This is a genomic window from Pseudomonadales bacterium (assembly GCA_041395945.1).
Lineage (GTDB): Bacteria > Pseudomonadota > Gammaproteobacteria > Pseudomonadales > Azotimanducaceae > SZUA-309.
The window spans coordinates 1,841,693-1,899,363 of sequence record JAWKZN010000001.1 but is presented as its reverse complement, the minus strand read 5'-3'; the positions used below and the strand labels follow the sequence as shown (position 1 = coordinate 1,899,363).

The following is a 57,671-nucleotide window of genomic DNA, read 5'->3' as shown; positions in this document are numbered from 1 at the left end:
TCCGTGTGCAGTTCTACTGGAGTGTGGCCGGTGTGGTCATGGAGAATCCCAGCCGCTTCAGCCACGACAGCTTCCTCAGGCGTCAGGATCTGGAACTGGGCTGGATCCGCAACGTCATGCGCTTTGCCGGTCGCCGGGCCGACTCGGTGGAGCATGAGACCAGCAGCGAGGCAATAGAACTGGTGTCGCGGCGCTGGGTAGAGGACCAGCGCGATTACTATTCGACCAAAGCGCAGCAGCTGGTGAGCCGTTCGCGGTTCACCGGTGCCATCGGCCTGATCAGCTTCGGCGTCGTGCTGGCAGCCGGCATCCTGCTCGCTTTCGCAGCGGATCGGATGTCGGACGGGACTGGCGATCTGCTGATTGCGCTGATGGGTCTGTTTCCCTTCGTATTCGCGGTACGGCAGAACTATGCACTGCGCCAGGCTGAGCGGGAACTGGTTGCACAGTATCAGCATAACCGGCGGATATTCTCCAACGCGGCGCGCCTGCTCCAGGCCGCGTCAAGCCTGGCCGCTCAGCAGGAAATTCTGCGGGCGCTGGGTGAGGCGGCCCTCGAGGAAAACGGCCAGTGGATACTCAGGCAGAGGGAGCGCCCCGCCACCGTGTCGGAGTCAGCTGGGCTGGGTTAGCGGTGTGCTGCAATGTGCGCGGTGAGCCCGCAACAGTCAGCGGAACTTGAGCCCGCTGACGATCTGATCGGTCTTTACCCGGCGCCACTGCAAACAACCGCGGATTCCGGAGTGCTATCCTGCTGCGATGAAACCTTCCGATAAAAGCGCATTCAGTCCCCGTCAGATGATCGAGCGACTGGTGTCCATTCCTACCGTTTCCCGGGACTCGAACCTCGAGTTCATCGAATTCGTCGAGAGCTATCTCGGCGCGCAGGGTGTATCCGCAACCCGGGTGAGCAATGCTGACGGCAGCAAGGCCAATCTGTTTGCGACGGTGGGGCCGATGGTGGCCGGTGGGGTGGTACTTTCGGGGCACACGGACGTCGTCCCGATCGATGATCAGGACTGGAGCAGCAACCCCTTTGAGGTCGTGGAAAAAGGGGGACGGCTGTACGGTCGCGGAACCTGTGACATGAAGTCCTTCTATGCCATCGCACTGGCTCTGGTGCCCGAGATGAACCGGCTCAAGCGGCCGATTCACTTTGCGCTGTCATACGATGAAGAAATCGGCTGTCTCGGCGCACCGGCACTGATCGAAGCCCTCACCCGCGCGGTGCCCGAGCCGGCGGCCGTGATCGTGGGTGAGCCAACCATGATGCAGGTGGTCGGCGCGCACAAGAGCATATTTTATTTCGAGACACGGGTGACCGGTCGGGAGGCGCATTCGAGCCAGCCGCATCGCGGTGTGTCGGCTGTGATGATCGCCGCCCGCCTGATTGCCTGGATCCATGAACGGCAGCGGCGCTGCGCCGAAGAGGCACCGGCGTCGGCATTCGAACCGCACCACACCAGCCTGCACTGCGGAGTAATCAGGGGTGGTACCGCACACAACATCATGGCCCATCACTGCGAATTCGTAACAGACATCCGCTGCATCCCGGGTGAGGAAGCCCGGGACTATCTGCGCGAGATCGAAGCGTTTGCACGCGAGGTACTCGAGCCGGAAATGCACGCCATCGATGCGAAAACGGGTATCGAATTCCGCATCCTCGCAGATGTCCCCGCATTCGCTGCGGCGGAGAACGATGCCGCTGTGGCACTGGCGCAGCACCTGACAGGTCAGAATGCCAGGGAATCTGTTTCCTATGGAGCCGAGGCGGGTCAGTTTCAGCAGGCGGGGCTGCAGGTGGTGATGTGTGGTCCGGGGAGTATCGATCAGGCGCACCAGCCGGATGAGTTCATTTCCTTAAGCCAGGTGGAAGCAGGTACCCGGTTCATGCGCCGCCTGATCGACTACCTTTCGGAGTAGTTGCCGGTCACCCGCTGGCGGTGATCGAACCAGCCTCCGTTCCAGGTTGCGAACGGCAGGCGGATCTCACAGTAGGGCTGGGATTCAGGCCGGCGGTTATGAGCAAACCCGACTTCCAGAGTCAGCGATCGATGTTCCCCGGGTTGCAGAGTGACCGGCGGAATCCGGCGCGGCGAGAACTGCCAGCGCTCATCTTCGGACCTGCAGGAAAGATAGAGTGTCAGTTCTCTGTCTGATGGGTTTTCCAGTGGGATGAGCATCTTCCATCCGCTCACCGAGGCGGTCAGATCGACATTTTTCGGCGCCAGCGCACGGGAAATTTCGAACAGGTCGTAGTTGTCGGACGGGTGCACGATGCCGGGTGCTTCCAGGGCGTCCGCGCGGACCACAGCGAAGCGGGTGGTCGAATCCCGCACGCTGACCATGAGGAAGTGATCGAAGCTGCCGGTTTCATCCTGGGAGAACGCGCCATCTGCAGCGGCGTTGGTCATCACGTAACCGATGCCGTCCCGCTCCACGAAGTGATAGTGATGATGGTGTCCGTAGAAGACATTGCGCACCGGGTAGCGGCGCAGCAGTGCATGCAGTTCCTCTGCCTGTTCTAGACTCGACGGGGGACGATGCATGAACACGAACAGATGCTCGGCCCGGCTGCGCGCCAGCCCTTCGGTCAGCCAGGTCAGCTGCGCTGTGTCGATGCGGGATTCGCTGTGCACACCGTCCGTGTTGAGCACGAAGAATTCGGCATTGCGATACCGGAAATTGTAGTAGAGGTCGCCCCAGATCCTTTTGTAGATCTGTTCGAATTCGGCGGTGGCGTGCCGTTCGGTGTCGTAGAGGTCGTGATTGCCCGGCACGGGCAGGAAGACCGTGGGTGCCAGGGGAGCAATCTGCCGGCGAAATCGCACCCACTGGGATTCCATCTCGTCGAGCCCGGCGACATAGCCTTCGACCATATCGCCGACCTGGATCACGAAGGCCGGTTGCAGCAGACGCACGTCGTCAATCATGCGATTGAATGTGGTCGGATCGTGGAACTGACTGTCGCCGAGCACCACGAAGTGGAATTCGTCTTCCGCAGGCTGGAGCGCCGCAATGGCGTCTGTCTCCGCAAGCGGGAGGGAGGCGCTCAGAGTTCCGGCCAGCAGTACACCGCATCGTGCCAGGACTCTCAGCATCCGGAGCGCATCTGCCCGGGCGCGACCGGCGCTCATCAGGCCTGGGTACAGGCCGGCGGGTTGCCTGCAGCCGTCGCGAATGCTTCGACCTGTCGCCAGACTCTGAGCAGGTTTCCGCCGAGGATCTTTTCGATATCAGCGTCGCTGTAACCGCGCTCGATCAGTCCCGCGATCAGGTTCGGATACTGGCTCACATCTTTGAGCCCGACGGGCAGGCTGTCACCCACACCGTCGTAGTCCGAACCGAGGCCCACATGGTCAATGCCGGCAAGCATCACGGCACGGTCGATGTGATCGAGTACGTCCGCCACCGTCGCGAACGGGTAGGGGTGCTCCGCACGGTAGTCGGCGGCGAACTTCTCGAGCAGCGGATCGTCTTCCTTCAGCCCCATTCCGGCAGCGAAACTCTGCGCAGCTTCCTGCAGTTTGCCGCCGTAACCATTGGCGTCGGCGGTAAGAAAACTGCTGCCGAAGTTGATCTGTATGACGCCACCGTTGGCCTTGAGCGCTGCGACCATGTCATCGCTCATGTTGCGGTGGAAATCCGGTGTGAAATGCCGCAGCGAAGAATGGCTGGCGATTATGGGCACTTCGGTCAGTTCGATCACCTGCCAGAAGGCGCGATCGGTTATGTGCGAGACGTCGATCATCACCCCCTGGCGGTTCATCTCGCCGATCAGTGTGCGACCGAATTCGGAGAGGCCCTGCCACTGCTCGTTCTCATCGTAAGAAGAGTCCGAGATATGGTTCGATTTCGAGTGGGCGAGGGTGATATAGCGGATCCCCCGATCCCGGAAATGCCTGAGTGTTTCGAAGGACCCGGCAATGGGTCCGCCATTCTCCATACCCAGTGGCAGTGCGATCCTGCCCTGACCCTTGAGGGCCGGCAGATCGGCGGCACAGGTAGCTACGGCAAATTTTTCGGGTGCGGCGGCAGCCAGCGCTTCCATGGAGTCGATCAGGCTGTTGGCCAGCTCACCGGCTTTACCCTCGGCGTCCACATCGGCCGGAATATAGATAGACATGAACAGCGCATCGAGACCACCGGCAACCGCTCGCGGGTAGTCGAAGTCCCCATCTTTCGTGGCTTTACTGACATCGGCGGGTGTTTCCAGGAGACGGTAGGGTACGTCGATATGGGTGTCGACGATCAGGTACTTCCGGCTCAGTTCCCGGGCTTTTGCCTCAGGTGCTACCGGCGCTACCGGAGCTTCCGCCGATCTGCTCTGGTCGGGCCCGGACGGGGCAGGTTGTCCACAACCCCCCAGCACCAGCAGTGTGGCCGCGAGGAATGAAAAAGGCAGGGGTCGATGAATACACTGCATCTTCGGCTTCCGGAATTTCGGAGGCGGCATGTTCACACGTGCCGGTAAGGGGTGACAAGGCGCAGGTCTCTTCTGTTCACGCCCCGGGTGCGCGCAACCTGCGGTAGAATGGCCGACCCCGAAAGCAGCGACCGAAGAGAATCATGCAGGCAGGTAAAGCGATCAAGCAGGAAGACCTGATTCAGAGCGTGGCGGACGCACTGCAGTTCATCTCCTATTACCATCCGGTGGACTTCATCCGTGCGATGCGCAGCGCCTGGGAGCGGGAAGAGGCGCCGGCAGCCAAGGCCGCCCTGACCCAGGTGCTCGTGAATTCGCGGATGTGCGCCATTGGTCGAAGGCCAATCTGTCAGGACACAGGCATCGTGATCGTGTTCGTGAAGGTGGGTATGGACGTGCGCTGGGATGCCACATTGAGTGTGGACGATATGATCAACGAAGGCGTGCGCCGGGCGTACGCTTTCCCCGACAACGTGCTGCGCGCCTCGGTACTGGCGGACCCGGACGGTAAGCGCACTAACACCCGGGACAACACCCCTGCGGTCATCCACTATTCCATGGTGCCTGGCGACAGGCTGAGTGTGGAAGTGGCGGCGAAAGGGGGCGGCAGCGAGGCCAAGGCGAAGTTCGCCATGCTGAACCCGTCGGACTCGATCGTCGACTGGGTGCTCAACATGGTGCCGGCCATGGGGGCAGGCTGGTGTCCGCCCGGCATCCTGGGTATCGGCATCGGCGGTACGCCCGAAAAGGCCATGCTGATCGCCAAGGAGTCGATGATGGACGCCATCGACATTCAGGAGCTGAAGGCGCGGGGACCTTCCAGCCATCTCGAAGAGCTTCGCCTCGAGATTTTCGACAAGGTCAACGCACTGGGTATCGGCGCCCAGGGCCTTGGTGGCCTGACCACGGTGCTGGATGTGAAGGTGCGCGAGTACCCCACCCACGCGGCGAACAAACCCGTGGCGGTGATTCCGAACTGCTCCGCCACCCGCCATGTCCATTTCACCCTGGATGGCTCCGGCCCCGCCCGCTTTGAAGCCCCCGATCTCGATGAGTGGCCGGACATTGACTTCGATCTCGGGGCCGATGTGCGCAAGGTGGATCTCGATACCCTCACCCCGGAAATCGTGCGCACCTGGAAGACGGGCGACACACTGCTGCTTTCCGGCAAGCTGCTGACCGGCCGGGACGCGGCGCACAAGAAGCTGGTGGACCTGCTCGAGAAGGGCGAACCGCTGCCGGTCGATTTCCGCAACCGCATGATCTACTACGTCGGTCCGGTGGATCCGGTGGGCGATGAAGTGATCGGACCGGCAGGGCCCACCACGGCGACCCGAATGGACAAATTCACCCGCCCGCTGCTCGAACAGACCGGCCTGATCGGCATGGTCGGCAAGGCGGAGCGGGGACCGGCGGCAATTGAGGCGATCCGCGATGCGGGAGCGGCCTACATGATTGCGGTGGGCGGTGCCGCCTATCTGGTCGCCAAGGCCATTACCCGGTCGACGGTCATTGCCTTTCCTGAACTGGGCATGGAGGCCATTCACGAGTTTGTGGTGAAGGACATGCCGGTGACCGTTGCCGTCGATTCGAAAGGCGAATCGGCGCACCGTCTGGGTCCGCAGATCTGGTCAGGAAAAATTGCCGAACGGATCGCCGCCAGGGTGGTCTAGAGCAATTCAGGTCGAGTCAGCAGACCAGCAGAGAACCCTTGCTGGGATACATTACAGAAGAGGAAGGGCATGATTACACGCAGACGCATGATCCTGAGCACCGGTCTGGGACTGGCGGGGAGTACGCTTGCTCCGGGTGTTCTGGCTGCCGCGTCCACTGCTGCACCGCGACTGCCCAGCGAAGCGGATGAGTCGGACCTCATCTACCTGTCACCGGTTCGAACCGACGGATCCTTGAGTCGCTGTCAGGCGGAAGTCTGGTTCATCCGGGAGGGAGACGACCTCTACGTGGTGACTGCGGCAGACGCCTGGCGGGCCCGGGCGGTAGAACTTGGTCTCACGCGGACGAAGGTGTGGCTGGGTGATGTGGGTGTCTGGGCGGACAATCCCGGCTACCAGCAGCTGCCGCAGCGGGACATGACCGCAAGCCTGGTTTCCGATGCCGGTGTCCATGCCCGGGTGCTGGATGTATTCGGCGGTAAATACCGCCTTGAGTGGGTGATCTGGGGCCCGCGCTTCCGCAGGGGACTCGCGGATGGTTCCCGGGTGTTGCTGCGTTATCAGGTTGCCTGATCGGGCGTTTATCTGATCGGGCCTGTACCTGATGGTCCTGTCCGCTCAGCCGACAGAGCTTTTCGGTTTGTCCGGACTCCATTGTCCGGACTCCGGCCCGACCCGTACGGTCGCACCGGAGATTGCGCGCGGCTGCCCGCGCGCGACAGCCGGTGTTGTGCCTACTGCCTGGCGACGCCGGACACCACCACGGTGACGCGGCGGTTCTTGGCGCGACCTGCATCGGTGTCGTTGCTGGCGACCGGGCGTGACTCACCGTAACCCACGGAGCTGAGTCTGGAGCGCGGGATACCGGAGTTGGTCAGCGCTTCCAGCACAGCAGCAGCCCGACGCTGGGACAGATTCTGGTTGTAGTCCTCCGCGCCGCGGCTGTCGGTGTGCCCTTCGATGACTGCACTGGTGCTCGGATATTCGCGCAGGAACTTGAGCAGTTCCAGCATCTCCTGGAAGGCCACGCCGGTGATCTCGGCGGAGTCGAAGCCGAATTCAACGGTAAGGTTGAAGGAGACGGGCTTCTCTATCACGACTTCGCAGCCTCGGGCATCGACTTTGGCGCCGGCCGGGGTGTTGGGGCAGTCGTCCCGGTGATCCGGCACGCCGTCGCGGTCGCTGTCGAGCGGGCAGCCACGGGCATCGACTGAGACACCGGCGGGGGTATTGGGGCAGGCGTCCCGGTCATCGGTCACGCCGTCGCCATCGGAATCGACCGGAGCGGGTGCGGCCACCATCGGAGCCGGCTTGGCACCGCCGAGGATGAAGCTCAGGCCTGCGGTCGCCATCGGTGAAAAACTGTCGGCACCATTGTGGTAGACGCCGCGCACATCGGCGCGGAACGCGAGACGCTCGGTCAGGTTGGCGAAGAATCCGGCACCGAGGTTGAAGAGGCTGTCCATCTCCTTGTCCTGCAGCCCGTCATAGCGGAATTCCGCGCGGCCTGCGCCAGCGGTCAGGTAGGGTTGCCAGTTCACGCCCGGACCGATGGAGCGGATGACGTTGACGGTCCAGTAGTCCACATCACCTTTGGTGCGGGTGCCGCCGACTTCGACTTGCGGTTTGAAGTCGAACAGAGTGGCTTCCAGCGCCCAGTTGTCGGTGATACCGAATCCGATGCCGCCACCAAAACCGGTGTCCGATCTGCGGATGTCCAGGTCTGAAGGACCGTCGTACTCCGCGCCGAGCACGGACAGAAACAGCTGACTGTCTTTGGGTCCATGCTCCTGGGCGGTTGCCGGCAAAGCGCAGGCAAGCAGGCCCGCCAGGCTGATCAGTTTGAACGATGAACGCATCGGTCGCTCCTTAATAAAGTTCTGATTATTGAGATTCGGGAGTCGTGAGGGACAATGGCGGGCAATATACACTTTTTCTGCACCTTGTCTCCATTAAATCTCCATTTAATCCCTGGCAGCCCTCAACTGGCTGACCGTGCGGATGATTCCCGCTCACCGTGCACGAAAGACCTACCGGGGCACCCGCAGGTCACATCAATCAGGCAGGAAGGCGATAGATCCGCCTCGCGGTGCCCGCAAACAGCGCCTGCTGCTCGGTCTCAGAGAAGCCTGCCGCGAGCTTCTTCATGGCATTCCAGTACACGGCATAGGACACCGAGCGCTTGTCCACCGGGAAGTTGCTCTCGAACATGCAGCGCTCCGGCCCGAAGGCGTCGATGGTGTGCAGATAGTAGGCGCTCTGGGCGGCAACCAGTTCGTCCGAACCGGCTGGAGTCGTCCGCCTGTCCCAGCCGAAGCCGTTGTCCGGCATCGCCAGCCCGCCGAGTTTGGCCACCACGTTCGGACAGGCCGCGATTGCGGTGATGTCCTTCTTCCATTTTTCGAAGATGTCCTGGCGATGTTCCGCATAGGGCCCGACACCCAGTGGGGTACCGAAGTGGTCGAGCACCATGGTGGTGCCCGGCACGGCCCGGGCGAGCTCGGCAAAGGCGGCGTTCTGATGATGGTAGTGCCAGGTGTCGTAGGAATAACCGAGTTCCCCCAGACGGGTAAGCCCGCGGCGGAAGTCCGTGCGGCCATAGAGTCCTTCCGGCGCGCGTCCGGGAATGGTCAGGGCTTCAGGGTGCGGATCCCGGGCTCCGGCGTGGCGGATGCCGCGGAACAGACCCTTGCCCGCTGCTTTGTGGGCGGCGAGTACTGCATCGAGCTGATCGGGTGCGGTGAGGTCGGCGTGAGCAACGATGGCGGAGATTACCGCCTGATTGCCGTCGTTGCGGGCGCGACTCTCTGCGGCGACGGCGGCCACGAACTCTGTTTCACCGACGCAACGGAGCTGCTCCGGACCTGAGGTACGGTACTCCGCCCGGCATTCGACAAACACCGTCGCGGTGATCCGGTGACCCGACCCGGTATCCGCCCAGAGATCGCTGAGCAGGTAGTCGAAGCCTTCCCTCCGCCAGAGATGATGGTGCGGATCGACGATCTCACGCTCCGGGTCCAGAATTTCCTCTTCAACCTGTGCCAGCCATTCCAGGCTGCCGGGTACGGGATTAGCCATCAGCAGATTCCTCGTCTGATCAGATCAGGAAGCGGAGACCTGGGGGTTCGCAGGTTTCCTGGATGGGCCAGGATCATACACCCGCCTGCTCGGCTGAGGCCCATCGGTTCCGTGTGCCTGACCGATAAGGCATCATCCGTGCTGATAATGGAATCGACAGACAACCCGGGAAGACACAGCCTCGATGAAACGACTACTGATTGCCAATCGCGGAGAGATCGCCATTCGTATTGCGCGGGCGGCGAGCGCTATGGGACTGACTTCCATCGCTATGTACTCCGAAGACGATGCGGACTCCGCGCATATCGCAAAGACAGACGAGGTGGTGGCGCTGAAAGGTCGTGGTGCCCGCGCCTATCTCGACATCCCCCAGCTGGTTCAGATTGCGCAGCGCGTGGGCGCGGATGCGGTGCATCCCGGCTACGGCTTTCTCAGTGAGAATCCGGACTTTGCCGACGCACTCGAGGCGGCGGGTATCACTTTCGTAGGTCCGGCTACCGGAACCCTCAAGTGCTTTGGCGACAAAGTCAGTGCCAGAGCGCTGGCCAGCCGCTGTGGGGTGCCCGTACTCGCCGGCAGTGACGGGGCGGTGGACGTGGCAGGCGCGCAGCAGTTCTTTGCCTCTCTGGATCAGGGCCGCGCCATGCTCATCAAAGCCCTGGCGGGTGGCGGTGGCCGCGGGATGCGACTGGTGAATCAGGCGGCGGAAATTACAGAGGCCTTCGCCCGTGCATCGTCCGAGGCTGGGGCTGCGTTCGGGAATGCCCAAGTTTATGTGGAAGAGTTTCTGCCCCGGGCGCGACACATCGAGGTGCAGATTATCGGTGATGGTAGAGGCGCAGTCAGTCATCTCGGTGAGCGGGAATGCAGCATTCAACGGCGCCATCAGAAGCTGATAGAGATCGCACCGAGTCCGGGCCTGACCGCGCCGGTGCGGGAACAGATCGCGGCCGCTGCGGTGGCGCTGGCGGCTGCCAGCGACTACAGAAGTCTGGGAACCATGGAGTTTCTGCTCGCCGGTGAGCGCTTCTGTTTCATAGAAGGCAACGCGCGGCTGCAGGTGGAACATACGATCACCGAAGAGGTGCTCGGGGTCGATCTGGTGCGTGCTCAGCTCGAAATCGCGGCAGGAAAATCTCTGTCCGATCTTGGCCTGCTGCAGGCCGATGTGCCTGCGCCCAGAGGCTTTGCCATTCAGTGCCGGATCAATATGGAGACCATGGCCGCAGATGGCACGGCGCGGCCTGCGGGTGGCAAACTTGCCGCCTTCGATGTGCCCACCGGTCCCGGGATACGGACGGACACTTACGGCTACACGGGCTACCGGACCAATCCTGCCTTCGATTCGCTGCTGGCCAAGGTCATCGTGCACAGTCCCGCCCCGGGCTTTGCCGAGGCGGTGCAGCGCACCTACCGGGCACTGTGCGAATTCCGCATCGAAGGGGTGGCGACCAATCTGGATTTCTTAAAGAGCGTGCTGCGTCATGAACGGTTTGCCGCCCAGCGGATCGATACGGGCTTTATTGATGAGCATCTCGCCGCACTGCTCGACGGGGCTGACCATCCACGCCGGTATGCAGGGCAGGAGCCGCAGACGGCGAAGGCCGCAGGTGCAACCGGCGGTCGAGCACTGGCCGGAACCCGTCTGGCCAGTGCCGACCCGCTGGCCGTGCTCGATCATGGGCGCGGAGCAGCGGTGGCGGTTTCTGAACAGAGCGCAGCACTTGCGCTGGTCGAAGAGAGCGTGGCGGAAGGGCATCTGGCCGTTCAGGCACCCATGCAGGGCACCCTGGTCAGCGTCGAAGTCAGCCCGGGCGATCCGGTCTGGGCTGGCCGGACGCTCGCGATCATGGAAGCCATGAAGATGGAACACGAAGTGCGCGCGAGCGCGAGCGGCGTGGTGGTGCGTACAGGGGCCCAGGCGGGAGACACGGTTTACGAAGGTCACACCCTGCTGGTCATCGAACTCGGTGATGTTGATGCCGGCGCAGAAGGTACCCTGGCCGAGGTGGACCTCGACCACATACGGCCCGATCTGCAGGAGGTGTTCGACCGTCAGGGTGCGGGCCTGGATGAGAACCGTCCGGCAGCGGTCGCCAAGCGTCACGGTCGCGGACACCGTACGGCCCGTGAAAACGTTGCGGATCTGTGCGACCCCGGTTCCTTTATCGAATATGGATCGGTAGTGGTGGCAGGCCAGCGCCGGCGTCGCAGCATGGAAGATCTGATTCGCAATACCACCGGAGACGGCATGGTGTGCGGTATCGGTCACATCAATGGCGATCAGTTTGGCGAAGACAGATCCCGGGCGATGATCGTCTCTTACGATTACATGGTGCTCGCGGGTACCCAGGGCATGCTCAATCATGCCAAGAAAGACCGCATGTTCGAGCTTGCCGAGAAGTATCGACTGCCCACGGTGCTGTTCGCCGAGGGCGGCGGGGGTCGACCCGGCGATACGGATGGCTCGGGTGTGGCGGGGCTGGATTGTCTCGCGTTCACCTACTTCGCGCAGCTGTCGGGACTGGTGCCGATAATCGGTATCACCAATGGTCGCTGCTTCGCGGGTAACGCTGTGCTGCTCGCCTGCTGCGATGTGATCATCGCCACCGAAGGCTCGAACATCGGCATCGGCGGGCCTGCAATGATCGAAGGCGGAGGCCTGGGCATTTTCAAACCCGAAGAAGTCGGCCCGATGGACGTGCAGGTACCTAACGGGGTCGTGGATATCGCGGTAAAGGATGAAGCGGAGGCGGTGGCTGTCGCCCGTCAATACCTGTCGTATTTTCAGGGTGCGACAGAGCACTGGGAGGCACCCGATCCACGCGAACTCAGATTCATCGTGCCGGAAAACCGTCTCCGTTATTACGACATGCGGGCGGTGGTGGAAGGTATCGCCGATGTCGGCTCGGTGCTCGAAATCCGGCCGACCTGGGGTATCGGCATCATCACTGCCTTCATCCGGGTGGAAGGGCGTCCCGTGGGTGTCATTGCCAACAATCCCGGCCACCTTTCCGGCGCAATCGATGCACCGGGTGCAGACAAAGGTGCGCGCTTCATGCAGCTGTGCGACGCCTTCGATATTCCGATCCTGTCTCTCGTCGACTGTCCGGGCATCATGGTGGGACCGGAAATTGAGAAGACGGCCCTGGTGCGGCACGCCGGTCGCATGTTTGTGGTGGGTGCCAACATCGATGTTCCGCTGATGACCATCATTATCCGCAAGTCCTACGGTCTCGGTGCCCAGGCCATGGCGGGAGGCAGTTTCAAAGCGCCGATGTTCACGGTCACCTGGCCGACGGGGGAATTTGGCGGCATGGGTCTCGAGGGTGCGGTGAAACTGGGCTTCCGCAAGGAACTTCAGGCGATCGAGGATCCGGCGGAGCGGCTGGCGACATACGAAAAGATGGTGGCGGACAGTTACCGGCGCGGCAAAGCGGTCAACATGGCATCACACTTCGAACTCGATGACGTGATCGATCCGGCCCAGAGCCGGCATTGGATTTCCGGCGCGCTGAAGTCCCTGCCACCCAGGGTGCCCCGGGAACACAAGAAGCGGCCCAACGTGGATACCTGGTAGGCCAGGTTGCAGAAGGAATCTAAGCGGAGCTAAGGAACGAAAGGGGAAACATGAGCACACTGCCGACATCCGTGGTGATCACCGACGACTCTATGCGTGAAGGTCTGCAGATCGAGCGCGCCGATATCAGTGTTGAGACGAAACTGCGCCTGCTGGATGCGCTGGGGGATACGGGTGCCAGGGTTATTTCCATTGGATCTTTCGCGCATCCGAAGTGGACGCCGCAGATGGCCTGTATCGAGGAGATCGCCGAGCGCTTTGTGCCGAAGCCGGGTATCCTCTACACGGCAGCGGTGTTCAATCGCAAAGGCTTCGAACGCGCCGATCGCTTTTATCCGAAGATCAATGTGCGCAGAAAACGTTTCGGCACGCACGTGGAGCTCTGCGACACCTTTGCGAGGCGCAATTACAATCGCTCCCAGGCACAACAGATAGCCGCGATGGATGCCACAATCGCCGCCGCCTGTGAAGCAGCCGATGCGGGTACGGATCCGGTGCAGGGGGCAGTGGCTATCGGTAATCCTTTCGGCTCCAATTTTGAAGGACCTTTTTCTCTCGAGCAGCGTATGACGCTGCTTGAGCTGATGATCGATCGCTGGCATGACTCAGGTTTCGAAGTGCAACGCCTGTCCTTTGTGGAGGCGATGGGCTGGAACCTGCCGCATCAGGTGAAAGAGACGCTTGTGGCGATTCGTGAACGCTGGCCGGAAATCACGGATTTCCACATGCATCTGCACAACCAGCGTGGTCAGACCCTCACCAGCTACTACGAAGCCCTCAATCTCGGCGTGCGGGAGTTCGATACCTGCATCGGTGGTATGGGTGGCTGTCCTTACTGCGGCAACGGTCGCGCTGCCGGTCAGGTACCCACGGAAGATCTGGTCGATCTGTGCCATGAAATGGGGATAGAGACAGGCTACGACCTCGGTAAACTCATCGAAGCAGCAGCAGTCGCGGAAGAGGTGGTCGGGCATCCATTGTGGGGGCATGTTTCTAAATCCGGCCCGCGCCCCCGCGGCACGGCTCTGTACCCGAAGGACATGCCCTTTGTCGAAACCCTCGAAGAAGCGGCCCACTTCCGCAAGGGTGCGGCTGTGTATGCCGGACAGATTGCTCCCTGGGGGGAAGGGGATCCCCTGAGTGAATTACAGGGTTAGGGTCATCACAATCCGCAAGTCCGACACACAGGGTAACGGGCAACGGCTCAAAAGCGGTCAGGTATAAAGAAGGTAGAGCAATGAAGGGGATGTGCGCATGCCGGTACTGAATTCCGGCCTCGACATGAGAAGCGAGGCTTATCAACGTAATCGCGCCGACATGCTGGAAATGATCAGCGTGCTGGAAGATCTTCAGGAAGAAGCGGCGCGGGGTGGCGGTGAAGAAGCCGTGGCGCGCCTGCGTTCCCGCGGCAAGATGCCGATCCGCGAGCGGGTCGCCTGGGCACTGGACCCGGACACGCCCTTTCTTGAAATCAGCCCGATTGCCGCCTGGCGCTCACCCTTCGCGGTCGGCTCGGGTTTCGTGCTCGGCATCGGTGTGATCGCAGATACGGAATGTGTGATTCTCGGCCACGATCCTTCCGTTCGTGCCGGAGCATTCAACGCCTTTAATTCGAAGAAACTCATGCGCGGCCTGGAGATCGCCCGGGAAAATCGCCTGCCCTATGTGCAGTTCGTCGAGTCTGCAGGCGCCGACCTGCGTGGTGAGGACGGAGGCGATCCGGAAGCGGCCATTCAGCGCGAGGTAGGCCACTTTGCCGAGTCCGGGCGTCTGTTTTACGAGATTACCGAACTCAGCAAGCTGCGTATCCCCACCATCTCGCTGGTCTTTGGTGCATCAACCGCGGGTGGCGCCTACCAGCCGGGGATGAGCGACTACAACATTCTTATCCGGAAACAATCCAAGGTTTTTCTCGGCGGCCCGCCGCTGGTGAAAATGGCGACCGGCGAGGACGCCGACGAGGAAAGTCTGGGTGGTGCGGACATGCACTGCACGGTATCCGGACTCGGCGACTATCTGGCTGAAAACGAACTCGATGGCATCCGCTTGTTGCGTGAGGTGATGTCGCACCTGAACTGGCGCAAGCTCGGTCCCGGCCCCTCCCTGCCGGTTGATGAACCGGTGCACGATCCCGAAGGCCTGCTGGGTCTTGTCTCAAAAGATCTGAAACAGCCGTTTGATATCCGGGAGGTCATCTCACGGATCGTGGACGGATCCCGATTTGAAGAATTCAAACCCCTGTACGGCCCCACGCTGGTGTGCGGCTGGGCGTCCGTGCATGGATTCCCGGTAGGCATTCTGGGGAACAACGGGGCGCTGTTTTCAGAGTCTTCCGAAAAGGCCGCCCAGTTCATCCAGCTCTGTAATCAGATCGATGTACCGCTGCTGTTTCTTCACAACATCACCGGATACATCGTGGGAACCGACTTCGAACAGCGCGGCATTACCAAAAACGGCTCGAAGATGATCAATGCGGTATCCAACTCTACCGTGCCACACATCACCGTGATCGTCGGGGCGTCCTATGGTGCGGGGAACTACGGTATGAGCGGCCGGGCCTTCGGCACCCGATTCACCTTCATCTGGCCCACGGCAAAGATTGCTGTGATGGGTCCCAAACAGATGGCAGGGGTGATGAGCATCGTCGGACGTGGTGCCGCGGCGCGCCGCGGGATCGAGTTTGATGAGGAGGCGGATGCGCGGCGTGCCGAAATTGCCGAGCACTGGGCGGAAGAGCGTTCAAAGGGGCTCTTTGCGACCTCCCGGGTATCCGATGACGGCATGATCGATCCCCGGGATACCCGCACAGCCATCGGTTTCGCGCTGTCCGCCTGCCACAGCGGTACGGTAAAAGGCACCAAGGAGTTCGGCACATGGCGGATGTAAGTTTCAGACCAATCACCCGTCTGCTGATCGCCAACAGAGGTGAAATTGCGCGTCGGATCATGCGCACCGCGCGGGAGATGGGGATCGGTACCGTTGCCGTCTATGCGGATTCAGACGCCCATGCACCCTTTGTCAAGGAAGCGGATGTGGCCATCGCTCTGGGTGGCCGTACCTCACGGGAGACCTATCTCGACAGCAACAAGATTCTCGACGCCTGTCGCCGTACTGGCGCAGACGCTGTGCATCCGGGCTATGGATTTCTGTCCGAGAACACCGAGTTCGCGCAGGCGGTAACGGCGGCCGGCATGATCTGGGTTGGCCCGCCACCCGCCGCGATCGCCGCTATGGGAGACAAACTCTCCGCCAAACGTCTGATGCAGGAAGCTGCAGTGCCGACTCTGCCTGCAGTGGAACTGGCAGCCGGTGAGAGTCTCGCTTCAGCCGCGGAGCAGGTGGGGTATCCCCTGCTTGTGAAAGCTTCTGCGGGAGGCGGCGGACGTGGCATGCGGGTGGTGGAACGTGCGGAAGATCTGCAAGCAGCGGTGGAGGGTGCCCGGCGTGAAGCGGGCTCGGCATTCGGTGACGACACACTGTTCATGGAGCGCTGGCTGCCCGCCTGCCGCCATGTGGAAATCCAGATTCTCGGGGACCTGCACGGCAATCTGGTGCACTGCTTCGAACGCGAGTGCTCAATTCAGCGGCGTCACCAGAAGGTCATTGAAGAAGCGCCGTCGCCGGTGCTGACAGATGATCTGAGAGCACGGATGGGCGACGCTGCAGTCGCTGCGGGCCGGACCATCGGCTATGCCTCTGCGGGTACGGTTGAGTTTCTGGTGGACGGTGATGATTTCTGGTTCCTCGAAGTGAACACACGACTTCAGGTTGAGCATCCGGTAACAGAAGCGATTACCGGACTTGATCTCGTGCGGGAGCAGATCCGGATCGCGGAAGGGGAGCCGCTGGGCTACGACCAGTCCGCACTCACCATCACCGGTCATGCCATTGAGGCGCGACTCTACGCGGAAGACCCGGCCAACCGGTTTCTGCCCTCACCGGGGAAAGTTTCGGTGTGGGAGCCGCCCGCCACGCCTCGAGCACGCTTCGATTCGGGTATCGAGACCGGCACCGAAGTCGGCACCGAGTTTGATCCCATGCTCGCCAAAGTGATCGTGCATGCACCCACCCGACATGAGGCCGCGGCGCGACTTGCCAAGGTGCTGGCCGGCACCCGAATTCAGGGGCTTACCACCAATCGGGATTTCCTGGTGGCGACACTGCGCACGCCGGAGTTTCTGCGCGGGGATACCACCACGGATTTTATTGAGCGGGTGAACCCGGAACCCCGGCGCCGCATCGAGACAGAAGAACTGCACGAAGGGATGATCGCCGTCATCATCGAATCCCAGGCGAGACGGCGGGCGGCTGCGAAGGTGCTGAAATCCCTGGCCTCCGGCTGGCGCAATTCCTTCATGCCACCCCAGCGGGTGGCCTTCGTTCAAGGTGAAGAAACACTGATGGTGTACTACGCCCGAGGCCGGGACGGTATCTTCACCGTCAGCTTCGCGGAGACCCAGGGCGACATCCGCTATCCCGTGCGGGTGTATGCAGCGGGCGGTGGTGAGGTGGACATGGAGGTCGCCGGTCGTCGGATCAACGCCCGCCTTACAGCGGCAGGTCTGCGCTGGTTTGTGCACACCGCACGCGGTGATCTGACACTCGACGAGGCGCCCCGTTTTACGCTGCCTGGTGCGGGGGAATTTACCGGCGGACTCACTGCTCCCATGCCGGGTAAGGTGCTGTCTGCCGCGGTGAAGGCGGGTGATCAGGTACGCAAGGGCGAGCTGCTGCTGATCCTCGAAGCCATGAAGATGGAACATCGGATCAATTCGCCCGTCGACGGCACTGTGCTGGAGGTACAGGTTGGCGAAGGGGAACAGGTGGCCAACGGTCAGCTGCTGGTGATTGTGGAAGAAGCAGGCTGAGCACACCAGGCAGGCCGAAGGGACTCAAGCGAAAGCCAGGAGGCGTTCTGCCACACAGTCAGTCCAGCATGGTGGATGTCATCGAAGGCGTCCGGTATCCGCGAATGGCGCCGATTGCCTGCCCGCTCTGCGGTCGCGATATTGCGCCCCGCCGGATTCCGGCGGGGTTCGGTATGCAGACTTCGGTTGCCGAGTGCACTGAGTGCGCGCTCGCCTACCAGACCCCGCGCCCGACCGACGAAGCCTCGCAGGCCTACATGAACTGGCGCTGGTCGTCGGATGGCGGCTATGTCACGGATACACCGAAAAAAAGACGCTCGGCGCGACGCAAGCTGCTTCATGTCGAAGCGGTGCATCCCCGGCGGGGACGGCTGCTGGATTTCGGCGCCGGCTCCGGCGCCTTCGTGCGTGCCTGTCTTGACCATGGCTGGCGGGCCACGGGTGTGGAGCGCAGCGAAAGTGCGGTTGCAAGGGCGCGCGAGTACTACTCTGTAGACTTGGAAGCATCAATTCCCGATGGATTGTTCGATGTCATCACCCTGTGGGATGTGGTCGAACATCTCCGGGACCCCATTGCCCTGCTCACCGATCTGCGCGCGCACCTGCAGTCAGACGGTGTGCTCATTATGGAGACCGGCAACTACCACAACTGGCGCAGAGTTCTCGAGGGGGATCAGTGGGGCCTCTATCTTCTGGATCACCACTTCTATTTCACTCCCGACAGCCTCAGACAAACGGTTCTGCGCGCCGGTTTTTCGACTCTGGAGCTGCTCGATGTGAATCATGTGCGGCCGCCGTTGCGCAGGCTGCTCACGCGCCCCGGCTGGAGTGTGCGCGCCTGGCGGGCGTATCGGCAGGCGCGCCAGCGCTGGCCCGTCCACGGCGATATCAATGTGATGATCGTGTCCGTCCGCGCCTGAGCCTCCGGACAGCGCGCAGAGCCGCTGAGGGGGTTCAGTCGTCGCTGACCCAGGCTGCCTTGCGCTTCTCACGGAATGCCGCCATGCCTTCCGCGCCTTCCTCCGATGCGAACAGCCGTCCGCTCCAGGGGGCGGTGAGCTCGAAAGCGGCTTCCCGGTCGAGTTTCGGGACTTCCCGCACCAGCTTCTTGCACTCGATGACCGCATTGGGTCCGCCCAGGCGGATCATGTCGATCTCTTCCTGCACGGCGGCTTCCAGTTCGCCCGCTGCGACCGCACGGTGCACCAGCCCCATGGTGACTGCCTGTTCACCGGTGAACCGCTCACCGCTGAGAAAAAGTTTCATCGCGTGATGGCGGCCGAGTTTCGGCAGGCAGACCACCGAGATCACCGCCGGTATCACTCCGATGCGGACCTCACTGAAACTGAACTGTGCGTCCGCCACAGTCACTGCGATATCCACGGCACCTACCAGACCCAGCCCCCCGGCAAAGGCCGGGCCATTGATGGCGGCGATGACCGGTTTCGGACTGTCCTGTATGGCGGTCAGCAGATCAGGGTAGGAGACCTGACGGCTCGCCGGCAGACCCCGTTCGTCCTTCAGATCCGCGCCGGAACAGAAACCGGAGCCGGCGCCGGTGAGCACAATCGCCCGCACCCGATCGTCGGCGTTTGCCGCCGCCAGATGTTCGAAGACTTCGGCGATGAGCAGACCGGAAAGCGCGTTACGGCGCTCCGGCCGGTTCAGGGTGATCCAGGCAGCCCCCTTGCGGAGGTCGTACCTGGTGGCTTCCGTAGTGGGCATGGGTTGGATCTCCGCTGCTGTGGTACGCCCCTGCTGCAGATTCTGCAGCAGGGCGCCTGTACAACCATCACTGGTACTTGCGCATCTCCGCACGTCCCACCACCAGGTGATGCACTTCGTCCGGGCCATCGGCGATACGCAGGGTGCGCTGACCGGTATACATACCCGCCAGCGGCGTCCACTGGGATACCCCGGTCGCACCATGCATCTGGATGGCCTGGTCGATGATCTGGCAGACCCGCTCCGGCACCATGGCTTTGACCATGTGCACCCAGATGCGGGCTTCCCGATTACCGAGCACGTCCATGGCCTTGGCCGCTTTCAGCACCATCAGCCGCATGGCCTCGATTTCGATGCGTGCGCGGGAGACCACTTCGATGTTCTTACCGAGCTGGATCAGGGGCTTGCCGAAGGCTTCCCGGGTGGTGGCCCGCTTCATCATCAGGTCGAGGGCGCGTTCGGCCTGGCCGATGGAGCGCATGCAGTGGTGAATGCGACCGGGTCCCAGACGTACCTGGGAGATCTCGAAGCCGCGACCTTCGCCGAGCAGCATGTTGGCCTTGGGAACCCGCACATTGTCGAGCTTGATGTGCATGTGGCCATGGGGAGCGTCGTCGTGACCGAATACGTGCATGGGCCCGAGGATCGTCAGGCCGGGGGCGTCCATTGGCACCAGAATCTGGGACTGCTGACGGTGCGGAGGTGCATCCGGGCTGGTTTTTACCATGCAGATCATGATCTTACAGCGCGGATCTCCGGCGCCTGAGATATAGTATTTCTCGCCGTTGATCACCCACTCGTCGCCGATCAGTTCTGCCTTGCAGCCGATATTCTTGGCATCTGAGGAGGCCAGTCCGGGCTCGGTCATACCGAACGCGGAACGGATCTCGCCAGCCAGCAGGGGCTTGAGCCACTTCTCCTTCTGCTCCGGTGTGCCTACCCGCTCGAGCACTTCCATGTTGCCGGTATCCGGCGCGGAGCAGTTCAGTGTTTCGGATGCCAGGGGATACTTGCCGAGCTCCGCGGCGATGTAAGCGTAATCAAGGTTCTTGAGACCTTCTCCGGTTTCAGCGTCCGGCAGGAAAAAGTTCCACAGGCCGCTCTTTTTGGCCTTCGCCTTGGCACCGTCGAGCAGTTCGAGCTGGCGCGGATGGTAGCTCCAGCGGTCTTCGAGCCCCTCGGCCAGGCTGTAGAATTCATCGCTGATGGGGGCGACGTTCTCGGCGATGTGTTTCTTTACCGCGTCCAGGAGCGGTACTGCCGCTTCGGACATCGCCAGGTTGTTGAGATCCGAAGTGACGTCTTCTGCTTCTGCCATGGGGCCCCCTTGCAAGCTTTTGTGTAAGTGTTTTGAAGCCGTCGAGCATAGTCGGTTTGTGGAGACCAACTCAACCGGCAGGGGACAAATGGCAGAATGGGGCATGGCGCATCAGGGCGCCCGGCGCACCGCGTGCGTGCGCCCTGATCAGTTCAATACGGGATAGCCGCGATTGCGCAGGCAGTTCTTGACGACGCGATCGCGCTCCGAGACGCCATCCGCTGTTCCGCCGGCACCACCGAGCACCGCACCGGAGGCTGCCGACTCACCGACCCCTGAGTCACTCCAGATCGCGCCGAGCACAGCGCCCACCGCAGCACCTGCGGCAGCCCCGCCGGCTGCCTTTTTGCCGACCTGGACTTCATCCGCATAAGTGCGGCATTCCGCGAGATCCTGCTGGTACTTCGCCCGGTCAACGCCTTTCATATCGACGATGGGCCGGTTGCCGCAGGCGCTGCACAGCAGCAGGGCCATGGTTCCGAGGAGCAGGTACTTCATGGTGGTCTTCCTCCGGCTTTTATTCACGAGGCAGCGATCACGGCTCAGCGTCACGCGCGAATTGTAAGGAGACGTTTATAGCGTTGCCAGCTGAACGGCGGCTGAACCGGGAAACCAGAGAAAAAATTGAATTAATACAATGAGATAAGCAGATATAGATCATGCGCATCTCCTCACATCTTCGGGAACAGGACGCCACAGAGTCGCAGCTGAAGAGGAAGGAGAATGACCGCACCCCAGATCAAGAACCTTTTAACGTGACCCATAAGAAAAGTCCGCTAAGAAAGCGCCTGCTCTTCATTTTTCTGCCCCTCGCCACTTTCCTCAGCGGTTGCCAGTCCCTCGAACTGTCTGAAACCGAACTGACCTGGCAGGCGCTGCACGTCATGGATGTTGCGCAGACTCTGTCCGCTGCGCGGGATCCCTGCTATGAAGAGGATGCCTGGCTGACCAGGCGACTCATCGGAGCTCAGCCGGAGACAGGTGAAGTACTGCTGTGGGGTGTGGGTACCTCACTTGCGCATGCCTGGATATCAAACACCCTGGAAGATCGCGGAGCCCCGCGCTGGCTGCAGAAGACCTGGAGCTACGCGACCATCACCTCTTCAGGCTTTGCGGTGGCATCCAATCACGCAGAAGGTGTGCGGGTCTTTGGCAGCAACAGGTCAGTCGAAGGCTGCTATCTCTGATCCGGATCAGCCGGCGCTTGAGCGCTCCTCATGGTGCTGAGGTGCGGGATGCAGGTCATGTGGAGTATGCACATCCGCAAGTCCCTGGGAGACCGGATCCCAGCCGAAGAAGTCCTCGGCAATCCGGTAGAGCGATGGCACCAGAAACAGCGTGATGAACGTGGCAAACAGCACACCGAACGCCAGTGAGATCGCCATGGGAATGAAGAAACTGGTGGCAGGGCTGGGGCTCGACATGAGTGGCACCAGGCCGACGAAGGTGGTCACACTGGTGAGCAGGATCGGTCGAAAACGCACTACCCCGGCACTGAGCACCGCTTCTTCCAGGTCCATGCCTTCCCGACGTCGCCGATTGATGTAGTCCACCAGCACCAGGGATGCATTCACCACCACACCGGACAGCGCCACGATTCCCAGCGCTGAGAAGAACATGAGCTGATAGCCCAGCAGCCAGTGACCGACGATCGCACCCACCGCGCCGAAGGGAATCACACTCATGATCACCAGGGGCTGCAGGTAGGAGCGCAGCGGGATCGCCAGCAGGGTGTAGATCACGATCAGAGACAGCAGCGCTGCCTGAAACAGGGCGTTGAAGGACTTGGTACGTTCTTCCTGCTCACCGGCGAGTTGCACGCTCAGACCCGGATATTTCGCTTTGAGTTTCGGCAGAACCATCTGCTGAATGCTTGCGTTGATTTCTTCGGGAGAGATCGCGGAGCGATCGAGATCGGCGATCACATTGATCACCCGGCGTCCCTCCACCCTGCGGATCGTGGAGAAACCGCGCCCCAGATCGAACTGGGCCACACTGTGGAAGGGAACTTCGGTGCCCTGAGGGGTGCGGATGTACATGTCTTCCAGATTGCCGATAGAGGAACGTTCGGATTCCGGGTAGCGGACCATCACCCGCACATCATCCTGGCCGCGCTGAATGCGCTGAGCTTCCGAGCCATAGAAGGCGCTGCGGACCTGGGTCGCCAGATCGCTCAGCGTGATGCCGAGGTTCCTGGCTTCGGGAAGCAGGGTCAGTTTGATCTCCTGTTTGCCTGCGCGAAAGGAGTCGGTGATGTCGAAAACACCTTCGTAGCGACTCAATTCGGCGCGCAGATCCGCAGCAGCTTCACGAATGGTGTCGACGCTGCGGTGGGAGAGCTCATAGTTGATGGGCTCGCCGGCTGAAAAGGAATCGGCGGAGAAAGACAGCTTCACCGCGTCCGGAATGGCACCGACTTTTTCACGCCACATTCGGGTGACGACTTTTGCGCTCAGATTGTCCCGTTCTTCCAGGGCAACGAGTTCGATCACTACCTCGCCGAAGTGACTGCGGCCGGGGCGCTGCATGCTCGAAGGGCCGGAAGAACGATCGGCGAGCAGACCGATACTGGTGAAGGTGTTGTGGATCACTCTTTCCGCACCGGTCATCTCCCGCAGCTCTGCTTCGATCTCAGCGGCTGCGCGTTCCAGCTGCATCGCAGCGCGCGTAGTCACATCCACCGAAACCCCTTCCGGCATTTCCAGGGTGGCGTAGACCCGGTCGCCTTCGATCGAGGGGAAGAAGGTGAATACCACACGACCGCTGGCAATCAGTGCGAGGGCCAGAATCAGCACCCCCAGGCCGATTGCGCCGGTGATATAGCGGTTGTCGACTGCCTTGCGCAGCAAGGGCTGGTAGTGATGTTCCGCGATGTTTTCGAGCCATTTTGAAAGGCGGCCCTGCATTGTGTTCCAGCGCACGGAGAAACCCCGGGTTGCTTTCTCCCGCTTCCGGTGAGCCAGGTGTGAGGGCAGGATCAGCTGGGATTCGAGAATACTGCAGACCAGCGCGATCACGACCACCCAGCCGACGACGCTGAAAAAGCCCGCCATGCGTCCGGTGGCCAGGAGCAGAGGCAGGAAGGCCGCCATGGTGGTGAGCACCCCGAAGATCACGGGTATCGATACCTCCCAGGCGCCATCGATCGCTGCCTGTACCGGCGGCTTACCCATCTGTTCGTGTGCGTAAACCCGCTCACCCACCACGATTGCATCGTCCACCAGAATCCCCAGCACGAGGATGAAGGCGAGCACGGTCATCGAACTCATGGATATATCCGCGTAGGGGAACACGGCAAGGGTGCCGAGCAGGGCAATCGGCACACCGGCAGCCACCCACATGGCGATGCGGAATTTGAGGAACAGCGCGAGCACGATCACCACCAGCACCAGGCCGGAGAGGGCCATACCGTTGAGGGTGTCGAGTCTTGCCTGCAGATTGGCGGCTTCGTTGTTCCAGATCGAGATTTTCAGTCCCTGCGGCAGGGTGGTTTCGTAGCCTTTGAGGAAGGCGTGCACGTCGTCCGCCATGGTGATGGCGTCTTCCTTCCCCACTCTCCAGACTTTCACGATCACCGCAGGATTACCGTTGAAGCGTGCGGTGAGATCGCCTTCTTCGAAGGTGTCGCGGATGTCGGCGATTTCGGAGAGCATGATGCGGGTGCCGTCGTTGCGGGTCAGCACCACGATGTTTTCGAACTCTTCACCCCAGTAGGCCTGGCCCTTGGCGCGCAGGAGAATGTCGCCACCTTCGGTTTTGAGGGTGCCGCCGGGCATGTCCAGCGATGTGCTGCGAATCACCCGGGTTACCTGATCGAGGGTCAGGCCGTAGCGACGGAGGGTGTCTTCAGAAATCTCGATGGAGATTTCGTAAGGGCGTACGTATTTGAGCTCCACGGTTGAAATACCGTCCAGGGCAACGATTTCATCCCGCAGCTCCTTGCCGAGTTCCTTCAGGGTGCGTTCGCTGGTGTTGCCGTGCAGCGCGATCTGGAGTACTTCGCTGGTGATCGTGACCTTGGAGACGATGGGTTTTTCGGTCTCAACCGGGAAGGTATTGATTGCATCCACCTGGCTCTTGATTTCGTTGAGCGACTCGATCTGATCCGCGTCTTCGTAGAGCAGGGCCATCACGCTGCAGATGTTCTCCGAGGCGTTGGTCTGGATCTTTTCGATGCCCTCTACACCATCGAGTGCTTCTTCGACCCGGATGCAGACACCCTGCTCGACCTCTTCGGGGGCAGCACCAAGATAGGGCACGCTGATCGTGACCATCTTCACGTCCATGCTCGGGAATTCCTCCTGATGCACAGTGAACAGCGCCATGATGCCGCCGACCATCATCACGAACATCAGCAGATTCGCGGCAACCGGATTCTTGGTAAACCAGGTGATGGCGGTATGCATGGAGAGTCCTCTTCGTCCTGCGGATCAGACTGCTGTGGCAGAGTCGATTTCGGGCAGGGGTTCTACCGGCATACCGTCGATGACGGTCTGAATGGGCGACAGGCAGACACGGTCTCCGCGGTTCAGTCCACCCTGGATGAGCACTTCGTCCCGGTACAGTCGCAGGGTATCCACGTCGCGATAGCGCAGGCGGTTCTCTTCATCCACCACCAGTACTCTGTCACCGTTGCGCATCACGTTGCGCGGCAGTACCACGATGTTGTCTGCCAGCAGACCTTCGATTTCAGCGTTGACAAACAGGCCAACGGACAGAGGTACAGTCTGCTGATCGTTGGTGACACGGGCGACCACCTGGACCATCCGGCTGGCGGTATCTATCTGGGCTTCGGTGCGGACGATGCGGCCGGTCCATTGCAGTTCCTGGCCGGCGTATTCAGCACTCAGGACCACCCTGGGCTGCTGCTCCAGGGGCAGCTCACCGCGATGCCCGACGGGCAGATTGAGATAGGCGAGCTGGCGGTCGGCGATGGGCAGTCGGACTTCCACCTCGTCTGAGGCATAGAGGGTGGCGATCGCTGCTCCGCGGCTGATGAACTGACCGATGTCCACAGATTCCTGTCTCACCAGTCCGGTAAATGGCGCTTTCAGCTCGGTGCGTGCGAGATCGCGGCTTGCCTGGGCAAAGGCGGCCTTTGCGTCCTGGAGGACGGCCTCCTGCACCTTGAATCCACGCAGCTGGTTTTCGATCTGGCTCTGGCTGGCGAGCTGGCGGGATTCGAGACTCTTGAGACGCTGGTATTCGAACCTTGAATGTTCGAACTCTGCCTGTGCCCGATCCAGACTGGCCTGGGCGCGGGCGAGTGCGGATCGGTAGTCATTGTCTTCAAGACGCAGCAGGGGGGCGCCGGCTTCAAAGTAGCCGCCGTTGACGAGGGAGGGCGACATCCACACCACCCGACCGGAGACTTCAGGTATCAGATTGCTTTCGGTACTCGGCAGCACAGAGCCCTGGGAGTGCACGGTGAGCTGAATGGACTCCGGGATGACCTCGCGTACCCGCACGGCGGTGGCGATGGGTTCCACCGAAGAGGGCTTCAATTCGGGACTGGTTGCCATCAGCGTAACGGCGCCGAAGATCGAAACGACGACGACCAGCACGGGTATCAGCAGTTTACGGATCATGATGTGGCAACCTCTTTGAATGAGCGCGTCTGCATGGCGCGATAGGCGTCGAATGCACCTCTGGCCTGCTGGCGGTTGAGCTCGGAGAGTTCGTTGAAGACCCGTGCGATCTGGTCGAGGTCCCGGTGCTCCATCGCCTCATCCAGCGCCTTGGCGAGACGGCGGTGGGAAGCGCGGTCCACTTCCGCCAGCCCATCCAGTGGTGTCATGGCCGGCATGAACTGCAGCAGGGCGTGCGCGATGAGCTGCACGGGCAGATTGCCGCTCGCCGCCATGATGGAATGCATCATGTCCACCCGGGCCTGCATATGGGCTTCCGGATCGAGTTCGCTTTCGTGCAGGGGTCGCACGAGCTGGCGCAGCTCGCGCAGTTCCTGGTCATCCGCTTTACGCACTGCGTTGAGCGCTGCGGTCTGCACCAGGCTCGCAATGACCACCAGAATCTGATCGACCAGGTCCGGCTGGGGCACATCGCCAAGGGACAGAAGGCAGCCGATCACATCGAGACTCGCCTGGTTCAAGGGGGTGACCCGGGCACCACCGGGCTGAATTTCAGCAATGCCGAGCTGTTCGAGTTTCTTCATGGCTTCCCGAACTGCGCCGCGATTGGCGGCGAATCGGGCGGCAAGATCCCGCTCGGATGGCAGGCGCTCGCCGGTGCGGTACTGACCCTGGAGGATGTCCCGGGTCAGGCTGTCGGCGATTTCATCGTGTTTGGGCATGCGTTTGACGGTTGCGTTCATGGTTCACCTGAATGTCAGGATCCTGGCTGATCCTTCAGTCGCTGGCGTGACCACAATGGTCATACCAGATTGGTCGGGGCATTGTAGAGAGTGAACGGGCAATGTCCAGCATTTCGTTACCGTCGGTAACAAAATGTGATCGAAACCTCAGATTTCAGCGCGCGCAGGCGGCGCGCGCGGGCGATCAGGCCCTGGGATCGACTCTTCGGTCAAGCATGTTGCCATGACGTAGAAGGTCGACCACCCGGGCCCGGCGCTGGGTCGGCTTGTTGTGCCAGAAGCTGGTGTCGAACGCCGGTCGCTGGACCCGATGGATCACACCCATCGCAGTGGGGAACGGCGCCTTCATGCCGAGCAGCAGATGGGCGAGGGTGGGATTGGTCTCGTCATGGGTCAGCAGGTCGGATGCGCTGATGCCGTCCTCACCGATGGTGACCGCTTCGAGTTGCAGGCTGCGGGGATTCAGTCGCAATCCCCGGCTGGCGTCTTTGCCGTAGGTCAGTGGCTGACCGTGCACCACATGGATCTGGGTTTCGGCCGCCTGCTTCTTGTTGACCACGTCGTCGAAGACGTCTTTGTTGTAGACGATACAGTTCTGGAGGAGCTCCACGAAGGCAGTGCCTTCATGGCTGCGGGCTGCTTTGAGCAGACCGGGCAAGCCTTTCTGATCGATGTCCACCGCCCGGGCAATGAAGGATGCCCCTGCACCGAGGGCAAACAGTCCGGGGTTCACCGGGGCATCGAACGATCCATGGGGTGTGGAAGGGCTCGTTGTGCCCTGCCGGGAGGTCGGCGAAGACTGCCCCTTGGTGAGCCCGTAAATCTCGTTGTTGAACAGCAGAATGTTCAGATTGATATTGCGGCGCAGGGCATGCAGCAGATGATTGCCCCCGATCGAGAGTCCATCCCCATCACCGGTCACCACCCACACATCGAGCTCGGGATTGGCGAGCTTCACACCGGTCGCGATCGCAGGAGCGCGGCCGTGAATGGTATGGAATCCGTAGCTGGCCACGTAGTAGGGCAGGCGGGACGAGCAGCCGATCCCGGAGACGAAGACTGTGTTTTCCGCCTTCGCACCGGCGTCTGCCAGCGTCCGCTGCACCGCTTTGAGGATCGAGTAATCACCGCAACCCGGGCACCAGCGCACTTCCTGATCCGTTTCGAAATCTTTGAATGTCAGTGCTTTCATGCTTTTGTCCCTTTCACGCGGGTGGCAGTGGAGATCGGGTTCGAGGCGATGCCGGTATCGGCGACCGGTGGCCGGGCAAGGCGGGCGATCCGGGCTTTGACCTCGGTTACTGTAAGGGGCTGGCCGGTGACCTTGTTGTACTGTACGACCCGGGTGAGCAGGCGGTCGCGCAGCAGCGTGGCCAGTTGTCCGGTGTTCAGCTCGGGTACCAGTATGGTCTCGAAACGCTCCAGCAGACTGCCGAGATTGTCCGGCAGCGGGTTGATGTGCCGCAGATGGATCTGGGCGACCGCGAGACCTTCTTCGAGACTCTCGGCAACCGCCTGATAGACGGTCCCGTAGGTGGAGCCCCAGGCGACTACCGCCAATCCCCCTTCGATACCCTGCTCGAGGATCTGCTCGGGAATATCCAGGGCAATATTGGCAACCTTTTTCGTGCGCAGATCGGTCATCGCCTGATGATTGTCCGGCTCGTAGGAGATGTTGCCGGTATTGAGATCTTTCTCTATGCCACCGACCCGGTGCACGAATCCCGGGTTTCCCGGCACTGCCCAGACTCGGGCAAGGGTTTCCGGGTCCCGCTCGAAGGCATTTCCGGATTCGCCGGGTCCGGGCTGGCGGTGGCTGATGCTCGGGTAGGCGTCGATATCGGGTATTGCCCACAGCTCAGAGGCATTCGCAATGTAGCCGTCGGTCAGCAGAATCACGGGTGTCATGTAGCGCAGCGCGATACGCACGGCTTCGATGGCCGTATCGAAGCAATCCGAAGGTGAGCGTGCGGCGAGCACCGGAATCGGGGTGTCCCCGTTGCGGCCGTAGACTGCCTGATAGAGGTCGGACTGCTCGGTTTTGGTCGGCATGCCGGTAGAGGGACCCGCCCGCTGGGAGTTGATGATCACCAGTGGCAGTTCGGTGGCAACCGCCAGACCCATGGCCTCGGTTTTCAGGGCAATGCCGGGACCGGAGCTCGAAGTGATGCCGAGTTTGCCCGCATAAGAGGCGCCAATGGCGGAGCAGATTGCGGCGATCTCGTCCTCGGCCTGAAAGGTACTGACTCCGGCATCTTCGAGTCCGGCGAGCTGATGCAGCACCGAAGACGCAGGCGTAATGGGGTAGGAGCAGAACATCAGACCGATGTCGGCGAGTTCACCTGCGGCGAGCAGTCCGAGTGCGAGGGCCTCTGCACCGGTCAGGGTGCGGAATTCCGCGGCGGCCAGCGGAGCTTCCGGGGCGGAATGCTGAGTGAGGCCGTGGGTTAGCTCCATGGTCTCGCCGTAAGCGTGGCCCGCATTGAGCGCGGCGAGGTTGGCATCGCGCAGAGCTTCGTCGGCGGCAAAGCGGATGCTGATCCACTGCTGAGTGGAGGCACGCGGCTGATCGAAAAGCCACATCATCAGACCCAGGGCCCAGAAGTTCTTGCAGCGCAGAGAATCTTTGGTGCCGAGACCGAAGGGCTTGACCGCCTCGATGGTGAGTTCGCTGATGGGTACCGGAATCACATTGAATCTGCGCAGACTGCCGTCTTCCAGCGGGTTGCTGTCGAGATCGGCGCGCTTGAGGCGCTGCTCGGTGAAGGCGTTTTCATCGACCAGAATGGTGGCACCGTCCGCGAGCCGGGAAATGTTCACTACCAGTGCCGCGGGGTTGAAGGCGATCAGCACATCCGGCTCGTCTCCCGGTGTGGTGATCCTGCGTCCGCCGAACTGGATCTGAAAGGCTGAGACACCGAAGCGGGTGCCGGTCGGCGCCCGGATCTCCGCCGGAAAGTCCGGCAGTGTGGAGAGATCGTGGCCGCCGATGGCGGATGCAACCGTGAACTGGTGGCCCTGCAGCTGAATGCCATCCCCGGAGTCACCGGCGAAACGCACTACGTAGCTCTTTTTACTGGGGAAATTCTTAGCCGGCATGGCAGTCTCGGTGGGGGATGTACGGGCGCGCATTTTACGCAATCAAACTGGAATTGGGAGTGGCCGTGACGGAATAACCCTGATGGCTGAGCTGTGGTAGAGTGCGCGCCGCCGGGTGTCCCGGAGCACTCGAGCGTGTCTGTGGGAATGCCGTAACTGGCTGAATATTTTGGAAAAACCGCATAGGAAAGCAAAGTGAAAGTCGTAGCAAAAACCGACGAGTACACCATCTACAAAAAGCGCAATGAGCGTTTCGCCGTGAAAGGCGCCGATCGCCGCTTCATCAACGGCGATGCCAAAACCGCCATCCTGCTGGCCAACAAGCTCATCGAAGCCCCGAAAGCCAAGGCCCCGGCCGCGGCTGAGGAAGCCCCGGCCGCCGCGGCGGAGTAATGCGCCTGCGGCAGAGAAAAACCGTCTGCTGACAGCCCCTGTCAGCAGGGGACCCTGACCCGGACCCTTCGACGCTCTACAATGGCCGGTTCCAATCACCAGACGCGGACACCGCGGGCAGGTCAGTGCAAGCCGTTTCCAGATTTCAGGTCGTCTCGGATTATGAACCGGCGGGCGATCAGCCCGCGGCGATCGCCGGACTGGTGGATGGTCTGCGGTCGGGTCTCTCACATCAGACGCTGCTCGGTGTAACCGGCTCGGGTAAGACCTTCGCGATCGCCAAAGTGATCGAAGAAGTACAGCGGCCGACGATCGTAATGGCGCCGAACAAGACCCTGGCCGCCCAGCTCTATGGTGAGTTCAAGGAGTTCTTCCCGCGCAATGCGGTCGAGTACTTCGTCTCTTACTACGACTACTACCAGCCCGAAGCCTACGTGCCTTCTTCCGATACCTATATCGAGAAGGACTCGTCCATCAATGCCCACATTGAACAGATGCGTCTGTCGGCCACCAAGGCGCTCCTCGAACGGCGCGACACCATCATCGTGGCCTCTGTCTCGGCGATTTACGGCCTTGGCGATCCGCAATCCTATCTGCGTATGGTGCTGCACCTGGACCGGGGAGATAAGGTCGATCAGCGTTTCATCGTGCAGCGTCTGGCGGAGCTGCAGTACACGCGCAACGACATGGCCTTCCAGCGTGGCACCTATCGGGTGCGCGGAGACGTGATCGATGTGTTTCCCGCGGAATCCGAAAAAGAGGCGGTGCGGGTAGAGCTGTTTGATGACGAAATCGAGAGCATCAGCACTTTCGATCCACTGACCGGCGAGCTGCTGAATCGTCTGCCGCGCTATACGGTGTTCCCGAAATCCCACTATGTCACCCCCCGGGAGCGCATCCTCAAAGTGCTCGATGAGATCAGGGAAGAGCTGCAGGATCGGCTCAACTGGCTGACGGAAAACCACAAGCTGGTGGAAGCGCAGCGGCTCGACCAGCGCACGCGTTTCGATCTTGAAATGATCAAGGAACTGGGTTTCTGCAGCGGCATCGAGAACTACTCCCGGTATCTCTCGGGTCGTCTGGCGGGGGAGCCACCACCGACGCTGTTCGACTACCTCCCGAAAGACGCCCTGATGATCATCGATGAGTCCCATGTCACCGTGCCCCAGATCGGCGGCATGTACAAAGGCGATCGATCGCGCAAGGAGACCCTGGTGGAATTTGGTTTCCGGCTGCCGTCGGCGCTGGACAACCGGCCGCTGCGTTTTGATGAGTGGGAGGCGCTGGGTCCCCAGATGATTTTCGTCTCGGCAACACCCGGGCCCTATGAAGCTCAGTATTCAGGTCAGGTGGTGGAGCAGGTGGTGCGGCCCACCGGACTGGTCGATCCTGCGGTGGAGGTGCGCCCCGCATTGACACAGGTGGACGATCTGCTCAGTGAAATCAGCGTCACAGTCGCCCGTAAAGAGCGGGTGCTGGTCACGGTGCTCACCAAACGCATGGCGGAAGATCTTACCGAATATCTCGATGAACACGGTGTGCGCGTGCGTTATCTGCACTCGGACATCGATACGGTGGAGCGGATGGAAATCATCCGCGATCTGCGCCTGGGTGAATTCGATGTGCTGGTCGGGATCAACCTCCTGCGCGAGGGGCTCGACATGCCCGAGGTCTCGCTGGTCGCGATTCTGGATGCAGACAAGGAAGGTTTTCTGCGTTCCGAACGTTCCCTGATACAGACCGTCGGCCGGGCAGCGCGGCATCTGAACGGCCGAGCGATTCTCTACGCGGACAGGATGACCGGATCCATGGAGAGCGCCATCGGCGAGACCGATCGGCGCCGGGAAAAGCAGGTCACTTTCAACAGGCTGCATGGCATCACCCCGCGTTCCGTTCAGAAACGTGTGGCGGATGTGATGGAAGGTGCGCGGACTGCCGCACCGGGTGAGAACCGCGCCCGCGCGGCGACCGGTGGGCGCCGGGCCGCGAGTGAAATTCAGGTGCCGGACGATCCCAGAGCCCTGGGTAAGCTGCTCGCCCAGCTCGAAAACCAGATGCTCACCCACGCACGCAATCTGGAATTTGAAGAAGCGGCCGCTTTGCGGGATCAGATCTCCCTGATACGCGAGAAAAGTCTGGTCAATCCTTACTGAAGCCGATCGACGGTAGTGTCGGATTCGCGCGCGAACAGCAGCCGATCACCGAGGCAGGCCTTAAGGCTTTCCCGGATCTGAAAAGCCCCGCTGGATGCGCGGACCTCACATCCGATTTCCAGGCGGCAGTCCCAGTCGTCCCGCCGCCAGCTGCGATCCAGCCTCTGTCTGCTTATCGCGCTGCCGTCCGCCTCCAGCCGAACGGTTTCCGTGAGTTCGCTGGACAGGTGCGTGCCCACTTCAGGCTCGACAAAGGATCGCAGCGGCCGGGTTTTCCGGTAGAGCCAGCTTCCGTCCGCATTGACTGTTACCGGCTCGAAAGCCTCGGGTGCGTGCTTCGCTGCTCCGACACCTGCGGCAAAAGGCAGGGGTTGCGCGGTGGCCTCAACCTCACGCACCGGCAGCTCGATTACCGATTGGCCGATGGCGACAGTGAGTGCTGCACCGGCCGCAGTGGGCCAGGTCATGGGCCAGAGTCCGTTCGAGATGGCCACTCGGATACGATTGCCTCGTTTGAACCGGTGCGCGCAGAACTGCAGCGGCAGGGACAGGGAGTAGAATTCACCGGGCACCACAGTATCCGGTGCACGGTGAGAATTGCGCGCGGAGAGTTTGCGTAGACTGAAACTCACCGGCCAGGATTGACCGGCAGAATCCACTTCGTTGAGCCGCACCGCAATGGATGCCCGGGCCTGGTCGACAGACAGGTGCAGTCGCAGTACCGGGTAACCCAGAATTTCCATAGCCGAGTCGAGTACCGGTGAATCGAAGCACAGCGAGTGCGCATCGTCGGTGCTCTGCTCCCCGGGCAGCAGGTCGAGCCATTCGGGATGGGTGGAGCCCACGGGTGCGGCAGGACGATGCGTGATCGGGCTGGCCCTCCCGGGTGCCAGTGCGGACAGACCCTGAGCGGACAGGAAGTAGCGCCCTGTGCTTGCCGCCGCGGGAGGCCAGCGCGCTTCGGCGATCCAGCGTCCCGGAACCGGCCTGGGCAGCACTTCCCGCGCAGTGCAGTAGGGCATGTAGGCGCGCAGCATGGGCCCGGCCATGATTCCGGTCTCTTCACCGCACAGCCAGTGGCGCCACCAGCGGACTTCTTCACTCGCCCAGTCAACTCCGCCCGGCACTGCCATCTCCGGATAGGTATGCGCCCAGGGACCGATGAGGCCCCTGCGCGGCACCGTAAGCTGCTCGAGCAGCCGGCCCACCGGATTTGCGTAGGTGTCCTGCCAGCCTGCCACGACATAGGTTGGACAACGGATGCTGGCGTAATCCAGCGCGATGGATCCGCGCTGCCAGTAGTCATCGAAATACTGATGGTCCAGCCAGCGGGTGATGATGGCCGGGGTACTGCGCAGTCGATCCCGCCACAGTTTCAGCCAGCCTGCACCCACGATCTGCGGATCCGGCGGACCGGCCATCACCGATTTGAACGACAGTCCCCACTGCAGGTTCGCCTGGGCGAGGGTGCCACCGAGGTAGTGGGCATCATCGGTGTAGCGATGGTCTGTGCCGGCGATGGACAGGATGGCCTTGAGCGCCCGGGGCTGCAGGGCGGCGATCTGCAGGGTATTGATCGCCCCCCAGGAAATGCCGCGCATGCCAACATTGCCGTTGCACCAGGGTTGCCGCGAGAGCCAGTCGATGCAGCGGACCCCGTCTTCCAGTTCGATCTGCGTGTATTCGTCAGTCAGCACTCCCTCAGAGTCACCGCTGCCGCGCACGTCGATTCTTGCAAATGCAATACCGTGGCTGGCCAGCACATCCCCCCAGGCATTGTCATGGAAGCGATAGCCGTCGCGCTTGCGGTAGGGGATGTACTCGAGGACCACGGGCGCAGGTCTGTTACTGGTGGTGTCAGGAATCCACAGGCGAGCGGACAATCGCACGCCATCGTCCATGACAATCCACTGGTGCTCAGTGATCTGATAGGTCTCCTGTGCAGGCATATGTCTCCCTGCTGTGAAATTCGCTGGTAGCATGGGCCCGGATAAAAACACGGACAACCCCCCGCAGGAGACGTCATTCATGCTGAAACGCACAAGTGCACACTCGCCCACGGCTGCAGGCAGACTGGTGTATCTGGAACATGAATCGCGGGTGCTCGCCGATAATCCCCTCGGTGATCCGCACATCCGGCAACTGCCCGTCTGGCTGCCGCCCGCCTATCTGGCCACCCGCAGCAAGCGCCGCTTTCCGGTACTTTTCGATCTGGTCGGATTCACCGGCTCGGGGCACTCCCATGTCGCCTGGCGCAACTTTGACGAAAGTGTTCCGGAGCAGGCCGCGCGGCTGATCGCCGAGAAGCGCATGGGAGCAGCGATTATCGTGTTTCCCGACTGCTTCACCGCGCTTGGCGGCAATCAGTACATCAACTCCAGCGCGATCGGCCGCTATGCCGACTATCTGACCCGGGAGCTCATTCCCTTCGTGGATGGCGAGTTCCGCACACTGGCCGACCGGGAACATCGCGGCTGTTTCGGGAAATCCTCAGGCGGTTATGGCGCCATCGTTCACGCGATGAAATATCCCCAGTACTGGGGTGCCATCGCCGATCATTCGGGCGATGCACACTTTGATGTGGTGTATCGGGGAGACTGGCCGAAAGCGCTGAATCTGCTGGCCCGCTATCGACGACCGGCACACAAACAGGGCCGCTATCGGATCGGTGTGCACACCGCTCAGACAGCACCGGGGGTGGACGACGGTCGTATCGGAAGATTCCTGACGTCAGTGCGGGAGAAAAAAAATCCGTCGGGAGACGAAGTCATGGCGCTGATGATGCTGGCGATGGCGGCGAGTTACGATCCTGCCCCCTCAGCACCCAATGGCTTCAAGGTGCCGTTTGATCTCGAAACCGCAGAGCTGCTGCCGGCACGTTGGAAGCGCTGGCTTGCGCACGACCCGATACACATGGTGCGTGTGCATCGGAAGGCGCTGAAGTCCATGAAAGGCATCTTCATCGATTGCGGCTGGCGGGATCAGTTCAACATCCACTATGGCTCCCGGATACTGTCCCGGGAACTCACAAAGGCCGGTGTGAATCATGTCTACGAGGAGTTCGATGCGACCCACTCCGGCATCGACTACCGAATGGACCGCAGCCTGCCTTTCCTCTACAGGGCTCTCAAGCCTTAGGATCAGAGGCTCCGCGGCACCCACCGAACGGGCATGGAGCATTGGACAATGCCGTCCCTTACGGTTAAGTTTGGCCCCGACGCCTACCTGCCGTAAGGGAGGGGGTGATCTGAAAACGCGACTCTAACCGAAACAGATTTGGACTTGATCCGGCTATGGACAGGTACCGATACCAGCCTCAACTCCAGGTTCCGCCCGCTCCGGGCACGGCGCTGCGTACCACCACCCGTCCGCTCGACATCCTTTTCTGTTCGGGGAGATCCGCTTCGAACTGAATGGGAGGCATTGCCATGTCGAAGAGATTGAGTGCGGTGGATTTCCGGGCGGCGAAAGCCAGCGGAAAAAAGCTCTCGATGGTGACCTGTTACGACTACTGGTCTGCACAGGTGCTCAACAGAACCCAGGTTGATTCGCTGCTGGTCGGGGACAGTCTGGCCATGGTGATGCACGGGTTCGATTCCACCGTGCATGCCACCGTGGAGATGATGGCTCTGCATATCGGTGCGGTTGCGCGCGGTGCACCGGAGAAATTCATCATTGGCGATATGCCCTTTCTGGCAGGCCGCAAAGGTCTGACCGCCGGGATGGAGGCGGTACAGAGCCTGATGCAGGCGGGTGCCCAGGCCATCAAGCTGGAAGGGGAACGGGGCCAGCTCGACCTCATCGAGGCGATCGTCGAAGGCGGCGTGCCGGTGATGGGGCATCTTGGCCTCACGCCACAGTCGGTTCACGGTCTCGGCGGCCACAAGGTACAGGCGCGCGCCGAGGCGGAAGCGGATGCGCTGCTGGCTTCCGCAGAACGGCTTGCCGCCGCCGGATGTTTTGCGCTGGTGCTCGAGTGTGTGCCCGCGCCGGTGGCTGCACGAGTTACTGCCGCGATTGAGATTCCGACCATAGGCATCGGCGCAGGCGCAGGCACGGATGGCCAGGTACTGGTGCTGCAGGACATGCTCGGCATGAACCCCTGCTTCAAGCCGAAATTTCTGCGTCACTACGCGACCGGCCACGCCATGATCACCGAGGCGGTCAATCGATTTCACAGCGATACAGAGCAGGGCAGTTTTCCCGCTCTGGCCGAGAGCTATCGATGAGCGCGCCGGTACGGTTGCCGGAAGGTGCGGTCGCCGGCGATTCGGGCTCTGGAATTCAGGTATTCCGGGATCTGACGGCCTGGAGCGAGTATCGACAGGGCATGTCCGGCAGTATCGGCTTTGTCGCCACCATGGGCGCACTGCATGCGGGTCATGCATCGCTCATCGAGCGCAGTCGCGCCGAAAACGATCAGACGGTGCTCAGCATTTATCTCAATCCCACCCAGTTCAACAATCCTCAGGACCTGGAGAAATATCCCCGCACCCTGGAGCGGGATCTGCGCATGGCGTGCGCGCTCGGTGTCGATGCGGTGATCACGCCGACCGGTGAGGCCATGTATGCGGACAGTTTCCGTTACCAGGTGGAGGAAAAAACAGAATCGAACACGCTCTGCGGCAGGCATCGACCCGGACACTTCACCGGTGTGCTCACGGTAGTGATGAAGCTGTTGAACCTCGTGCGACCGGATCGTGCCTATTTCGGTGAGAAGGATTTCCAGCAGTACGAGCTGATCCGGGATATGTGTGCGGCGTTTTTCATGGCTGTCGACATCGTGCCCTGCGCCATCGTGCGCGAGCCGGATGGTCTGGCCATGAGCTCACGCAACGAGTTGCTTGATGCGCCTTCGCGTGCGAGAGCGGGACAACTCAATGTGCTGATCCGTTCCGACCTCGATGATGCCGCGGTGATGCAGACCCTCACCGCAGCGGGTTTCGATGTCGACTATGTGGTCAGCCGGGAGGGGCGTCGTTTTGCCGCTGCGAGTCTTCGCTCGGGTGAACGCGTCGTACGCCTGATCGATAATGTGGTGCTCAGTCGTTCAGGCTGGTGCTCAGACGCTCACAGGCCCGGGCGAAATCCTCCATGAATTCCCGCACCACATTGCGGGCGCTGGTCGCGGTGTTCATCAGTCCGACCCCCTGACCGACCCAGTAGGTGGCGAGGCGCCGGGCATTCGGATCACCTGCCTCGGCCAGTTTGTCGATACGGGCGAGGGCGGGTCCGGAAACCAGGCCCTGCAGCGGCATGGGCAGCGGATCCGGGGCATCAGCTTCCTGCCAGGCGTCGGTCCAGGGACTGCGCAGCTGTCGTGTGTACTTGCCCGTGCGGCTGCGTGAGCGAACCGTCTGCCGGGAGGTTGCCAGCAGCATCTTTTCCTTTACCGCCGGTGCGGTTTCCGCTTCTGCCGTCGTCAGCCAGACTGAGCCCGTCCAGGCGCCCGCCGCACCCATGGCCATGCAGGCGGCCATCTGCCGGCCGGTGACGATACCGCCCGCTGCGAGGACAAGGGTATCGGCACCCAGTTCGGCGATCGTGTCGAGCACTTCGGGCACGACCACCAGGGTCGAGACTTCTCCGCAGTGTCCGCCCGCCTCGGTTCCGGATACCACCAGAACGTCGACACCGGCCTCGATGTGCTTTATGGCATGTTCCCGCGCACCGGTCAGCGCGCCGACCACGATGCCCTTTTTGCGTGCGGCCTCCATCATGAAAGGCGGCGGCACACCCAGGGCATTCACCACCATCCGGATCGGGTGGCGCAGCGCCACTTCGAGCTGTTTGCTGGCGCCGCGCTCGCGCATCGCATCGCCAGTGTCAGCACGGATCTGCCGATCCCACAGACCTTTTGTATCGATGCCGTTTTCCGCAAGGATGCGCTCCACGTGACGCTTGTGAGAGTCCGGGATGCGTGCTTCCAGGTCTTCGGGGGTCAGGGTGCCTTCCTTATCCACGAGGCTGGTGGGTACGATAAGGTCCACGCCATAGGGCTTGCCGCCGACCTGTTCGTCGATCCATTTGAGATCGATCTCAAGAGACTCCGGCGTGTGGCCCACCGCTCCCAGCACACCGAAGCCGCCCGCTTTGCTGACTTCGGCCACTACATCGCGGCAGTGGCTGAAGGCGAACAGAGGAAATTCGCAGCCAACCATTTCACAGATCTTCGATTTCATTGTGTTTCTCCGGCAGTGTTGATTGAATCCAGCGTCTTTCGAGCCCGGTCCTGATGTGCGGGCTGAATGTGATCGGTCAGTGTTTTCAGCGCGGCGGCGAGCACGGCGGCGTCATCGGTGAAGCCCAGACCCAGAATAAAATCCGGTATGAGATCGGCAGGCATGATGAAGTAGCCGAGAGCGCCAAGCAGAATGCCGCGCACATGCCTGGGTGTGATGGGGTCGATTGCGGCGTAGTAAGCGGCCAGCAGGTCCGCGGCAAAGGGAAGGCGAGCGGCCACCCGGCGGAACTTGGGCCAGAACTGTGTCTCTATCTCTCTGGCATCCTCTGGTTGCATGCCGGAATCGCCCCTTTCTCTGTCGCGTTTGAGCTGGATGTAGCATGCCAGAAGCGCAGAGGCTTCGCAGTCAGCCGGTCCGGTCGGACCCGGGGCGACAGGCTGATCCCGGCGGACTATCCTCGCCCCATCAGCCGGGGAGCATCCCGTGCCAGGTTTCAGATACAAGGCATTCATCAGCTACAGCCACACGGATGAGCCATGGGCATCCTGGCTGCATCGCGAGCTGGAAGCCTATCAGCCACCGGAAGATCTGGAGCTGCCCGGTCGACTCTCGCCGATATTTCAGGACCGCGAAGAACTGGCTGCCTCCAGAGATCTCAGTGACGCCATCGAAGCGGCACTGGCCGCATCCGAATTTCTCATTGTCGTGTGTTCACCGGCCGCCGCGTCGTCGAAGTGGGTTCGCGCGGAAGTCGAGAAATTCATCGGTTTCGGCCGGGAAGAGAATGTCCTGTGCCTGATTGTCGAGGGTAAACCCCACGATGCGAGATCTGAATGCCTGCCTGAACCACTGCGAAAGCGGGAACCGCTGGCGGCCGATGTACGTGGCGACAGCAGCGCCCGATCCAGCGCGCTGTTGCGGATTGTGGCGGGGCTGCTGCGTGTCGAGTTCAATCGGCTGCGTCGGCGGGAAGCCTCCATCGCCCTGTTGCCGTTCCGGGATCTGTCTCCTGCGGGTGACAAGGACTACCTGGCGGATGGATTTGCAGAGGAGTTGCTCAACAGACTGACAAGGCTGCGCGATCTCCGGGTAATCTCGAGATCCTCGTCTTTTCAGTTCAGGGACCAGGCGCTGCCCGCGACGGAGATAGGGCGCCAGCTGGATGCAACCTATGTAGTGGAAGGTTCTGTTCGCACCATGGGCAAAGCGATACGGGTTGGCGTTCAGCTCACCGACACACGAACGGACTCCATACGCTGGTCGATGAGCTACGATCGAACCCTTGATGATGCGTTCGCGTTGCAGGATGAGATTGCGGCCAGTGTCGCAGCCGAGCTGCATCGCACCGTGCGCGCCCAGGCATCGGCACGAAAAGCGGTGAATGCCCAGGCCTATCAGCTGCTGCTGCGCGCCCGGCATCTGGCCCGGCAGTTCAAACGGGAGGCGCTCGAACGCTCCAATGAACTTCTCCAGGAGGCGCTGCAGCTCGAGCCCGGATATCCGGATCTGTGGAATGGTCTGGCCGACAACTACGGCACCCAGGCGGGTGAGGGCTTCGGTGATCCGGAAGAGCGAATCCGCCTGTCGCGCGAGGCCACCGAGAAAGTGCTCGCGCTGGATCCCGACAACGCGGTGGCGCTGTCGCAACGGGCGTGGATTGCTCTGCGGTTCGACAATGATCTCAGTGCCGCAGCGAAGGATCTGCAGCGTGCGCTGGCCGATGGTACCCACGACGCCAGAGTGCTGAGCACGGCCGCCGGGCTTTTGACGAGAATGCGTCGCATTGAGGAAGGCGTCGCCGTGGCGCGACGGGTTACGAAACTCGACCCCCTGAATTCCCACGCCTTCGCAAACCTCGGGGCATTTTCCCTGTTTGCCGGGCGATACGACGATGCAATCCACGCCTATCGTCATGCATTGGAGATCAGTCCCGGGTTTGTCGGCGCGAACTTCGCCATTGGCCTGGCGTCGCTAGAGAAAGGTGATCTGGAAGCCGCTGCTGCATCGATGCAGCGGGAAAGTGATGAAGAATTCAGGACCAAAGGGCTGGCCTTTCTGTACTGGGCGCAGGGGAACACCGACGCCTTCCATGCCGAACTCAAACTTCTGATCGAAACCTGGGGGGCGGTCTGGCCCTCCGAGGTATCCGAAGTGTATGCCTACGCTGGCATGGCCGATGAGGCGTTTGAGTGGATTGACCGTGCTACGAACCTCGAGCAGGGCGCAGGCTGGGCGGAATGTGTCCTTAATCCCGCGTACCGCAAACTGCGGGATGATGTCCGCTGGCCCGGGTTGCTTGAAGCGCTTCATCTGGCGCCGGCACAGCTCGCACAGATCCGTTTCAATCTGCCGGATGTGCTGCAAAGGCCGGGGTAGGGGCTGGAGGCAGGTGCGGGCCGCGAATCCTGGTCCGACTGGTGCTCGAAGCCCATCCGGAACGCCCGTTCCCTGCCCTCCGGGAAACAGCTTTTGGTCGTGTTGCTGACTCCATCCTCTGAAGAAATGGAGTCTCCGGTGCACCCGGGATGATTCACTTGACAAAGAGGGCAAAAGTCAATGACATTGACCCTCAGTCTGTTATCTGTTAGTAATAATGCAGACACACCGTAAACAGGGCCAAGGGAGACAGGACGATGAACAAAGCAGCAACAGAGATTAAGTACAGTGGAGTGCACCACCTCGCGCTGGTATCTCGGGATATGGAAAAAACCGTAGATTTCTACACCAACGTACTGAATATGAAGTACATAAAAGGCTTCGATCTTGGGGGAAACAGTTCAGGCCAGCATTTTTTCTTCGACATGGGAGGTGGAAATCTTCTTGCGTTTTTCTGGTTCAAAGGTGCGCCGAAAGCGGCCCCGGGTATCGCCTCCGCTCATGGACTCGCGGGGGAGAGTGGCGACATTACATCGGCCCACGGCTCCATGAACCACGTGGCCTTCCACTGCGCGGTCGACGACATAGAAGCGTACCGAGACACCCTGGTCGCCAAGGGCGTGCACTGCACTGAAATAGTCAATCATTCCGACGTGGTTACCGAGCCAGGCATCGATCGTCACAGTAAAACTCCTGACGACAAAACCTGGATACGATCGTTCTACTTTTTCGACCCGGACGGCATAATGCTGGAATTCTGCTGCAACGTACGCGCCGGCTCGGATTACTGTGAACTGCCGGTGAACGCTGAGGGTATCAAGGCCAACGGCAAGTCAATCTGAACAAACGACACTGGATAGGGATTCCGGTAGCGGCCAGGTGCTTCAGCGGCTGCTGCCGGACCTTCCTGGCCTGGCTTGACCATCGCGAGAAACCAGATAGTCGGACTGGTAATCCGCACGACAGACGAAAAATACCTGAGCGAATCTGATGTAGAAGAGTTGCTCGAAATGAACTCGTCAAACCCTTCCATCAACGCCCCTCAGATATGGTTTCGAGAAGAGAGCTGGACCGCCCGACTCCTTGTATGCTTAGCAGGCTAAGTATCTAACACCATCACCTGGATGCGACGAATGCAGATATGCCGAATCGACGAGGCCTGGAGGTCAGCATGCTGAATCTGCGTGCTGTAGGTGTATCAAAGAATCGTGATTCTGAACACTGTCTGCTTTGTGGTTTTCCAGCTCCCCTGCGAACAGGCGGAAATTGATTCGGCATGGGTAACCGGTTCTCTGCACAGGGTCGTTCAATCGGAGAGCGCTGGAGTCTGCTGCCCGGTTTTTGCCCCAACCGGAGCGACAGAGAAAGACACGGTGCGACAGATCAGGGTGCGGACGCCCACGTCGATAGTAGATAACCCTTTGGTTTTTAGGGGTTGTGCTTTGATATTTAAGGGAAATCGGCTCTTCATCGTTAATGGGGGACACCGGTGTTCATTAAACTGATTTTGCGAAGATCGTTTAATGGAGATACTACCGATGTCCCACGCAGGAGTCATATTAGGCATATCTGACCTTGAGATCGAGAAGGTTGATCGGGACCAGGGCATCAAGGTCTATGCCCGGCCTACCAGACGCCCCTCGTGCATTCATTGCGAGCACGAGGGGGTGAGGATCAAGGCGACCCGTCAACGAACCCTCAAGCACACGCGTCAGGGTAACCAGGTGATGACCTTGCACCTGAAGTCGCCCAAGTACCACTGCCCACAGTGCGGGCGCTATTTCTGCCACCGGTTCAAGGGCGTTCGGCCGCGCTTCAGAGCGTCGGAAGCGTTTCGGCTCGAGGTGTTCGAAGCGCATGATGGCGGCGTCACTCAGCGCAAGATCACGCGCACCCACGGCATCAGTGCGGCAACCGTCGAGCGCTGGTATCAGAGCCATTGTCGGCAACGGTGCTCTGAGATGTCGAACCGCCCCTGTCCACGGGTATTGGGTATCGATGAACACTTCTTCACCCGCCGACGAGGGTATGCAACAAGCTTTGTGGATCTGAAGAACCACAAAGTCTTCGACGTGGCACTCGGACGCTCTGAACCGAGCTTAAGACGCTATCTGAGGCGTTTACCGGGCCGGGATCAGGTAAAGGTCATCGTCATGGATCTGTCCGAGACCTACCGCAGCATTGCCCGCCGGTACTTCCCCCAGGCCACGATCGTCGCCGATCGCTTCCATGTAATCCGGCTGGTAAACCAGCACTTTCTCAAGGTCTGGCAACAACAGGATCCCGAGGGTCGAAGCAACCGCGGATTACTGAGTCTGATGCGTCGGCACGAGTGGTATCTGTCCGATGAGCAGCGCGACAACCTCAGAAGCTATCTCGGAGAATGGCCCGTGCTCAAGGCGCTGTACGATGCCAAGCAGCGGCTGAACCGCCTCCTGCTGCTGAAAGCACTGAACGCCAGGAAAGCCAGAAGCACGTTGCCCGAGTTCCTTACGCTGATTGAGCAGCTCCACGTCAGTCCGCTCCACCGGCTCGCAAAAACACTCACCTCATGGCTTGCACCCATCGTCGCCATGTGGCGATTCACGCGCAGCAACGGCATCACCGAGGGCTTCCACACCAAGATGGAAATGATGTCGAGAAGAGCCTACGGGTTCAGAAACTTTGAGAACTACCGGCTGCGGGTCTTAACCCACTGCGGCTGGGATGGCATCATCAACCGGGTTTAGTGAACAACGGCCCATCCCCCATTAATCGGGTAGAGCCGGGAAATCTGGTAGGCACGACCGGATTCGAACCGGTGACCTCTACCATGTCAAGGTAGCGCTCTAACCAACTGAGCTACGCGCCTGCATGTGCCTGCTTCGAGGGGCGCCAATGTAGCCGAAGATGGGGATCAGGTCGAGGGTCCGGCACCTGGGATGTCGATTTCCAGCCGCGCTGCCACGCTTACCAGTGCATCCGCGGGTTTGATGTCCCGCTGCCGGCACCAGTCCATGCCTTCCGACTTCGACAGCACGAGCCCCTGTTCAAGATAGGCCAGGGTGCGGCAGGCATTGGCGAGCCGGTAGTCCCTGAGTTCGTCCGGCCGATTGGCTGCCCACAGAAAATCCGTCCGGATCGCGGCGAGAAAGTCCGCTGCGGGCACTTCGGGCAGGTTTGAGGGCGGCCAGCTGCCGAGCAGATCCACGCCCCGGTGTCGGGCCACAGTGAGATGCATTGCCAGGTCCGGGTCCGCATCCTGATGCGGCGTGACGCGGGTCTGCGCGAAATCCTGCCGATGGGATTCGCCGTAATGAAGGAGATGCGGACAGGGGTGCCGCCAGGGATGGAGATTATCCTCGAGCAGCAGGCTCAGCTCGAGGGGGTGGGGCGCGCCGGAGACTTCAGGCAACAGGCGACCGAGCTGCGCATACTGGGTATCGAGGGGGCGACTTGACACGATCACCAGCACATCCAGATCGCTGCGCTGGGGGTCGAAACCCGCCATGGCGAGCGAGCCGTGCAGGAGCACGGCCTGCAACCGATCCTGAAGAATCTTCTGCAGCCCCTCTGTGAGCCGGTCGAGTTGAGCGCGGGCCTCGGGAAAAGCCTCGATCCACCCAGCCATGATTGCGCTGCCGCCGCGATTGCCGCTTTGGGAATGTTATTCTGCCACGGCACCGACAGCGGAGAGACCTCATGTCCGAAATCAAATTTTCCAAAGAAGAAACCGAGATCGTCGTGCGCAAGATCCAGCTCTACTTCCGGGAAGAACTGGATCAGGAGATCGGCCGTTTTGATGCGGAGTTTCTCCTGGATTTCTTTGCGGAGGAGGTGGGCGCCTATTTCTACAATCGCGGTCTGGTGGATGCCCAGGTGGTGATCGAATCCCGTCTTGAGGGTATCCGCGACGCGCTCTACGAAATCGAAAAACCCACCGAGTTCACGAAATAACCGGCCATGACTGGCCCGACCGCACCTGCGGATTTCGCTGCGAAGCCGTTACTGCTGCGCCCGACACCTTCGATCGAAGTGGCCAGCCACAGGCTGTCGCACCCTCGATCCGAGGATCTCCTGCTCGACACTTACGCCAGCACCTCGGACCCTTCAGCTGCAGCACCCGCCGTGCTGCGGGTCACCGGCGAACCGGACCGCGATCGCAGGCATCCTGTCTTTTTACCGCGGGCAGCTGGCCGGCGAGCACATTTAGTTCGCTCTCACCCCGGTCAAGGGATACCCAGGAGTCTTCCGGGGTCGTAGACTCGCGGTTCGTACTTGGAGTCGTTATGCGCCGATCGGATGCCTTCAGGGGCCTCTATCATCGCTCCCGGGAGCGGGTCTTCTGTCAGGAGTGGGAATGGTTTGTGGAGACCCGGGAAGGCCGCCGGGGGCCCTTCCTCAATCGTAACGCCGCCCATCAGGAACTGCTGTTTTACGTCGAGACCATGGCCTTCCTCGAAGCGCATAAGGCCCGACTGCCCGCCAACATCCTCCTCACCGAAGTCGATCTGGTCAACATGGATCGTCCCGCGGGCTGGACGGATACCAACCTCAGTGAAGTGCCCGTGCGGCCCCTGCACCCCGGCCGGAGTAACCGCCGGCGCTGATAAGGTGCCGCTCCTCTCACACCATGAAACACGCCGCCCATACCTGGCACCACGGACTGGTAGCGCGCTGGTGGGCTGAGTTCAATCGCGACGGCGACGACATCGAGTTTTTTCGCCAGGCCATTCTGCGCTCCGGAGAGCCTGCCCTCGACGCCGGTTGTGGGACCGGGCGTCTGCTGCTGCCCTTCCTGCGTGCTGGAATGGATGTGGAAGGCGCCGATGCTGCGGCCGATATGCTGCACTGGTGTCGTGTTCTCGCAGAGCGGGAGGGCCTTGCGGTCACGCTTCACGAACAGCCGATGCACGCGCTGGAGCTGCCCAGACGTTACCAGACAGTCATCGTCTGTGGTGCCTTCGGTCTGGGTGGTACCCGGGAGGACGATCTCGAAGGTCTGCGGCGCATCCGCGGTCACCTGCTGCCCGGTGGCAGACTGTTTCTCGATCATCATCTGCCGAATTTCGATCGCAGGGGCTGGGCGGCCTGGGCCGAGCAGACCGAATTTCCGCGACCCTGGTCGAAACGCGGCGATCATCGTAAAACACCGGAAGGTTTCGAGATGGCGTTGCGGATGCGCCAGCTCGAACTTGACCCCCTGGAACAGACCACTCTGCTGGAGATCCGCGCTGCCCGTTTGGAAAACGGCGTGGAGGTCGAAGCCGAAACACACACCATCAGGATCGTGCTCTACCTGAAGAATGAAGTGGAGCTGATGTTGAAAATGGCGGGATTCGCTTCGGTGAAGGTCACCGGCGGGCTCGAGGATCGCCCGGCCGAACCCTGGCGCGATGAGCGCATCCTGTTTGAAGCGAGTACCTGACCGCCCGGGACCGGTTCCGGTTGCCGCACGCACCCGGCACTCCGCCCCGACCTGCGCAGACTCAGCTCTTTTTGATCTCGGCCGCCACCCGCTTCTGTTCGATGAACTCCGCGCGCAGGCGGTCGATCTGCGCCTGGCCGAGCCGTTCGATGTTCATGAAATCCTGTTTCCAGTCGTCGTCGTCGGACCAGCGCTGGGGCGAGACCAGGGTCGTGCGCGGGGGCGTCGCAGATTCGAACAGCGCCAGCGCCAGTGCCAGGGTTTCCCTTTGTGAGGCAGTATCAGCGGGTTTACCAGCCGAATTTCCCAGGGGAAAATCGCTCCACAGAAAGCGGGGCACACCGGCAGATTCCACGATGTCCCGGGCGCAGCCCATGATCACTGTGGGAATACCCTGAGATTCGAGATGGCGGGCGATCAGACTGACCGACTGATGGCAGACCGGTCAGCTCGGTACCAGCAGCGCGATATCTGCGTCCAGGGCGATACAGGCGGCGAGGGCGTCCGGTGCGTCTTTCTCCAGGGTGACCCGCTGGCTGCGATTGGTCGGCACACCGATCAACGAGTCCGCCAGTGCGCCGAGCCTCTCTTCCGCGACTGCGGCCTCGAGTGCCGCCACGGGCAGCCAGCTGTTCGGATCTTCGGCGGTGCTGTGCTTGCGATCGTAGCCGAGGTGCGAAATGCGCAGATCGGGCGCCGGTGACTTCGGCACGGTATACACCTGAAAGAACTTGGCGGCGGCGTTGTAGGCGGCACCGGGACCCTGATCACCGAGTTCAGGCTTGTTGGGTGCTGCGGTGGTGATCAGCGCCAGCCGGGCGTCTCTGACCGCACCTCTGAACGGCGTGAACGGGACGGTCTCGTTGTGCGCCCAGTGATAAGGGGGATAACCGAGGGTGCCGTAGTAGTTGCGGGTTCGTTCGATATAGGGAATCACCGATGCTGTCTCCGCCTGATGAGTCGCCATGGTGTGGCGGTTTCCCCGCTGTGGCAAGTCCCCGCCCGCTCCCGTCTGCTAATGCACTCAGAAAACAGGCTGCTAGACTTCATCGCTCACACTGTTGCACGGAGACGAGGGAGAACGGACATGAGCGAGGTATCACGACGCAGTTTCATCACACATACGGCACTGCTCGGCGGCGGTCTCGCCGCCGGTTTCATGGCGCCCGGCGCGCAGGCCGCCGTCACACAGGCTGCGGCCGGTGCTGCGGCGGCGGCGAAAGCAGATCCGCTGCTCGCCTTCCGCAGTGGCCTGGAGCTGGCCGAACTCATCCGCTCGAAAGCGCTCAGCTCGGCAGAGCTGACCCGTTACTTCATCGCGCGGATCGAGCGTTTCGATGGCCGGCTCAACGCGATCGTGGTGAGGACCTTCGAAGCGGCGCTCGAAAGCGCACGTGCAGCAGATGCGGCGCTGGCGAAGGGCCAGATGCTGGGCGCGCTGCACGGTCTGCCGATGACCATCAAGGAGTCCTTCAATCTCAAAGGCACCGCCACCACCTGGGGCCTGCCCGATCTCGCAAACAACATCGCCACCACGGATTCCGCCATGGTTACCCGCTACCGGAAAGCGGGCGCACACTTCATGGGCAAAACCAATGTGCCCCTGATGCTCGGCGATTTCCAGAGTTACAACGACGTCTACGGCACCACCAGTAATCCCTGGAACACCGAGCGCACCCCGGGGGGGTCTTCCGGGGGCAGCGCTGCGGCACTGGCCGCCGGTCTCACCGGCTTGGACAGTGGTTCGGATATCGGTGGATCGATACGCAACCCGGCACACTACTGCGGCGTGTACGGCCACAAGCCGACCTGGGGTGTGGTGCCGCCGCAGGGTCACTCGACCCCGGGCGTTCTGAGCACGCCGGACCTGGCGGTGATGGGACCGATGGCGCGCAGCGCGGCCGATCTGGCAGCCGCGATGGACATCGTGGCAGGACCCGATGTGATGAACGCGTCGGGCTGGCGGCTCGATCTGCCGCCGCCGCGCATGAAGTCACTGGGCGAACTGCGGGTGGCGCTGTGGTCGGATCACGCAATCGCGCCGGTAGATCGGGAAATTGCGGATCGGGTGCAGCAGGTGGGTGAGGTGCTGACGCGACGTGGTGCCAGGGTATCGGATAGCGCTCGCCCGGAATTCGCCGGCGGACAATCCCACGAGCTGTATCTGAAACTGCTGCTCGCCGTCATCGGACAGGCCCCCGGGGACAACATCGATCACCAGCAGTGGATGGGCCTGGACAATGCCCGTACCGGACTGCGCCTTGGCTGGCAGGCCTTCTTCAGAGACTGGGATATCCTGGTGTGTCCGATCATGTCCACCACCGCCCCGCCCCACGACCATTCACCCCAGGCGGCGAGGATGATCGAGGTCAATGGTGAACCGGTGCCCTACATGAATCAGGTGTTCTGGGCGGGCCACGCCACCCTGTCCTATTTGCCGAGCACCGTTTTCCCGACCGGTCTGTCCAGTGGCGGTCTGCCGCTCGGCCTGCAGGCCATTGGTCCGGAGTTCGGGGATCGGACCACTATCGAATTTGCCCGGCTGATGGCGGATGAACTGGGCGGGTTTGTGCCGCCGCCCGGCTACGGAGACTGAGCGATCGGCGCAAGGGATGTCCGCCCGTGGCAGCACCCCGACTTACCGTAGTCACAAGCTACCGGCAGTGTTCGGTCATCCACTGGACGATGCGCCGTGTGAATTCCACACGGTTCCAGGAGAAGCTGTGGTCTGCATCCAGCACCAGGTGCTCGAAGGGTGCCGCACCGGCCGCGCGTGCTGCTTCGGCCAGGGCCAGGTTGATTTCCAGTGGCACCGCTTCATCCTGGTCTGCGGAGACGATGAGCAGAGCACGATCTTTGAAAGCGGCCATGCGCGCATTCAGCGTGTAGCGCTTCAGATCTTTGGCGGTGTCTGCGATGAGCGAACCATAGCCGTAGTTCTTCAGGCCGGGCATGGGGGCCGCGTACTGGGGTGCACTCAGATCCGGCCTGCCGGCGAGCAGCGGGCCGATTGAGGCACCCAGATCGGCGGGCGCCAGCGCCACGGTGCAGATCATGTCCCGATGTTCGATGCCCGTGGCCAGCGCGCCGAATCCGCCGAGGCTGTGACCGGCCAGGGATATCCGCGCGGGATCGATGCGGAACTCCGGGTCTGCGGATTTTTCCTGAAGGAATCTCAGCGCTGTGACGATGTCGTCCAGCACCCCGGGGAGACTGTAGTCACCGTCACTGCCCCAGGCGCCTCGATAGTGGAAGAACAGCACGTTGAATCCGGCCCGGCGCAATGCCTGGGCCAGGTCCAGGTTTTTCTCGTTGCCCGGAAAGCCGTGCAGCAGCAGCACCGTGGGATGAGGCCCCGGACCGTTGGCCGTATACAGCAGCGCGTTCATCTGTGCACCCTGGCTGAAGATCTGGGGGGCGATCAGCCCCGGGGGTGCTTCACGATCAGTTTCCGGGTTGTCCTGAGTGACTGGATCCAGTGACCTGGTACCTGACCCGGCATTTACGCCGACACTGGCGTTTACCTCGGTACTTACCTCGGCGGGGGCATTCGCCGCTGTGATCAACGCGGAACAGATCAGTGCGACAGCGATCAGCGCGAGTACGGGCTGCGATCTGGAGTGGATGGTCATGCAGGGCTCCCGGTAAATACTGCAGGGTCTGCCCGGCTGACTGCCCGGGCCTGAACGTATGAGCAGGGATGGTACTGCAGAAGTCGATCCACCACCCATACACCGATCCTGAGATCCGGATACTTCGGTTGAACAACCGTGCGGATCTCTGCAAGCTTGGTGCTGGACTGCAGCGAGCGCTACGGAAGTGCCACCAGACTGGCCGTTACCGTTCGCTCGGTATCAGACACCGGGAGAGGACACCAGCATGCACCGTATCTTAGTTACAGCTCTAATTATTACTTTCGCTTTCACCCCCCAGGCTCAGGCACACGATCTGCTGGAGCTCGATGAACTGGTCAGCGCCTTCGGCTGGGATTTTGAGTCCACGGAAATACGTGCCGAGAAAATCGCAGACGGCTTCTACGTGCTTTTCGGTGTTGGCGGCAACATCGCGCTGAGTCTCGGCGCCAACGGCACCCTGATCGTGGACGATCAGTTCCCGCAACTGATGCCGAAGATCGAAGCGGCAATCGCCGGACTGGGCGGTAAGGGTGTGGATTTTGCAGTTAACACCCACTGGCACTTCGATCATGCCGAAGGCAACCTGGCGCTGGGACCGAAGGGCACCTGGCTGGTATCCCAGGCGAATTCGCGAGCGATGATGGCGGATGAACACATCGTCGATCTGGTGGCCATGCAGTACAAGCAGCAGGCCTATCCCGAGTCCGCCAAGCCGGTGATCACTTACGACGATCGCATGCAGTTTCATTTCAACGGTGAGCAGATCGACCTGCTGCACTTCGGCCCGGCGCATACCACGGGTGACACCGCGGTGATCTTCCGCGGCAGAAATGCCGTGCACCTGGGCGATGTATTCAACAATGCCGGCTATCCCTTCATCGACGCGGGTAATGGCGGCACCATCGACGGGGTCATCCGCTTCTGCGAGGCAGTGCTCGAGGAAATCGATACCGATACGGTAGTCATTCCGGGCCATGGTCCGGTCACCGATCACCAGAGACTGGTGGACTATGTGAAGATGCTGACCACCGTGCGCGATCGCATTGCCGAACTGATGAGCGGCGGCGCCGATCTTGCTGCGGTCTATACGGCGAAACCCACGGCAGAGTTTGACGAGACTTACGGTGATCCAACCGGACTGATCAACCGGGCTTTCCTGAGTCTTTCCCGGTGATCCGCCTCACTTTCCTGCTCCGCCGCAAGGCAGAGCTCAGTCCCGAGGCGTTCTCCCGCTACTGGCTGGAAGAACACGGTCCGCTGGTTGCGAGTCATGCGCGGCATCTCAACATCCTGCGTTACGTCCAGGTGCACACCCTGGATGATCCGATGAATGCGGCGATGGCCAGGGCCCGGGGCGGTATGGAAGCCCCCTACGACGGCGTCGCCGAGCTCTGGTTCGAAAACCGGGAAGCGATCGTTACAGCATTCGAAACAGCAGCTGGTCAGGGGGCGGCTGCGGCTCTGCTCGAAGACGAAGCCCGTTTCATCGATCTGCCGAATTCACCGCTGTGGCTGGCCCACGAGTATCCCCAGGTGAACCCGACGCCGGAAAATCTGGTTGCCCGGGAACGGGACACGGTAGTGAAATTCTACTACCCCTTGCGCTGCTATACGCATCACAAAGAAGCGGACGCGCAGCGTGACTGGCACACCAACCACGGTCCGCTGATCCGTCGCCAGGCTGCAGGCTCAGGCATTCTGCGTTATGTGCAGGTGCATAGAACCCCGGATGAACTGGAAGGCCAGTTGCGCGAGGCACGCGGGGTGGCCGTGGAGGGTTACATGGGTCACGCGGAGCTGTGGTTTGATCGCAGCGCACTGCAGATCGCCACGCCTGAGCGTCAGCTCGCCGGCCAGCGCGCCATTGAGGATGAGCGTCGCTTCATAGACTTCCAGCGGTCCTGTCTCTGGTTGAGCAAGGAGCACGTGCTCGTCGATCGGCGCTGATACGGGGATTCTCCTTCGCAAAGCGCGACTCCACGGGGTCGAAAACAAGCCGTCGGACAAAAGGTTTTTCTGATAAAAGCTTGCATTAGGGTATTCCCGGGCGTAACTATTGTCAGCGGGGAGATGTTCGCGGGACATGCACCGGACGTTTACAGCGCCGTTGTCTCTGTATGCCAGCGCGGTTTCCGATCTAAAAATCCGACAGGTATACAAACATGAAGAAACTAATTGCAGCTGCGCTGCTGTTGTCGAGCTCAGCCATCGCACCGATCGTGCATTCTGAAGACGGGGTCCTCGAATTCTGGAAATGCGCACTGAAGGAAGGTAAGACTGCAGCGGACGCGAAAGCGGTCAACGCGAAGTGGCTGAAGCTTCAGAATGGCGCCAACCCGGGGGCCAATATCCGCAGCTGGGGGCTGACTTCCGTGGTTGGAGAGACCGGGAGCTTCGGCTATATGGATGCTTTTCCGTCTCTCGAAGCCTGGGCGAAGTCGAGAGCGACGATCGCAACACCGGCAGGGGCGGCGATTGAAGCCGAGTTGAACGCCGTCGCCGATTGCTCGATGAACAGGCTGTTCGAGGCGACCGAACACTAGCAGCCGGTTACAGGCCGCTGGTTCGTCGCCTTCGATCCGGTCCGCGGAGAAGGCGAGGCATTGCTGCCTGATCAGGCGCCACAGCTAGATATCCGGGCCGGGGCGCCGCTGCGCGGCGTTCTGCTCCTGCTGCTCGTGGCTGGCGAGCGCAGCCCTGGCCATCTTCGTCGTAGCGCCGCGGGCTTTGCCGATCTTCATCATGCTGTCCTGCAGAACCGCGCGCATGAAGTTCACCCCGGCGCCCTGCTGCACTATCTGCACGGCGAGAAAGCGACCCCCCTCCACATACTGCATATTGCCGTGACGGATGGTCGTCCCGTCATTGTTGATGCTCAGCACATTTGCCGGCAGGGTCTCGTCGATGACCGGGAAAAGATGGTAGCGGGTGCTGTGGTTGTTGTTGGTGTTCAATGCGGCACCGCCGAGCCGGCGCAGATGCTGCTCTGTCAATGACTGCCCGTCCAGTTGCCAGACCATCTGTGTGGTTTTGGAACTGCGATCGGAGAAATCCGCGGGGCCGTACTTACCGACCAGCGCCTCGACCAGCGTGTCGAATCCGGGATAGGTGCTGGTGTCCACATAGCGTACTTCGCGCAGGATGGATTCAACCCGATGCTCGTTGGGCGGGCCGGTGAATACCGCGCTGATCAGCTGTCGTGGATCGCTGGGCTGATAGCCTTTGGCCCGTGGATCCCAGAACGCCTGAACTTCCGCAACGTAGGCGCCAACCTTGAACGGCTGCTTGTAGCTGTCACGGATGACAATCTCGCTGGTGTGCTCCATCAGGTTGAGTTCAGCATTGTGCGCACGGATGGCCGCGACCAGCTCCGCCTGGGTCATTCCGAGTTCCAGCCCGACGATGTCGGGACCAGCCTCCTGTGCAATCGCGCTGAGACAGGCTGAACTCAGGACAACTGCGAGGATCGAGAGTTGTTTCATTCTTTGCATGGGTCCTCCTTGTGTTGTGTACGACATCTGCCGGTATGCTGTTGACCACATTGGCAGGTCAGCTCTCGCCTCGCCGTATGGGTTTCAGTTACCCGCGCTCCCCGGGAGTTCAGGGGCGTGCTGGAACTGCTGATTCCCGTGAAAAAGATCGTGCTGGTGCATCACCACCATGTTGAACTCCGCGGCAACCGCCGGTGTTGACGACTCCCGCCGGGAAACCTGAAGTGTGTCGTGCCTGAGCGAACCGCGAACCTCCCATACGGGAGGTATCTGCTCAGTGAAAGGTGGTGATGGGAAGTTCGGCTTTCACCGTCAGCAGCAGCCGCAGCAGCTCACTCTGGCGATGAGTATCGGTCTTGGCGAACAGTTGCTTCAGGTACCAGCGGGAAGTCTCGTAGCTCAGGCCTGCACCGGCACCGGCATCCCGGAGGCTGAATCCCTGCAGCAGACCGCGGGCGAGTTCCTGCTCCACCGGGGTCAGTGCGAATCGTTCAACCAGCAGGTGCAGCCGCTCGTCGAAGGCCAGCTCCGGGCAGTTGATGATCAGCAGCGTACCGGTGTCCGGCTCCAGGCTGCCGGTATCCACCGCTGTCATAGTGATCGGCATCGCGACATCGGGTGGCACGAGTGCGGCACTGGCGGCGGTACCCGGCCCTCGCCGGGTAAGCAGGCGGTTGACGCATGACTGTGCACGAGGGGTTTGGGCCAACAGGCGACCATCACACAGTGCCAGACCCGATGCTTCCTCGAGCAGACGGCCGGTGAACTGATTCATCGCCAGCACTTCTCCGCCGGCTGACAGCAGCAGCACACCGAAATCCAGCTGATCCAGAGCACGCAATGACAGACTGGCGATGCTGCGGACCAGCCGGTAACGCTCTGCGATGTCCAGCATCACTCGAAACTGCTGGCAGACCTCTTCGAAGCGGGCGATCTCACGCGGACTGTAGGCGCCTGTTGCGAAATCCCGGTACAGGGTCAGCTTCACATAACCATAGGCATCCCGGTCCACCACCATCCCCATCGAGTGGTGATAGCCCTGGGGCTGGATCCAGTCCTGAAAGTAGCCGGATCTGCGCAGCACGTTGCGATCTCCGGTGAGCTTCTGCAGCACCTGCTCCGTGCGGATCTCGCCCGGGTGCCAGAACTGGCTGGCCTCCACCCAGGGATTGTCGCTGTGACTGTAGTGCTGTTTGTAGCCCTCGATGAATTGATCATCGATGCCCAGAACGGCGGTTTCCCTGAAGGATTTTGCATCCGTGCTCTGACCATAGAGGGCGACGGCTGGCGAATTGAATGCAGTGCTGACGTTTCTGGCGACTTCATGCCAGGAGCGGCCATCCAGCGTGGCATCACGCATGCTCTCGAGCAGCCGGCTCCAGATGACAGATTCCATCGGCACCCCGCGGGCAGACAGCTTTCAAGTGTAGGGATGGTGTCCGGCATTGCAAGGCTGGCGTCGTGATCGGTACGCCGCATCGTGCCTGCGTCGTTCAGCTTCTGACCTGAGCTGCTGTGAGCAGGGCGTTCGACTGACGCATCACAAAGAAGGTCTCCGGATCTTCGATATGACGCTGATCGATCAGGTTCTGCTTGATGGTGACCGATGCACCGGCGGGAAAACCGGCGATACGCTCCGCCAGTTCGCGACACCGTGCGAGTACCTGATCGTCCGGCACAGACTCCGCTGCCAGTCCCAGTCGCACCAGTTCGTCGCCTTTGATCCGATCCGCGTAGAAGGCGAGGCGGGCAGCGACGAGTTCGGTGGTCTTGATCCGCAACCAGGCGGCGTTCATCGGAATGGGTGAACCCTGGTGCAGTTCGCCGATCTGCAGGAAGGCACTGGTCCCCGCCACCAGCACATCGCAGGCCAGGGCGAGTGCGGCACCGGCGTTGATGCCGAAGCCCTCGAACGCGCCGATGATCGGCTTCGGAAAGTGATAGAAGGCCAGGTGCATGCGCCGGAACTCCGCCCCCTGGGTGTCCCGCCAGGGTGGCGGCGGATCTGCCTGCAGTGCTTTGAGATCCACCCCGGCGCAGAAATAGCCTTCTGCGCCGCGCAGGATCACGGCAGCAATTTCGGGATCTGCGGCAAGCCTGGTCAGCGCGTCGGTAATCGCGCTGGCCAGGGGTGCGATCAGCGAATTGCGTCGCTCGGGTCGGTTGAGCACGATCTCCGCCCAGCCGCTGTGGGTTTCGACAATGACGGGTTGTTCGTCTGACATGTTCTGATCCTTTTCTATGCTGATGCGTTTCTGCTGATGCGCTGTTTGAGTGGATGCCCGGGTCGAATATCAGAGTGCCTGCAGCGAAGGCAGCACCGCGCGGTTGAAAAGCTCGTCGCTGAGATCCAGGTGCAGCATGTCCACGCCGATTGCCTGGAACTCCCTGATCCGGGCCAGGATCGTATCCGGTGCGCCAATCAGCCGGGAAGCAAAGCCTTCATTAGTATCGAGTACAGACAGCGGATCGCCATCCTCGGCCCACATGCCTTCCGCGCCGCTCACCCTTTCTTTGCGCCGGGCAACCAGCCCGGGGTCGACCCGGGCCAGTCTTGAGTCGATTTCCGCCCAGGCCTCGGAGTCTGACTCTCGGCACAAAGGTGCCGCATAGAGGGCGAATGAAAGCCTGCGGTCGTGGCGTTCGGCGGCTTGTCGCGCGCGGATGATGATCTGTTCGGTCTTCTCCAGAGAGCCGCCGTTGAGAAACATGGTGTCGCTGTGTTTTCCGGCCAGTGCCATGGCTGCCGGTGACTGCCCGCCCTGGAAGATTTCCAGAGCGGAGACGGGTTTCGGTTCGAGTACCAGATCTCTGGTCCGATAGTATCTGCCATCGAAGTCGGTCGGTGTGCCGCGCCAGGCGGCCTTCAGCACGGTGAGGAACTCATCCGAACGCGCATAGCGCTCGTCGTGGCTGAGGGCGTCGACCCCGTACATCGAGAACTCGTCCAGATTCCATCCGGATGTCAGATTGATCGCCCAGCGACCGGGATTGAGCCGATCCAGGGTCGCTCCCCATTTGGCGATCTGGGCGGGGGAAAAAAAGCCAGGATGAATGGCGGTGATCAGTTTCAGACATTTGCTGCGCGCGGCTATATGCGCTGTCATGGCGAGACAGTCGAGGGAAGAACCTTCGATGTCTGAACCGCTGCCCCACCAGCGCTGGGCGATGAGCAGGTGGCTGATGCCGAGGGACTCCACCCGCGCGACGTAAACATCGACGATCTGGTTCAACCGCTCACCGGTCGGGAAGGCGTCTGTGGAGCGGTCACGGACACCGCCCACCACCTGGGTACCCTGAAACACGGTTGGCGCCCAGGTGCAGGTTCTCACCGCCGCTCCTAGAAAAAGCTGAACTGCTTGGGGTCGATGTCCGCGCAGCCTTCGGGGCCAAAGTCCCGGTACTCGGCTTCGTCGAGGTCGCCCATACCGAAAGAGGTCACATACAGCCGGCAGCGTTCCAGGTTGTCGCTGATGCTGGTGTCTGCGGCGAGCATGGTCTTCAGGCCAGGCAGCGTGACTTCGTCTTCGGTCATGCGGATGCCTTTGTCTTCAAGGGTATCGAGGATGATCGAACGCTTGCCGTCGGTACCCCAGGACAGCCAGGGCACTTCCCTGCCGTCGCGTCCGCGGCCTGGATCGCCGCTGATCGCGAACTGGGTCCAGTAAGACATCATGCTCGCAGACAGGGCCTCTTTGCCGGGACTGTCCTGATACAGGTAGTTGAGCCCCAGTCCGCCTGCGAAATCGCCGAACACGAAGGGAATTTCCAGGGCATGGGCGGCGCCAAGCGCCTTGCTTAAGTCGTAGCCCATGATGGAGCCTTCTTCATCCCAGTCGAAGCGGTAGGTGTACACGTTCTGATTGCCTGCTGCGGTCATGTAGCGGGCCAGGCTGTCGACGCCCCGTTCCTTCCAGGCCAGCGCGCCGTACT

Annotated in this window: 49 protein-coding genes and 1 tRNA gene (2 of these 50 running past the window's edge); 25 read left to right on the top strand and 25 right to left on the bottom strand. The window is 61.3% G+C overall.

The genetic code is table 11. The features are described from left to right. Nucleotides 1–632, top strand: partial view of a hypothetical protein gene (locus R3E82_08920; GenBank protein MEZ5550994.1) — the end only. Its footprint begins 1,093 nt before the window's first position; only the last 632 of its 1,725 coding nucleotides appear in the window; the start codon falls outside the window, past its left edge; it ends in the stop codon at nucleotides 630–632. Nucleotides 633–759: 127 nt separating this feature from the next. Next, entirely contained in the window at nucleotides 760–1,923 is a 1,164-nt protein-coding gene (gene argE, locus R3E82_08915) for an acetylornithine deacetylase (protein ID MEZ5550993.1), read from the top strand. Here argE and R3E82_08910 read toward each other — a convergent pair. After that, entirely contained in the window at nucleotides 1,908–3,101 is a 1,194-nt protein-coding gene (locus R3E82_08910; GenBank protein MEZ5550992.1) for a metallophosphoesterase, read from the bottom strand. The two genes, argE and R3E82_08910, sit on opposite strands and share 16 nt — an antisense overlap. Nucleotides 3,102–3,136: 35 nt before the next feature. Continuing rightward, nucleotides 3,137–4,426, bottom strand: coding sequence for a dipeptidase (locus R3E82_08905; GenBank protein MEZ5550991.1), 1,290 nt, complete (start codon nucleotides 4,424–4,426; stop codon nucleotides 3,137–3,139). Between the two features lie 143 nt (nucleotides 4,427–4,569). On the opposite strand from R3E82_08905, the gene R3E82_08900 reads away from it, so the two are divergent. Together R3E82_08900 and R3E82_08895 are read left to right on the top strand one after the other, a co-directional pair. After that, complete coding sequence (locus R3E82_08900; protein MEZ5550990.1) at nucleotides 4,570–6,099, top strand: fumarate hydratase; 1,530 nt, start codon at nucleotides 4,570–4,572, stop codon at nucleotides 6,097–6,099. A 69-nt stretch (nucleotides 6,100–6,168) separates the two neighbouring features. After that, nucleotides 6,169–6,672 (top strand): hypothetical protein, encoded by a 504-nt coding sequence (locus R3E82_08895; GenBank protein MEZ5550989.1) that lies wholly within the window; start codon nucleotides 6,169–6,171, stop codon nucleotides 6,670–6,672. 161 nt (nucleotides 6,673–6,833) lie between these two features. Here the strand turns inward: R3E82_08895 and R3E82_08890 are convergent, their stop codons facing one another. Together R3E82_08890 and R3E82_08885 are read right to left on the bottom strand one after the other, a co-directional pair. After that, complete coding sequence (locus tag R3E82_08890) at nucleotides 6,834–7,958, bottom strand: OmpA family protein (protein ID MEZ5550988.1); 1,125 nt, start codon at nucleotides 7,956–7,958, stop codon at nucleotides 6,834–6,836. 199 nt (nucleotides 7,959–8,157) lie between these two features. Beyond that, on the bottom strand, nucleotides 8,158–9,177 hold the full coding sequence (locus tag R3E82_08885) for an amidohydrolase family protein (protein ID MEZ5550987.1): 1,020 nt from the start codon (nucleotides 9,175–9,177) through the stop codon (nucleotides 8,158–8,160). A gap of 184 nt (nucleotides 9,178–9,361) precedes the next feature. Here R3E82_08885 and R3E82_08880 point away from each other — a divergent pair, with 184 nt between their 5' ends. The 5 genes from R3E82_08880 (at nucleotide 9,362) to R3E82_08860 (ending at nucleotide 18,545) form a co-directional block, all read left to right on the top strand. Continuing rightward, nucleotides 9,362–12,757 carry a carboxyl transferase domain-containing protein gene (locus R3E82_08880; GenBank protein ID MEZ5550986.1) on the top strand — a complete coding sequence of 1,132 codons (3,396 nt, stop codon included), beginning with the start codon at nucleotides 9,362–9,364 and terminating at the stop codon, nucleotides 12,755–12,757. Between the two features lie 50 nt (nucleotides 12,758–12,807). Continuing rightward, nucleotides 12,808–13,914, top strand: coding sequence for a hypothetical protein (locus tag R3E82_08875; protein ID MEZ5550985.1), 1,107 nt, complete (start codon nucleotides 12,808–12,810; stop codon nucleotides 13,912–13,914). A gap of 97 nt (nucleotides 13,915–14,011) precedes the next feature. Then, entirely contained in the window at nucleotides 14,012–15,643 is a 1,632-nt protein-coding gene (locus R3E82_08870) for a carboxyl transferase domain-containing protein (GenBank protein ID MEZ5550984.1), read from the top strand. After that, nucleotides 15,631–17,625, top strand: coding sequence for a biotin carboxylase N-terminal domain-containing protein (locus tag R3E82_08865; protein ID MEZ5550983.1), 1,995 nt, complete (start codon nucleotides 15,631–15,633; stop codon nucleotides 17,623–17,625). The genes R3E82_08870 and R3E82_08865 overlap by 13 nt, the downstream gene beginning before the upstream one ends. A 68-nt stretch (nucleotides 17,626–17,693) precedes the next feature. Then, the gene (locus R3E82_08860; GenBank protein ID MEZ5550982.1) at nucleotides 17,694–18,545 is read left to right on the top strand and encodes a class I SAM-dependent methyltransferase; all 852 of its coding nucleotides are present in this window, start codon (nucleotides 17,694–17,696) and stop codon (nucleotides 18,543–18,545) included. Nucleotides 18,546–18,579: 34 nt separating this feature from the next. Here R3E82_08860 and R3E82_08855 read toward each other — a convergent pair whose 3' ends face one another. From R3E82_08855 to R3E82_08845, 3 genes are all read right to left on the bottom strand, one after another. After that, nucleotides 18,580–19,350, bottom strand: a complete 771-nt coding sequence (locus R3E82_08855) for an enoyl-CoA hydratase-related protein (GenBank protein MEZ5550981.1) — start codon at nucleotides 19,348–19,350, stop codon at nucleotides 18,580–18,582. A gap of 67 nt (nucleotides 19,351–19,417) precedes the next feature. Beyond that, on the bottom strand, nucleotides 19,418–20,668 hold the full coding sequence (locus tag R3E82_08850; protein ID MEZ5550980.1) for an acyl-CoA dehydrogenase family protein: 1,251 nt from the start codon (nucleotides 20,666–20,668) through the stop codon (nucleotides 19,418–19,420). Nucleotides 20,669–20,815: 147 nt separating this feature from the next. Then, nucleotides 20,816–21,166 (bottom strand): hypothetical protein, encoded by a 351-nt coding sequence (locus R3E82_08845; GenBank protein MEZ5550979.1) that lies wholly within the window; start codon nucleotides 21,164–21,166, stop codon nucleotides 20,816–20,818. A 257-nt stretch (nucleotides 21,167–21,423) separates the two neighbouring features. Between R3E82_08845 and R3E82_08840 the strand changes: the two genes are divergently transcribed. Then, complete coding sequence (locus R3E82_08840) at nucleotides 21,424–21,855, top strand: hypothetical protein (GenBank protein ID MEZ5550978.1); 432 nt, start codon at nucleotides 21,424–21,426, stop codon at nucleotides 21,853–21,855. Between the two features lie 6 nt (nucleotides 21,856–21,861). Here R3E82_08840 and R3E82_08835 read toward each other — a convergent pair whose 3' ends face one another. The 5 genes from R3E82_08835 to R3E82_08815 form a co-directional block, all read right to left on the bottom strand. Continuing rightward, nucleotides 21,862–25,074, bottom strand: coding sequence for an efflux RND transporter permease subunit (locus R3E82_08835; protein MEZ5550977.1), 3,213 nt, complete (start codon nucleotides 25,072–25,074; stop codon nucleotides 21,862–21,864). Between the two features lie 24 nt (nucleotides 25,075–25,098). Next, nucleotides 25,099–26,256 carry an efflux RND transporter periplasmic adaptor subunit gene (locus tag R3E82_08830; protein MEZ5550976.1) on the bottom strand — a complete coding sequence of 386 codons (1,158 nt, stop codon included), beginning with the start codon at nucleotides 26,254–26,256 and terminating at the stop codon, nucleotides 25,099–25,101. Beyond that, the gene (locus tag R3E82_08825; protein MEZ5550975.1) at nucleotides 26,253–26,999 is read right to left on the bottom strand and encodes a GntR family transcriptional regulator; all 747 of its coding nucleotides are present in this window, start codon (nucleotides 26,997–26,999) and stop codon (nucleotides 26,253–26,255) included. The genes R3E82_08830 and R3E82_08825 overlap by 4 nt, the downstream gene beginning before the upstream one ends. Before the next feature lie 184 nt (nucleotides 27,000–27,183). Continuing rightward, a complete protein-coding gene (locus tag R3E82_08820; GenBank protein ID MEZ5550974.1) occupies nucleotides 27,184–28,191 on the bottom strand; it encodes a 2-oxoacid:ferredoxin oxidoreductase subunit beta in 1,008 nt (335 codons plus the stop codon). Further along, nucleotides 28,188–30,098, bottom strand: a complete 1,911-nt coding sequence (locus tag R3E82_08815; protein MEZ5550973.1) for a 2-oxoacid:acceptor oxidoreductase subunit alpha — start codon at nucleotides 30,096–30,098, stop codon at nucleotides 28,188–28,190. The genes R3E82_08820 and R3E82_08815 overlap by 4 nt, the downstream gene beginning before the upstream one ends. A gap of 195 nt (nucleotides 30,099–30,293) precedes the next feature. Here R3E82_08815 and R3E82_08810 point away from each other — a divergent pair, with 195 nt between their 5' ends. Then, entirely contained in the window at nucleotides 30,294–30,491 is a 198-nt protein-coding gene (locus R3E82_08810) for a hypothetical protein (protein ID MEZ5550972.1), read from the top strand. 125 nt (nucleotides 30,492–30,616) lie between these two features. After that, nucleotides 30,617–32,644: an excinuclease ABC subunit UvrB gene (gene uvrB, locus R3E82_08805; protein MEZ5550971.1), complete on the top strand. Its 2,028-nt coding sequence runs from the start codon at nucleotides 30,617–30,619 to the stop codon at nucleotides 32,642–32,644. Here the strand turns inward: uvrB and R3E82_08800 are convergent. Continuing rightward, a complete protein-coding gene (locus R3E82_08800) occupies nucleotides 32,638–34,593 on the bottom strand; it encodes a CocE/NonD family hydrolase (protein ID MEZ5550970.1) in 1,956 nt (651 codons plus the stop codon). The genes uvrB and R3E82_08800 overlap by 7 nt on opposite strands. A 79-nt stretch (nucleotides 34,594–34,672) precedes the next feature. On the opposite strand from R3E82_08800, the gene R3E82_08795 reads away from it, so the two are divergent. From R3E82_08795 to panC, 3 genes are all read left to right on the top strand, one after another. Then, nucleotides 34,673–35,782 (top strand): alpha/beta hydrolase-fold protein, encoded by a 1,110-nt coding sequence (locus R3E82_08795; GenBank protein ID MEZ5550969.1) that lies wholly within the window; start codon nucleotides 34,673–34,675, stop codon nucleotides 35,780–35,782. A 290-nt stretch (nucleotides 35,783–36,072) separates the two neighbouring features. Further along, complete coding sequence (gene panB / locus R3E82_08790; GenBank protein MEZ5550968.1) at nucleotides 36,073–36,873, top strand: 3-methyl-2-oxobutanoate hydroxymethyltransferase; 801 nt, start codon at nucleotides 36,073–36,075, stop codon at nucleotides 36,871–36,873. Next, nucleotides 36,870–37,742: a pantoate--beta-alanine ligase gene (gene panC / locus R3E82_08785; protein MEZ5550967.1), complete on the top strand. Its 873-nt coding sequence runs from the start codon at nucleotides 36,870–36,872 to the stop codon at nucleotides 37,740–37,742. Before panB ends, panC begins: the two co-directional genes overlap by 4 nt. Here the strand turns inward: panC and R3E82_08780 are convergent. Further along, complete coding sequence (locus R3E82_08780; GenBank protein ID MEZ5550966.1) at nucleotides 37,687–38,826, bottom strand: nitronate monooxygenase; 1,140 nt, start codon at nucleotides 38,824–38,826, stop codon at nucleotides 37,687–37,689. The two genes, panC and R3E82_08780, sit on opposite strands and share 56 nt — an antisense overlap. Next, entirely contained in the window at nucleotides 38,823–39,164 is a 342-nt protein-coding gene (locus R3E82_08775; GenBank protein ID MEZ5550965.1) for a YkvA family protein, read from the bottom strand. Before R3E82_08775 ends, R3E82_08780 begins: the two co-directional genes overlap by 4 nt. 148 nt (nucleotides 39,165–39,312) lie before the next feature. On the opposite strand from R3E82_08775, the gene R3E82_08770 reads away from it, so the two are divergent. The 3 genes from R3E82_08770 to R3E82_08760 all read left to right on the top strand — a co-directional run bounded on the left by R3E82_08770 (nucleotide 39,313) and on the right by R3E82_08760 (nucleotide 43,934). Further along, nucleotides 39,313–41,205 (top strand): TIR domain-containing protein, encoded by a 1,893-nt coding sequence (locus R3E82_08770; protein MEZ5550964.1) that lies wholly within the window; start codon nucleotides 39,313–39,315, stop codon nucleotides 41,203–41,205. Nucleotides 41,206–41,462: 257 nt separating this feature from the next. Next, nucleotides 41,463–42,047: a VOC family protein gene (locus R3E82_08765; GenBank protein ID MEZ5550963.1), complete on the top strand. Its 585-nt coding sequence runs from the start codon at nucleotides 41,463–41,465 to the stop codon at nucleotides 42,045–42,047. A 696-nt stretch (nucleotides 42,048–42,743) separates the two neighbouring features. Beyond that, on the top strand, nucleotides 42,744–43,934 hold the full coding sequence (locus R3E82_08760) for an ISL3 family transposase (GenBank protein ID MEZ5550962.1): 1,191 nt from the start codon (nucleotides 42,744–42,746) through the stop codon (nucleotides 43,932–43,934). 45 nt (nucleotides 43,935–43,979) lie between these two features. Here the strand turns inward: R3E82_08760 and R3E82_08755 are convergent. Further along, nucleotides 43,980–44,056, bottom strand: a tRNA-Val gene (locus tag R3E82_08755). A 45-nt stretch (nucleotides 44,057–44,101) separates the two neighbouring features. Beyond that, on the bottom strand, nucleotides 44,102–44,815 hold the full coding sequence (locus tag R3E82_08750) for a DUF4111 domain-containing protein (GenBank protein MEZ5550961.1): 714 nt from the start codon (nucleotides 44,813–44,815) through the stop codon (nucleotides 44,102–44,104). A 71-nt stretch (nucleotides 44,816–44,886) separates the two neighbouring features. Here R3E82_08750 and R3E82_08745 point away from each other — a divergent pair, with 71 nt between their 5' ends. From R3E82_08745 to R3E82_08735, 3 genes are all read left to right on the top strand, one after another. Further along, nucleotides 44,887–45,141: a DUF2164 domain-containing protein gene (locus R3E82_08745; GenBank protein ID MEZ5550960.1), complete on the top strand. Its 255-nt coding sequence runs from the start codon at nucleotides 44,887–44,889 to the stop codon at nucleotides 45,139–45,141. Between the two features lie 332 nt (nucleotides 45,142–45,473). Further along, nucleotides 45,474–45,794, top strand: a complete 321-nt coding sequence (locus R3E82_08740) for a DUF6316 family protein (GenBank protein ID MEZ5550959.1) — start codon at nucleotides 45,474–45,476, stop codon at nucleotides 45,792–45,794. A gap of 23 nt (nucleotides 45,795–45,817) precedes the next feature. Continuing rightward, nucleotides 45,818–46,612 (top strand): class I SAM-dependent methyltransferase, encoded by a 795-nt coding sequence (locus R3E82_08735; GenBank protein MEZ5550958.1) that lies wholly within the window; start codon nucleotides 45,818–45,820, stop codon nucleotides 46,610–46,612. 61 nt (nucleotides 46,613–46,673) lie between these two features. Here the strand turns inward: R3E82_08735 and R3E82_08730 are convergent, their stop codons facing one another. Together R3E82_08730 and R3E82_08725 are read right to left on the bottom strand one after the other, a co-directional pair. Continuing rightward, nucleotides 46,674–46,994 (bottom strand): hypothetical protein, encoded by a 321-nt coding sequence (locus tag R3E82_08730; GenBank protein ID MEZ5550957.1) that lies wholly within the window; start codon nucleotides 46,992–46,994, stop codon nucleotides 46,674–46,676. A 63-nt stretch (nucleotides 46,995–47,057) separates the two neighbouring features. After that, nucleotides 47,058–47,579: a hypothetical protein gene (locus R3E82_08725; protein ID MEZ5550956.1), complete on the bottom strand. Its 522-nt coding sequence runs from the start codon at nucleotides 47,577–47,579 to the stop codon at nucleotides 47,058–47,060. 120 nt (nucleotides 47,580–47,699) lie between these two features. Here R3E82_08725 and R3E82_08720 point away from each other — a divergent pair, with 120 nt between their 5' ends. Further along, a complete protein-coding gene (locus R3E82_08720) occupies nucleotides 47,700–49,208 on the top strand; it encodes an amidase family protein (protein ID MEZ5550955.1) in 1,509 nt (502 codons plus the stop codon). Nucleotides 49,209–49,266: 58 nt separating this feature from the next. On the opposite strand, the gene R3E82_08715 is transcribed toward R3E82_08720, so the two are convergent. Further along, nucleotides 49,267–50,244, bottom strand: coding sequence for an alpha/beta fold hydrolase (locus R3E82_08715; GenBank protein MEZ5550954.1), 978 nt, complete (start codon nucleotides 50,242–50,244; stop codon nucleotides 49,267–49,269). A 247-nt stretch (nucleotides 50,245–50,491) separates the two neighbouring features. Here R3E82_08715 and R3E82_08710 point away from each other — a divergent pair, with 247 nt between their 5' ends. From R3E82_08710 to R3E82_08700, 3 genes are all read left to right on the top strand, one after another. After that, nucleotides 50,492–51,421, top strand: coding sequence for an MBL fold metallo-hydrolase (locus R3E82_08710; GenBank protein MEZ5550953.1), 930 nt, complete (start codon nucleotides 50,492–50,494; stop codon nucleotides 51,419–51,421). Continuing rightward, nucleotides 51,418–52,194, top strand: a complete 777-nt coding sequence (locus R3E82_08705; protein MEZ5550952.1) for an EthD family reductase — start codon at nucleotides 51,418–51,420, stop codon at nucleotides 52,192–52,194. Before R3E82_08710 ends, R3E82_08705 begins: the two co-directional genes overlap by 4 nt. Nucleotides 52,195–52,409: 215 nt before the next feature. Next, nucleotides 52,410–52,790, top strand: coding sequence for a hypothetical protein (locus R3E82_08700; protein MEZ5550951.1), 381 nt, complete (start codon nucleotides 52,410–52,412; stop codon nucleotides 52,788–52,790). Nucleotides 52,791–52,874: 84 nt separating this feature from the next. On the opposite strand, the gene R3E82_08695 is transcribed toward R3E82_08700, so the two are convergent. The 5 genes from R3E82_08695 to R3E82_08675 all read right to left on the bottom strand — a co-directional run. Then, nucleotides 52,875–53,738, bottom strand: a complete 864-nt coding sequence (locus R3E82_08695; protein MEZ5550950.1) for a hypothetical protein — start codon at nucleotides 53,736–53,738, stop codon at nucleotides 52,875–52,877. 274 nt (nucleotides 53,739–54,012) lie between these two features. Then, nucleotides 54,013–55,134 carry a hypothetical protein gene (locus R3E82_08690; GenBank protein MEZ5550949.1) on the bottom strand — a complete coding sequence of 374 codons (1,122 nt, stop codon included), beginning with the start codon at nucleotides 55,132–55,134 and terminating at the stop codon, nucleotides 54,013–54,015. Nucleotides 55,135–55,231: 97 nt separating this feature from the next. Continuing rightward, nucleotides 55,232–55,963: an enoyl-CoA hydratase/isomerase family protein gene (locus R3E82_08685; GenBank protein ID MEZ5550948.1), complete on the bottom strand. Its 732-nt coding sequence runs from the start codon at nucleotides 55,961–55,963 to the stop codon at nucleotides 55,232–55,234. A 69-nt stretch (nucleotides 55,964–56,032) separates the two neighbouring features. After that, entirely contained in the window at nucleotides 56,033–57,070 is a 1,038-nt protein-coding gene (locus R3E82_08680; protein MEZ5550947.1) for an LLM class flavin-dependent oxidoreductase, read from the bottom strand. Nucleotides 57,071–57,078: 8 nt separating this feature from the next. Further along, a protein-coding gene (locus tag R3E82_08675) for a carboxylesterase family protein (GenBank protein ID MEZ5550946.1) crosses the window boundary here: on the bottom strand, nucleotides 57,079–57,671 show its 3' portion. The gene runs 1,219 nt beyond the window's last position; the window shows 593 of its 1,812 coding nt (coding positions 1,220–1,812); its start codon lies beyond the right edge, outside the window; the stop codon is at nucleotides 57,079–57,081.

What these genes read in the sequence shown, in the direction of transcription:
- argE (MEZ5550993.1), top strand. Translation starts at nt 760, where the DNA reads ATGAAACCTTCCGATAAAAGCGCATTCAGTCCCCGTCAGATGATCGAG.
- R3E82_08910 (MEZ5550992.1), bottom strand. Translation starts at nt 3,101, where the DNA reads ATGCTGAGAGTCCTGGCACGATGCGGTGTACTGCTGGCCGGAACTCTG.
- R3E82_08905 (MEZ5550991.1), bottom strand. Translation starts at nt 4,426, where the DNA reads ATGCAGTGTATTCATCGACCCCTGCCTTTTTCATTCCTCGCGGCCACA.
- R3E82_08900 (MEZ5550990.1), top strand. Translation starts at nt 4,570, where the DNA reads ATGCAGGCAGGTAAAGCGATCAAGCAGGAAGACCTGATTCAGAGCGTG.
- R3E82_08895 (MEZ5550989.1), top strand. Translation starts at nt 6,169, where the DNA reads ATGATTACACGCAGACGCATGATCCTGAGCACCGGTCTGGGACTGGCG.
- R3E82_08890 (MEZ5550988.1), bottom strand. Translation starts at nt 7,958, where the DNA reads ATGCGTTCATCGTTCAAACTGATCAGCCTGGCGGGCCTGCTTGCCTGC.
- R3E82_08885 (MEZ5550987.1), bottom strand. Translation starts at nt 9,177, where the DNA reads ATGGCTAATCCCGTACCCGGCAGCCTGGAATGGCTGGCACAGGTTGAA.
- R3E82_08880 (MEZ5550986.1), top strand. Translation starts at nt 9,362, where the DNA reads ATGAAACGACTACTGATTGCCAATCGCGGAGAGATCGCCATTCGTATT.
- R3E82_08875 (MEZ5550985.1), top strand. Translation starts at nt 12,808, where the DNA reads ATGAGCACACTGCCGACATCCGTGGTGATCACCGACGACTCTATGCGT.
- R3E82_08870 (MEZ5550984.1), top strand. Translation starts at nt 14,012, where the DNA reads ATGCCGGTACTGAATTCCGGCCTCGACATGAGAAGCGAGGCTTATCAA.
- R3E82_08865 (MEZ5550983.1), top strand. Translation starts at nt 15,631, where the DNA reads ATGGCGGATGTAAGTTTCAGACCAATCACCCGTCTGCTGATCGCCAAC.
- R3E82_08860 (MEZ5550982.1), top strand. Translation starts at nt 17,694, where the DNA reads ATGGTGGATGTCATCGAAGGCGTCCGGTATCCGCGAATGGCGCCGATT.
- R3E82_08855 (MEZ5550981.1), bottom strand. Translation starts at nt 19,350, where the DNA reads ATGCCCACTACGGAAGCCACCAGGTACGACCTCCGCAAGGGGGCTGCC.
- R3E82_08850 (MEZ5550980.1), bottom strand. Translation starts at nt 20,668, where the DNA reads ATGGCAGAAGCAGAAGACGTCACTTCGGATCTCAACAACCTGGCGATG.
- R3E82_08845 (MEZ5550979.1), bottom strand. Translation starts at nt 21,166, where the DNA reads ATGAAGTACCTGCTCCTCGGAACCATGGCCCTGCTGCTGTGCAGCGCC.
- R3E82_08835 (MEZ5550977.1), bottom strand. Translation starts at nt 25,074, where the DNA reads ATGCATACCGCCATCACCTGGTTTACCAAGAATCCGGTTGCCGCGAAT.
- R3E82_08830 (MEZ5550976.1), bottom strand. Translation starts at nt 26,256, where the DNA reads ATGATCCGTAAACTGCTGATACCCGTGCTGGTCGTCGTCGTTTCGATC.
- R3E82_08825 (MEZ5550975.1), bottom strand. Translation starts at nt 26,999, where the DNA reads ATGAACGCAACCGTCAAACGCATGCCCAAACACGATGAAATCGCCGAC.
- R3E82_08820 (MEZ5550974.1), bottom strand. Translation starts at nt 28,191, where the DNA reads ATGAAAGCACTGACATTCAAAGATTTCGAAACGGATCAGGAAGTGCGC.
- R3E82_08815 (MEZ5550973.1), bottom strand. Translation starts at nt 30,098, where the DNA reads ATGCCGGCTAAGAATTTCCCCAGTAAAAAGAGCTACGTAGTGCGTTTC.
- R3E82_08800 (MEZ5550970.1), bottom strand. Translation starts at nt 34,593, where the DNA reads ATGCCTGCACAGGAGACCTATCAGATCACTGAGCACCAGTGGATTGTC.
- R3E82_08795 (MEZ5550969.1), top strand. Translation starts at nt 34,673, where the DNA reads ATGCTGAAACGCACAAGTGCACACTCGCCCACGGCTGCAGGCAGACTG.
- panB (MEZ5550968.1), top strand. Translation starts at nt 36,073, where the DNA reads ATGTCGAAGAGATTGAGTGCGGTGGATTTCCGGGCGGCGAAAGCCAGC.
- panC (MEZ5550967.1), top strand. Translation starts at nt 36,870, where the DNA reads ATGAGCGCGCCGGTACGGTTGCCGGAAGGTGCGGTCGCCGGCGATTCG.
- R3E82_08780 (MEZ5550966.1), bottom strand. Translation starts at nt 38,826, where the DNA reads ATGAAATCGAAGATCTGTGAAATGGTTGGCTGCGAATTTCCTCTGTTC.
- R3E82_08775 (MEZ5550965.1), bottom strand. Translation starts at nt 39,164, where the DNA reads ATGCAACCAGAGGATGCCAGAGAGATAGAGACACAGTTCTGGCCCAAG.
- R3E82_08765 (MEZ5550963.1), top strand. Translation starts at nt 41,463, where the DNA reads ATGAACAAAGCAGCAACAGAGATTAAGTACAGTGGAGTGCACCACCTC.
- R3E82_08760 (MEZ5550962.1), top strand. Translation starts at nt 42,744, where the DNA reads ATGTCCCACGCAGGAGTCATATTAGGCATATCTGACCTTGAGATCGAG.
- R3E82_08750 (MEZ5550961.1), bottom strand. Translation starts at nt 44,815, where the DNA reads ATGGCTGGGTGGATCGAGGCTTTTCCCGAGGCCCGCGCTCAACTCGAC.
- R3E82_08745 (MEZ5550960.1), top strand. Translation starts at nt 44,887, where the DNA reads ATGTCCGAAATCAAATTTTCCAAAGAAGAAACCGAGATCGTCGTGCGC.
- R3E82_08740 (MEZ5550959.1), top strand. Translation starts at nt 45,474, where the DNA reads ATGCGCCGATCGGATGCCTTCAGGGGCCTCTATCATCGCTCCCGGGAG.
- R3E82_08735 (MEZ5550958.1), top strand. Translation starts at nt 45,818, where the DNA reads ATGAAACACGCCGCCCATACCTGGCACCACGGACTGGTAGCGCGCTGG.
- R3E82_08725 (MEZ5550956.1), bottom strand. Translation starts at nt 47,579, where the DNA reads ATGGCGACTCATCAGGCGGAGACAGCATCGGTGATTCCCTATATCGAA.
- R3E82_08720 (MEZ5550955.1), top strand. Translation starts at nt 47,700, where the DNA reads ATGAGCGAGGTATCACGACGCAGTTTCATCACACATACGGCACTGCTC.
- R3E82_08715 (MEZ5550954.1), bottom strand. Translation starts at nt 50,244, where the DNA reads ATGACCATCCACTCCAGATCGCAGCCCGTACTCGCGCTGATCGCTGTC.
- R3E82_08710 (MEZ5550953.1), top strand. Translation starts at nt 50,492, where the DNA reads ATGCACCGTATCTTAGTTACAGCTCTAATTATTACTTTCGCTTTCACC.
- R3E82_08700 (MEZ5550951.1), top strand. Translation starts at nt 52,410, where the DNA reads ATGAAGAAACTAATTGCAGCTGCGCTGCTGTTGTCGAGCTCAGCCATC.
- R3E82_08695 (MEZ5550950.1), bottom strand. Translation starts at nt 53,738, where the DNA reads ATGCAAAGAATGAAACAACTCTCGATCCTCGCAGTTGTCCTGAGTTCA.
- R3E82_08690 (MEZ5550949.1), bottom strand. Translation starts at nt 55,134, where the DNA reads ATGGAATCTGTCATCTGGAGCCGGCTGCTCGAGAGCATGCGTGATGCC.
- R3E82_08685 (MEZ5550948.1), bottom strand. Translation starts at nt 55,963, where the DNA reads ATGTCAGACGAACAACCCGTCATTGTCGAAACCCACAGCGGCTGGGCG.